Annotated in this window: 58 protein-coding genes (2 of these 58 only partly in view); 36 read left to right on the top strand and 22 right to left on the bottom strand. The window is 58.3% G+C overall.

Annotated elements, in window-relative coordinates:
- Positions 1-588: the 3' portion of a porin gene (locus AC2FIZ_RS11150; RefSeq protein ID WP_281973064.1), read on the top strand. Its footprint begins 450 nt before the window's first position; the window shows 588 of its 1038 coding nt (coding positions 451-1038); the start codon falls outside the window, past its left edge; it ends in the stop codon at positions 586-588.
- 102 nt (positions 589-690) lie between these two features.
- Positions 691-1350: a YggS family pyridoxal phosphate-dependent enzyme gene (locus AC2FIZ_RS11145; RefSeq protein WP_281995421.1), complete on the top strand. Its 660-nt coding sequence runs from the start codon at positions 691-693 to the stop codon at positions 1348-1350.
- Here the strand turns inward: AC2FIZ_RS11145 and AC2FIZ_RS11140 are convergent.
- Positions 1334-1834, bottom strand: a complete 501-nt coding sequence (locus AC2FIZ_RS11140; protein ID WP_496786813.1) for a L,D-transpeptidase family protein — start codon at positions 1832-1834, stop codon at positions 1334-1336. The genes AC2FIZ_RS11145 and AC2FIZ_RS11140 overlap by 17 nt on opposite strands.
- Positions 1831-2925 (bottom strand): GTP cyclohydrolase II, encoded by a 1095-nt coding sequence (ribA, locus tag AC2FIZ_RS11135; protein WP_496689928.1) that lies wholly within the window; start codon positions 2923-2925, stop codon positions 1831-1833. Before ribA ends, AC2FIZ_RS11140 begins: the two co-directional genes overlap by 4 nt.
- A gap of 163 nt (positions 2926-3088) precedes the next feature.
- Between ribA and AC2FIZ_RS11130 the strand changes: the two genes are divergently transcribed.
- From AC2FIZ_RS11130 to AC2FIZ_RS11105, 6 genes are all read left to right on the top strand, one after another.
- A complete protein-coding gene (locus tag AC2FIZ_RS11130) occupies positions 3089-3775 on the top strand; it encodes a response regulator transcription factor (RefSeq protein WP_142637092.1) in 687 nt (228 codons plus the stop codon).
- A gap of 228 nt (positions 3776-4003) precedes the next feature.
- Positions 4004-4396: a GFA family protein gene (locus AC2FIZ_RS11125; protein ID WP_496692520.1), complete on the top strand. Its 393-nt coding sequence runs from the start codon at positions 4004-4006 to the stop codon at positions 4394-4396.
- A gap of 71 nt (positions 4397-4467) precedes the next feature.
- Positions 4468-5256: an exodeoxyribonuclease III gene (locus AC2FIZ_RS11120; RefSeq protein WP_142637090.1), complete on the top strand. Its 789-nt coding sequence runs from the start codon at positions 4468-4470 to the stop codon at positions 5254-5256.
- Positions 5257-5331: 75 nt separating this feature from the next.
- Positions 5332-6246 carry a thioredoxin gene (gene trxA, locus AC2FIZ_RS11115; protein WP_496791025.1) on the top strand — a complete coding sequence of 305 codons (915 nt, stop codon included), beginning with the start codon at positions 5332-5334 and terminating at the stop codon, positions 6244-6246.
- A gap of 27 nt (positions 6247-6273) precedes the next feature.
- A complete protein-coding gene (locus AC2FIZ_RS11110; RefSeq protein WP_281995417.1) occupies positions 6274-6915 on the top strand; it encodes an LON peptidase substrate-binding domain-containing protein in 642 nt (213 codons plus the stop codon).
- A complete protein-coding gene (locus AC2FIZ_RS11105; RefSeq protein ID WP_142637084.1) occupies positions 6912-7097 on the top strand; it encodes a Trm112 family protein in 186 nt (61 codons plus the stop codon). The genes AC2FIZ_RS11110 and AC2FIZ_RS11105 overlap by 4 nt, the downstream gene beginning before the upstream one ends.
- Here the strand turns inward: AC2FIZ_RS11105 and AC2FIZ_RS11100 are convergent.
- Positions 7094-8320 (bottom strand): FAD-dependent monooxygenase, encoded by a 1227-nt coding sequence (locus AC2FIZ_RS11100; protein WP_281995467.1) that lies wholly within the window; start codon positions 8318-8320, stop codon positions 7094-7096. The two genes, AC2FIZ_RS11105 and AC2FIZ_RS11100, sit on opposite strands and share 4 nt — an antisense overlap.
- An 89-nt stretch (positions 8321-8409) precedes the next feature.
- Between AC2FIZ_RS11100 and AC2FIZ_RS11095 the strand changes: the two genes are divergently transcribed.
- The 4 genes from AC2FIZ_RS11095 (at position 8410) to AC2FIZ_RS11080 (ending at position 14566) form a co-directional block, all read left to right on the top strand.
- Positions 8410-9738, top strand: coding sequence for an amidase (locus tag AC2FIZ_RS11095; protein ID WP_281973117.1), 1329 nt, complete (start codon positions 8410-8412; stop codon positions 9736-9738).
- 107 nt (positions 9739-9845) lie between these two features.
- A complete protein-coding gene (locus AC2FIZ_RS11090; protein ID WP_281973065.1) occupies positions 9846-11027 on the top strand; it encodes an aminotransferase class I/II-fold pyridoxal phosphate-dependent enzyme in 1182 nt (393 codons plus the stop codon).
- A gap of 14 nt (positions 11028-11041) precedes the next feature.
- Entirely contained in the window at positions 11042-13930 is a 2889-nt protein-coding gene (locus AC2FIZ_RS11085) for a DNA translocase FtsK (RefSeq protein ID WP_496791023.1), read from the top strand.
- Positions 13931-13969: 39 nt separating this feature from the next.
- Positions 13970-14566, top strand: a complete 597-nt coding sequence (locus tag AC2FIZ_RS11080) for a LolA family protein (RefSeq protein ID WP_142637078.1) — start codon at positions 13970-13972, stop codon at positions 14564-14566.
- A gap of 12 nt (positions 14567-14578) precedes the next feature.
- On the opposite strand, the gene AC2FIZ_RS11075 is transcribed toward AC2FIZ_RS11080, so the two are convergent.
- A complete protein-coding gene (locus tag AC2FIZ_RS11075; protein WP_142637077.1) occupies positions 14579-15160 on the bottom strand; it encodes a transglycosylase SLT domain-containing protein in 582 nt (193 codons plus the stop codon).
- 60 nt (positions 15161-15220) lie between these two features.
- Positions 15221-16102, bottom strand: coding sequence for an AEC family transporter (locus tag AC2FIZ_RS11070; RefSeq protein WP_281973067.1), 882 nt, complete (start codon positions 16100-16102; stop codon positions 15221-15223).
- An 80-nt stretch (positions 16103-16182) separates the two neighbouring features.
- On the opposite strand from AC2FIZ_RS11070, the gene hspQ reads away from it, so the two are divergent.
- Complete coding sequence (gene hspQ / locus AC2FIZ_RS11065; RefSeq protein WP_142637073.1) at positions 16183-16509, top strand: heat shock protein HspQ; 327 nt, start codon at positions 16183-16185, stop codon at positions 16507-16509.
- 34 nt (positions 16510-16543) lie between these two features.
- On the opposite strand, the gene AC2FIZ_RS11060 is transcribed toward hspQ, so the two are convergent.
- From AC2FIZ_RS11060 to AC2FIZ_RS11050, 3 genes are all read right to left on the bottom strand, one after another.
- Complete coding sequence (locus AC2FIZ_RS11060; protein WP_281973068.1) at positions 16544-18121, bottom strand: gamma-glutamyltransferase family protein; 1578 nt, start codon at positions 18119-18121, stop codon at positions 16544-16546.
- Between the two features lie 212 nt (positions 18122-18333).
- Positions 18334-18774, bottom strand: a complete 441-nt coding sequence (locus tag AC2FIZ_RS11055) for an ATP-binding protein (RefSeq protein ID WP_142637069.1) — start codon at positions 18772-18774, stop codon at positions 18334-18336.
- Positions 18775-18806: 32 nt separating this feature from the next.
- Positions 18807-19145, bottom strand: coding sequence for an STAS domain-containing protein (locus AC2FIZ_RS11050; protein WP_142637067.1), 339 nt, complete (start codon positions 19143-19145; stop codon positions 18807-18809).
- A 100-nt stretch (positions 19146-19245) separates the two neighbouring features.
- On the opposite strand from AC2FIZ_RS11050, the gene AC2FIZ_RS11045 reads away from it, so the two are divergent.
- The 3 genes from AC2FIZ_RS11045 to AC2FIZ_RS11035 all read left to right on the top strand — a co-directional run bounded on the left by AC2FIZ_RS11045 (position 19246) and on the right by AC2FIZ_RS11035 (position 21541).
- Positions 19246-20418 (top strand): thiolase family protein, encoded by a 1173-nt coding sequence (locus AC2FIZ_RS11045; protein ID WP_281973069.1) that lies wholly within the window; start codon positions 19246-19248, stop codon positions 20416-20418.
- 73 nt (positions 20419-20491) lie between these two features.
- The gene (locus tag AC2FIZ_RS11040; protein ID WP_281973070.1) at positions 20492-20959 is read left to right on the top strand and encodes a GAF domain-containing protein; all 468 of its coding nucleotides are present in this window, start codon (positions 20492-20494) and stop codon (positions 20957-20959) included.
- Between the two features lie 57 nt (positions 20960-21016).
- Positions 21017-21541, top strand: coding sequence for a GNAT family N-acetyltransferase (locus AC2FIZ_RS11035; protein ID WP_281973071.1), 525 nt, complete (start codon positions 21017-21019; stop codon positions 21539-21541).
- A gap of 39 nt (positions 21542-21580) precedes the next feature.
- On the opposite strand, the gene AC2FIZ_RS11030 is transcribed toward AC2FIZ_RS11035, so the two are convergent.
- Complete coding sequence (locus AC2FIZ_RS11030) at positions 21581-21850, bottom strand: DUF1294 domain-containing protein (RefSeq protein ID WP_142637060.1); 270 nt, start codon at positions 21848-21850, stop codon at positions 21581-21583.
- Positions 21851-21967: 117 nt separating this feature from the next.
- Here AC2FIZ_RS11030 and AC2FIZ_RS11025 point away from each other — a divergent pair, with 117 nt between their 5' ends.
- From AC2FIZ_RS11025 to rarD, 10 genes are all read left to right on the top strand, one after another.
- A complete protein-coding gene (locus tag AC2FIZ_RS11025; RefSeq protein ID WP_281973073.1) occupies positions 21968-22537 on the top strand; it encodes a helix-turn-helix domain-containing protein in 570 nt (189 codons plus the stop codon).
- Complete coding sequence (locus AC2FIZ_RS11020) at positions 22537-23160, top strand: LysE family translocator (protein WP_281973074.1); 624 nt, start codon at positions 22537-22539, stop codon at positions 23158-23160. The genes AC2FIZ_RS11025 and AC2FIZ_RS11020 overlap by 1 nt, the downstream gene beginning before the upstream one ends.
- A 5-nt stretch (positions 23161-23165) precedes the next feature.
- Positions 23166-23546 carry a GFA family protein gene (locus AC2FIZ_RS11015; protein ID WP_142637055.1) on the top strand — a complete coding sequence of 127 codons (381 nt, stop codon included), beginning with the start codon at positions 23166-23168 and terminating at the stop codon, positions 23544-23546.
- 15 nt (positions 23547-23561) lie between these two features.
- On the top strand, positions 23562-26012 hold the full coding sequence (locus AC2FIZ_RS11010; protein WP_142637053.1) for a GcvT family protein: 2451 nt from the start codon (positions 23562-23564) through the stop codon (positions 26010-26012).
- Positions 26013-26031: 19 nt separating this feature from the next.
- A complete protein-coding gene (locus tag AC2FIZ_RS11005; RefSeq protein ID WP_281973075.1) occupies positions 26032-26508 on the top strand; it encodes a cupin domain-containing protein in 477 nt (158 codons plus the stop codon).
- Positions 26509-26510: 2 nt separating this feature from the next.
- A complete protein-coding gene (locus AC2FIZ_RS11000; RefSeq protein WP_496729007.1) occupies positions 26511-27563 on the top strand; it encodes an alcohol dehydrogenase family protein in 1053 nt (350 codons plus the stop codon).
- Between the two features lie 12 nt (positions 27564-27575).
- Positions 27576-28466 (top strand): homocysteine S-methyltransferase family protein, encoded by an 891-nt coding sequence (locus AC2FIZ_RS10995; protein WP_142637049.1) that lies wholly within the window; start codon positions 27576-27578, stop codon positions 28464-28466.
- A gap of 11 nt (positions 28467-28477) precedes the next feature.
- The gene (locus AC2FIZ_RS10990) at positions 28478-29452 is read left to right on the top strand and encodes a GlxA family transcriptional regulator (RefSeq protein WP_142637047.1); all 975 of its coding nucleotides are present in this window, start codon (positions 28478-28480) and stop codon (positions 29450-29452) included.
- Between the two features lie 89 nt (positions 29453-29541).
- Entirely contained in the window at positions 29542-31995 is a 2454-nt protein-coding gene (locus AC2FIZ_RS10985; protein ID WP_496791021.1) for a GcvT family protein, read from the top strand.
- A 142-nt stretch (positions 31996-32137) separates the two neighbouring features.
- Positions 32138-33040, top strand: a complete 903-nt coding sequence (gene rarD, locus AC2FIZ_RS10980) for an EamA family transporter RarD (RefSeq protein ID WP_496791019.1) — start codon at positions 32138-32140, stop codon at positions 33038-33040.
- On the opposite strand, the gene AC2FIZ_RS10975 is transcribed toward rarD, so the two are convergent.
- Together AC2FIZ_RS10975 and AC2FIZ_RS10970 are read right to left on the bottom strand one after the other, a co-directional pair.
- Entirely contained in the window at positions 33031-33747 is a 717-nt protein-coding gene (locus AC2FIZ_RS10975; RefSeq protein ID WP_496791017.1) for an SGNH/GDSL hydrolase family protein, read from the bottom strand. The two genes, rarD and AC2FIZ_RS10975, sit on opposite strands and share 10 nt — an antisense overlap.
- Positions 33744-34154: a nuclear transport factor 2 family protein gene (locus AC2FIZ_RS10970; protein WP_142637264.1), complete on the bottom strand. Its 411-nt coding sequence runs from the start codon at positions 34152-34154 to the stop codon at positions 33744-33746. The genes AC2FIZ_RS10975 and AC2FIZ_RS10970 overlap by 4 nt, the downstream gene beginning before the upstream one ends.
- A 60-nt stretch (positions 34155-34214) precedes the next feature.
- On the opposite strand from AC2FIZ_RS10970, the gene AC2FIZ_RS10965 reads away from it, so the two are divergent.
- Complete coding sequence (locus AC2FIZ_RS10965) at positions 34215-34898, top strand: RluA family pseudouridine synthase (RefSeq protein WP_496786875.1); 684 nt, start codon at positions 34215-34217, stop codon at positions 34896-34898.
- A 2-nt stretch (positions 34899-34900) separates the two neighbouring features.
- Here AC2FIZ_RS10965 and AC2FIZ_RS10960 read toward each other — a convergent pair whose 3' ends face one another.
- Entirely contained in the window at positions 34901-35086 is a 186-nt protein-coding gene (locus AC2FIZ_RS10960) for a hypothetical protein (protein ID WP_496703340.1), read from the bottom strand.
- A 103-nt stretch (positions 35087-35189) separates the two neighbouring features.
- On the opposite strand from AC2FIZ_RS10960, the gene AC2FIZ_RS10955 reads away from it, so the two are divergent.
- From AC2FIZ_RS10955 to AC2FIZ_RS10940, 4 genes are all read left to right on the top strand, one after another.
- Positions 35190-35882, top strand: coding sequence for a helix-turn-helix transcriptional regulator (locus AC2FIZ_RS10955; protein WP_271949714.1), 693 nt, complete (start codon positions 35190-35192; stop codon positions 35880-35882).
- Between the two features lie 117 nt (positions 35883-35999).
- Positions 36000-36671: a YiaD family glycine zipper/OmpA-like lipoprotein gene (locus tag AC2FIZ_RS10950; protein ID WP_142637036.1), complete on the top strand. Its 672-nt coding sequence runs from the start codon at positions 36000-36002 to the stop codon at positions 36669-36671.
- A gap of 115 nt (positions 36672-36786) precedes the next feature.
- Positions 36787-37329, top strand: a complete 543-nt coding sequence (locus AC2FIZ_RS10945) for an NADPH-dependent FMN reductase (RefSeq protein WP_282021960.1) — start codon at positions 36787-36789, stop codon at positions 37327-37329.
- 49 nt (positions 37330-37378) lie between these two features.
- Positions 37379-38167, top strand: coding sequence for an HTD2 family dehydratase (locus tag AC2FIZ_RS10940; RefSeq protein ID WP_282021959.1), 789 nt, complete (start codon positions 37379-37381; stop codon positions 38165-38167).
- On the opposite strand, the gene AC2FIZ_RS10935 is transcribed toward AC2FIZ_RS10940, so the two are convergent.
- Positions 38159-38638 carry a GNAT family N-acetyltransferase gene (locus AC2FIZ_RS10935; RefSeq protein ID WP_282021958.1) on the bottom strand — a complete coding sequence of 160 codons (480 nt, stop codon included), beginning with the start codon at positions 38636-38638 and terminating at the stop codon, positions 38159-38161. The genes AC2FIZ_RS10940 and AC2FIZ_RS10935 overlap by 9 nt on opposite strands.
- The gene (locus tag AC2FIZ_RS10930; protein WP_281973082.1) at positions 38635-39675 is read right to left on the bottom strand and encodes an NAD(P)/FAD-dependent oxidoreductase; all 1041 of its coding nucleotides are present in this window, start codon (positions 39673-39675) and stop codon (positions 38635-38637) included. The genes AC2FIZ_RS10935 and AC2FIZ_RS10930 overlap by 4 nt, the downstream gene beginning before the upstream one ends.
- Positions 39676-39724: 49 nt before the next feature.
- On the opposite strand from AC2FIZ_RS10930, the gene mnmC2 reads away from it, so the two are divergent.
- Both mnmC2 and AC2FIZ_RS10920 read left to right on the top strand, forming a co-directional pair.
- A complete protein-coding gene (gene mnmC2 / locus AC2FIZ_RS10925) occupies positions 39725-40390 on the top strand; it encodes a tRNA (5-methylaminomethyl-2-thiouridine)(34)-methyltransferase MnmC2 (protein ID WP_496791016.1) in 666 nt (221 codons plus the stop codon).
- Positions 40387-41256 (top strand): DMT family transporter, encoded by an 870-nt coding sequence (locus AC2FIZ_RS10920; protein WP_281995402.1) that lies wholly within the window; start codon positions 40387-40389, stop codon positions 41254-41256. The genes mnmC2 and AC2FIZ_RS10920 overlap by 4 nt, the downstream gene beginning before the upstream one ends.
- Here the strand turns inward: AC2FIZ_RS10920 and AC2FIZ_RS10915 are convergent.
- Positions 41230-43194, bottom strand: a complete 1965-nt coding sequence (locus AC2FIZ_RS10915; protein ID WP_281995464.1) for a lytic transglycosylase domain-containing protein — start codon at positions 43192-43194, stop codon at positions 41230-41232. The genes AC2FIZ_RS10920 and AC2FIZ_RS10915 overlap by 27 nt on opposite strands.
- A 133-nt stretch (positions 43195-43327) precedes the next feature.
- On the opposite strand from AC2FIZ_RS10915, the gene dapA reads away from it, so the two are divergent.
- A complete protein-coding gene (gene dapA, locus AC2FIZ_RS10910) occupies positions 43328-44200 on the top strand; it encodes a 4-hydroxy-tetrahydrodipicolinate synthase (RefSeq protein ID WP_142637014.1) in 873 nt (290 codons plus the stop codon).
- Positions 44201-44299: 99 nt separating this feature from the next.
- On the opposite strand, the gene AC2FIZ_RS10905 is transcribed toward dapA, so the two are convergent.
- From AC2FIZ_RS10905 to pdxR, 6 genes are all read right to left on the bottom strand, one after another.
- The gene (locus AC2FIZ_RS10905; RefSeq protein ID WP_281973086.1) at positions 44300-45172 is read right to left on the bottom strand and encodes a dimethyl sulfoxide reductase anchor subunit family protein; all 873 of its coding nucleotides are present in this window, start codon (positions 45170-45172) and stop codon (positions 44300-44302) included.
- Entirely contained in the window at positions 45172-45921 is a 750-nt protein-coding gene (locus AC2FIZ_RS10900; protein WP_142637011.1) for a 4Fe-4S dicluster domain-containing protein, read from the bottom strand. Before AC2FIZ_RS10900 ends, AC2FIZ_RS10905 begins: the two co-directional genes overlap by 1 nt.
- Entirely contained in the window at positions 45918-48731 is a 2814-nt protein-coding gene (locus AC2FIZ_RS10895) for a molybdopterin oxidoreductase family protein (RefSeq protein WP_496791014.1), read from the bottom strand. The genes AC2FIZ_RS10900 and AC2FIZ_RS10895 overlap by 4 nt, the downstream gene beginning before the upstream one ends.
- 87 nt (positions 48732-48818) lie before the next feature.
- Positions 48819-49832, bottom strand: coding sequence for a phosphate acetyltransferase (gene pta / locus AC2FIZ_RS10890; RefSeq protein WP_281973088.1), 1014 nt, complete (start codon positions 49830-49832; stop codon positions 48819-48821).
- 5 nt (positions 49833-49837) lie between these two features.
- Positions 49838-51616, bottom strand: a complete 1779-nt coding sequence (gene xsc / locus AC2FIZ_RS10885) for a sulfoacetaldehyde acetyltransferase (RefSeq protein WP_142637005.1) — start codon at positions 51614-51616, stop codon at positions 49838-49840.
- Between the two features lie 126 nt (positions 51617-51742).
- On the bottom strand, positions 51743-53203 hold the full coding sequence (pdxR, locus tag AC2FIZ_RS10880) for a MocR-like pyridoxine biosynthesis transcription factor PdxR (RefSeq protein ID WP_281995399.1): 1461 nt from the start codon (positions 53201-53203) through the stop codon (positions 51743-51745).
- A 135-nt stretch (positions 53204-53338) separates the two neighbouring features.
- Between pdxR and AC2FIZ_RS10875 the strand changes: the two genes are divergently transcribed.
- Positions 53339-53647 carry an ArsR/SmtB family transcription factor gene (locus AC2FIZ_RS10875; RefSeq protein ID WP_142637001.1) on the top strand — a complete coding sequence of 103 codons (309 nt, stop codon included), beginning with the start codon at positions 53339-53341 and terminating at the stop codon, positions 53645-53647.
- A complete protein-coding gene (locus tag AC2FIZ_RS10870; protein WP_271949736.1) occupies positions 53640-54671 on the top strand; it encodes a permease in 1032 nt (343 codons plus the stop codon). Before AC2FIZ_RS10875 ends, AC2FIZ_RS10870 begins: the two co-directional genes overlap by 8 nt.
- Positions 54672-54713: 42 nt before the next feature.
- Here the strand turns inward: AC2FIZ_RS10870 and AC2FIZ_RS10865 are convergent, their stop codons facing one another.
- A protein-coding gene (locus AC2FIZ_RS10865; protein WP_281973090.1) for a hypothetical protein crosses the window boundary here: on the bottom strand, positions 54714-54810 show its 3' end. 293 nt of this gene lie beyond the right edge of the window; the window shows 97 of its 390 coding nt (coding positions 294-390); its start codon lies off the right edge, out of view; the stop codon is at positions 54714-54716.

Below are 54810 nucleotides of genomic sequence, written 5' to 3'. Positions count from 1 at the left end.
GAAAACTTCATCGGTCAGTATTCTGCCGTTGACTATGGCTTCCTGGGTTACTCGTCGACCGGTTCGGGTTCGAACGCTGTGTTCTTCCAGTACGCAGTTGGTGACTTCGCCTTTGGTGCGTCGTACGATCAAGCGACCATCTTCCAGGGCGGTGGCAACACCACGAGCGCTGACCGTTGGGACGTAAGCGCGACTTACACCTTCAACAACATCACTGCAGCGCTGGCCTATGGTCAAACTGACGCGGGCGATGCTGGCGACGACCCAAGCCTGCTGGTCTTCACCCTGGGTGCAGAATTCGGCGACTTCTCGGGTACGCTGTTTGTTGCTGACGATAAAACCGAAAACGACCTGACCGACGGCACTGCTTGGGGTGTATCGGGTGCCTACAATGTTGGCGCCGCGACCACTCTGACCTTCGCCTACGGTGACGGTAACGCTGATGCGGACACGCAGCAGTACGGCATCGGCGCCATCTACGACCTGGGTGGCGGTGTATCGCTGCGCGGTGGTGTAGGTGTCAGCGACTGTGACGTCTGCGACGACTCGACCACACGTGCCGACTTTGGTGCACAGTTCAACTTCTAAGTTGATCTGAGCCGCAAGGTTTAAGGGCAGGTCTTCGGACCTGCCCTTTTCTTTTTGTCCGACATAGTGTTTTTCTTCGCCCATAACTGATCGAGGACCCAAATGTCGCTGCAAGAAATATCTGCCCGGATAACCAAAGCCGAAACTGCCTCGGGGCGGGACGTCGGGGCCGTGAAGCTGATCGCCGTGTCAAAGGTTCAGCCGAATGAGCGTGTAGCGGAAGTGCTTGCTTTAGGGCATCGCTGTTTCGGTGAAAACAGGGTTCAAGAAGCCGTCGGAAAATGGCCGGAATTCAAATTGCAGTACCCGGATGTCGATTTACATCTGATTGGGCCGTTGCAAACGAACAAAGCCCGTCAGGCGTTGGATCTGTTCAGCACGATCCATTCCGTTGATCGTCCGAAACTGGCCAGCACTCTGGCCCGGCTCGCGCAAGAGGTCGGCACTTGCCCGGACCTGTTCATTCAGGTCAATACCGGTGAAGAGGATCAAAAGGCAGGAATTCTGCCCACTGAGGCAGACGCATTTATTGCCGATTGCCGCGGGCTCGACCTTCCGATTCAGGGCCTGATGTGCATTCCGCCTGTCGAGGAAGAGCCATCTCTGCATTTCGCCTTGCTTGCCAAGATAGCTGAACGCAATGGTCTGAAAGGGCTATCCATGGGGATGAGCAGCGATTTCGAGCAGGCCATTGCACTTGGCGCTACCCATGTGCGCGTCGGCTCGGCCATTTTCGGTGAACGAGTTAAGCCTGAGGGATAATCAACCGCGTGCCTGGCTCGATTCGACGTGCGATCCACCGCAGATGGTCGCGCCGAAAGGCAACGCAGCCTTCTGTAGGAAAACCGGGCCGTCGCCATTGATGCAGGAAAATTGCTGAACCGCGCCCGGCCACCGCATTGGGCCAGTTCCAGTCAGTGATCAGAACCAGATCGTAAAGCGGGTCCGCGCGGCGGAGTTTTTCGTGGCTGAAAGGATAAGGTGCGCTGACCATATGATTGTACTGCGTGTCTTGCACATCATCTGACCAGAGGTCCTGAGGACCGATTGGGATGGCCCAAGGCGACGGTCTTGCGAGCCGGTCGGGCCGGTACAGCATACCAACGATGTTGAGGCAGCCGGTCGGCGTGGCGCCGTCCCCCTCACGCTTGCTGTTGCTTAACCCACCTTTCCCGATCGAACAGGGAAAATACCCGCCGCGAAAACGAACGCCGCGGCGGGTTAGAACCAGATCTACGGGTGTCACAGCAAATGTCCCGACTTGGCTGCTTTGGTGGCCAGATAGTCGCGGTTATGGGCAGTTTCGCCGACTTTCAGCGGGACGCGCTCGGTGACGGCGATGCCGGTCTTCTCCATCATCGCGATCTTGGCGGGGTTGTTGGTCAACAGCCTTACGGAACTGAAGCCGAGCAATTTCAGGATGTCCGAGCCCAGACGGAAATCGCGCTCGTCATCCTCGAACCCGAGACGGTGATTGGCCTCGACTGTATCGAACCCTTGATCCTGCAGGAAATAGGCGCGCATCTTGTTGGCCAAGCCAATCCCGCGGCCTTCCTGATTCAGATACAGAAGTACTCCTGCCCCTTCAGACCCCATCTGGGCCAGGGCCCCACGCAGTTGTGGGCCGCAATCACATTTCAGGCTGCCCATCAGATCACCGGTGAAGCAGGCCGAATGCAGCCGAGCCAATACCGGTTTGCTGCGGTCGGGGCGGCCGATCTCGATTGCGTAATGTTCCTCGCCGCCATCTTCAGGGCGAAAAACGTGCAGGCGCCCGGCTTCGGATACCTCCATCGGCAGTCGGGCGGCGACGACCTCATTCAAAATGCTTCGATCCGACAGATGTGGCGCGGCGCGGGTATGGTCAATACATGTCAGGCCATGTGCAGTAGCGAAGGTTCGGCCGTCGTGGACAGGAACAACGATTGCCGCCGGCAGAAGGTGGGCTGACTTGGTCAAAGCAATGGCAATGCGATGCAGATTGGCGTTGCCCTGACGCTCTGTCATCAGTGGGCCTTTCATAGGCGCGTTCAGATCGTCCGAGGGATCGGCCACCGCCTGTACCCAGGCAACATCGGCATCTGCCGGAACGATCACACGTGCCAGGTCACCGTCATAGGCCCGTGCCTTTAATGTCTCGGCCCGTCGGACAGTCACTGCGACAACAGGATCGCCACCCAGACCTTGCAAGTCGGCAAGCCGCTGTGCGCTCAGCGTTTCCGACGCAATGGCCAGTACGCTAAAGCCGGTGTCATCCGTCAGGGCGACCGGCAAGCCCATGCGCAGGTCAGCCCGTGCCCGAGCAAGCAGTTCCGAGATATCCGGGATAAGACTCATCTATTGTTACCCTGTAACGATCAGCCCTTCATGTAGCCTGATCAAAAGGAAATGTGAAACAATTCCTCATCCTGAGACACGAGGGCGTGAAACGGTTGCAGCAAACCTTGTTGATTGCATCTTTCGCGCGCAAGTGGTGGAAAAGGGCTTAGGAGGACCGGATATGGCACAGCTAAAGAAAATCCTGCTAGTGGATGATGATGAGGATCTGCGCGAAGCGTTGAGCGAACAGCTCGTGATGACCGAGGATTTTGATGTATTCGAAGCGTCGGACGGGGCATCAGCCATGGAGCGGGCTCGCGAGGCGATTTACGATCTGGTCATTCTGGATGTTGGCTTGCCCGACACGGATGGGCGCGAGCTGTGCCGCCTGATGCGCAAGCAAGGTGTGAAAAGCCCGATCCTGATGCTGACCGGTCATGACAGTGACGCGGACACCATCCTGGGTTTGGATGCCGGTGCCAATGACTATGTTCCCAAGCCGTTCAAGTTTCCGGTCCTTCTGGCACGTATCCGTGCGCAGCTGCGCCAGCATGAACAATCAGAAGACGCGGTATTTGTACTCGGGCCTTATACGTTCAAGCCGGCGATGAAGATGCTGATCACCGACGAAGACCGCAAGATTCGACTGACCGAGAAGGAAACCAATATCCTCAAGTTCCTGTACCGGTCCGCCGACGGTGTCGTCGCCCGTGACATTCTGCTGCATGAGGTCTGGGGCTATAATGCCGGTGTCACCACACATACGCTGGAAACTCATATCTATCGCCTGCGTCAGAAGATCGAGCCCGATCCATCCAACGCGCGCCTTTTGGTCACAGAATCGGGTGGATATCGCTTGGTATCGTAACTTGATGTGGATTGACTTGGATCAAAGTGATACCCTGTAGACATCTTTAAGTTACTCCCAACCCGTACATGTCCGGGTAATGACATGTACCTCCCTGTTGGACTGCCGGGCCTGATGGCCCGGCCTTTTTTGTTTGTGCTGCAAAATGTTTTGCGGCTCCTAGCGGATTGCGACAAAGTATATGTTCATGTAATGTTCTATTTCTGGAATGCAAAATTGGAGGCGAAAGTGATTCATGGAAGTTGCCTGTGTGGCGCCGTAAAATTCCAACTTACCAGTGAACCTTCGGTTATGGGAACATGCCATTGTTCGCGTTGTCGGAAGGCAGGTGCAAGCACTGTTGTCTTCGTCAAGAAAGATGATGTTGTTTGGCTGGACGGTAAGGACCGAGTTGTCACTTACCAGCCTGAACCGCCCTATAAATATGGCAGGTGTTTCTGCGATACCTGTGGGACGTCGCTTGGTGAAATTCTGGCTGATGCGGACAGTTTTCCGATTGCGGCTAATGCGCTGGACACTCCGTTTGATCTGAAAGTCCAGTTTCACGAATCCGTATCTGAGATACCGCATTGGTACGAGATTTGCGATGATGCGCCCCAATCATCAGGGCATCCGTCCTGATAATTTCTTTTACGATGGTACCTGTGAAAGCACCGCGTTAGGGTGCGCCAACCGCGACAGAGGAATTCCCTATGCCTTTTACTCTTGCCACATGGAACATCAACTCGGTCCGTCTGCGCGAGCCTATCGTGCTGAAATTGTTGCGCGAAGAGGCGCCGGATGTTCTGTGCCTGCAGGAATGCAAGTCTCCGGTGGACAAGATCCCCACCGAAGGGTTTGCCGAACTGGGTTACACTCACATGGTTGCGCGCGGGCAAAAGGGCTACAACGGCGTTGCGATCCTGTCTCGCCTGCCGATGGTCGAGGCGGGCGACATGGATTTCGCAGATCTCGGCCATGCGCGCCATATCGCGGGGCGGCTGGAAAACGGCGTGACGATTCACAATTTCTATGTCCCTGCGGGCGGGGATGTGCCGGATCGTGAGGTGAATGAGAAATTTGGCCAGAAGCTGGATTACCTGACCGATATGCGTGACTGGTTCCACGCGGAAAAGCCGGAAAAATCCATTCTGGTTGGTGATCTGAATATCGCTCCGCGTGAGGATGATGTCTGGTCGCACAAACAGTTGCTCAAGGTCGTTTCGCATACACCGGTCGAGGTCGAGGCTTTAGCCGAAACGCAGGACGCAGGCGGTTGGGTCGATGTCACCCGGCAGGACATCCCCGAAGGGCAGCTTTATAGCTGGTGGTCCTATCGCGCGCGGGATTGGGACGTGGCCGACAAGGGGCGGCGGCTGGATCACGTCTGGGCGACCCCGGATATCTCGAATGCAGGCCATTCCAGCCGCGTTCTGCGCAACGCGCGCGGGTGGGAAAAGCCCAGTGATCACGCCCCGGTCTTTGCGACCTTTGACGTCTGACGTAAAACTCTGCCCTTGGTTTCCGGGTCAAGCGACTGCATATAGAGCGCAAGTTTAATCGAAAGAGTGACAGCCATGGACCTTCTGAACGGCGCAGACACCCCCGCCACCGATCTGATCAAGGACGGGACCGAAGCCACTTTTATGGCGGATGTGGTCGAAGCCTCGCAGGACGTGCCGGTCATCGTTGATTTCTGGGCGCCGTGGTGCGGCCCATGCAAAACGTTGGGCCCGCTGTTGGAAGAGGCTGTGACCGCCGCCAAGGGTGCGGTCAAGATGGTCAAAGTCAATGTGGACGAAGCACAGATGATCGCTTCACAGATGCGCGTTCAGTCTATCCCGACCGTGTATGCCTTTCACAAAGGCCAACCGATCGACGGATTTCAGGGCGCAGTGCCCGGATCCGAGATCAAAGCATTTGTAGATCGCGTGATCGAGGCGACAGGTGGCGAAAGCCCGGGTGGTCAACTGGACGATGCTGTCGAGGCTGCCGAGGAAATGCTGACCGAAGGTGCCGCAGCGGATGCCGCTCAGACCTTTGCTGCCATTTTGGGTGAGGATCCGAACCACGCCACCGCTTATGGTGGGCTGGTACGCGCGTATATCGCCACTGGCGATTTGGAGCAGGCCGAGGCAATTCTGAACGGGGCCCCGGCGGAGATTTCCACATCGCCAGAGCTTGAAGCCGCAAACGCACAATTGGAACTGGCCAAGCAAGCTGCAGATGCCGGCCCGGTGGCCGAATTGACCGCAGCGGTTGAGGCCGATCCTGACAATCATCAGGCACGGTTCGATCTGGCGCAGGCCCTGCATGCCAATGGCGAGGTTGAAGAGGCGGTGGCGCAGCTGCTGGAAATGTTCCGCCGTGACCGTGAATGGAACGAAGGCGCGGCCAAGTCTCAGCTGTTCACGATATTTGATGCGCTCAAACCCAATGATCCGATTGTTCTGAACGGGCGGCGCAAGCTCAGCTCGATGATATTTGCCTAATTCTGGATCAGGGCTACACTCGGGTACATGATGCATCCCGCTGATCTGCCGGAAACGGTATCCGTTTTCCCTTTGCCCGGGGCGCTGTTGCTGCCTCGATCGCGCTTGCCGCTGCATATATTTGAGCCGCGCTATCTGCAGATGTTGGACGACGCTTTGAAAACCCAGGAACGGTTGATCGGGTTGGTTCAACCGAATCCCTGTCAAAGCAACGAAAACAAGCTGCACCAAATTGGCTGCGCGGGGCGGGTGACGCAGTTTTCCGAAACTGAAGACGGCCGCTATCTGATCACTCTGACCGGCATCTCCCGGTTCCGTATTCAGGCCGAGTTGGATGCATTTACCCCATACCGCCGTTGTAACGTGGCCTGGGGCGGGTTTGACCGTGATCTTGGCAAGGTCGAGCACGACGAGGGGTTTGATCGCGTGGGGCTTATGAAGCTGTTGGAAAAGTTCTTTTCGTCGCGAAAGTTGTCGGCTGATTGGGATATGTTGAAAGACGCGAATGATGAATTGCTTGTGAATTCGCTGTCGATGTTGCTGGATTTTGATCCGGAAGAAAAACAAGCCTTGCTAGAGGCTCCCTGTTTGCGCACCCGACGCGAGACTTTGGTGACACTGATTGAATTCGCCATGCGCGGCGGAGCGAATGAGGAAACACTACAATGACCACCGTTGAACACGCTTTTGACCGCCACATGCTTGAGGCGCTAATTTGTCCGAAGACGCATACAACGCTGCATTATGACGCTGAAAAGCAGGAACTGGTGTCAAAAGCGGCGGGTTTGGCTTTTCCGATCCGCAATGGCATTCCTGTCATGTTGGTGGATGAGGCGCGCGAGCTGGACTAGATCGCCCGACCCTGCAGTAGTTTTGGCAGGTCCCCAGTCAGGCCAGCGGCCTCGCGCACGAAACCGCGACGCAGGCCGGGTAGTGACCCGACGACGCCCATCCCGATATCCCGTCCGATCCGTAGTAGAGGATTGTCGTTGGAAAACAGCTTGTTGAACACATCCGTCGCCATCGCCAAAGACGCGGTATCAAACCGTCGCCATTCCTGAAAACGCTCCAAAACCAGTGGCGAACTAATATCTTCCCCGCGCCGTCCGGCCAGGGTCAGCACCTCGGCCAGGGCGCCCACGTCGCGCAGGCCCGCATTCAGGCCCTGGCCTGCAATCGGGTGCATTCCATGGGCTGCGTCTCCGACCAGCGCCATCCGTTCTCCGATGAAAGAGTTGGCGATGGTCAGGTTCAGCGGATAGGTAAACCGATCTCCGACCAGACGGATTTCGCCCAGGAAATCGCCGAATCTGGGGCGCAGGACCTGCAGATAGTCCTCCTCGGGCAGGGCGTTGATGCGCTTGGCCATTTCTGTTCGCTCGCTCCAGACGATAGAGCTGCGATTGCCGGTCAGAGGCAGAATGGCCAAAGGGCCGGGTGGCATGAAGAACTGATGCGCGATGCCGTGATGCGGCAAGTCATGTTCGATGGCGCAGACCAGCGCGGTCTGCCCGTAATCCCATCCTGTGCGTTTGATCCCGGCACGTTCCGCTGTGCCGCTGCGACGCCCATCGCATCCGATCAGCAGCGCACCCTTGACGACCGCGCCATCATCCAATGTCAGGCTGACGCCTGTTCCCGAGGTCTGCTGTGACACTACCGTCTTGCCGCTGATCTGGGTAATGGCCTTTTCCGCGGCCATCGCGTCCAGAAAGGCACGGCGCAGGTGGCGGTCTTCGACCATAAAGCCCATCGGACCTTCTTCGATCTCGGCATGGTCGAAATGCATGAAAAACGGCGACGGGCCAGCGCCTGCATGGCCATCGGTGACCTTGATTTCGAGCATTGGCTGGGCGTGTTTGGCAACCCGTGACCAAACCCCAATCGCCTCTAGCAGGCGCTGCGAGGCCAGGGCCAACGCATAGGCTCTGCCGTCAAAAGCCGCATTTTTGCGAACCTTTTCGGCCAGCGCGTCAATGACGGTAACTCTGTGCCCTGTTTGTGCCAGTGCCAAAGCCAAAGCGGGGCCATTCAGGCCGCCGCCGACGATCAGGATATCCGAGCTCTGTTCCATGCTGCGCACTATGCGCGCCCATTCGGGATTGTCCATGTGCGGTCCTGTCGCTACCGTCGCTGGGAATGCAGAAATTGAAGGGGGCAGTGATGCAGGATTGGTTGTCGATGACGGCTTGTGATCTGGGTCGGGGCATTGGCATGGGCCAGATTGACCCGGTTGAACTGACAGAGACCTTTCTGACTGCGATAGCAGCCCACCCGCATCGCGACCGAATCTATGCCCGCGTGACCGAAACGCGCGCCCGAGCCGAGGCTGAGGCGGCGCAGGAGCGGGCCAAGCTGGGATTGCGCCGATCATTGTTGGATGGGGTGCCGATCAGTTGGAAAGACCTGTTCGATACTGCCGGGACTGCCACCGAGGCAGGAACGGCACTGCTGAAAGACCGGGTTCCCAAAACTGATGCAGTCGTGCTGCGAAATGCCAGTGCCATGGGCGCTGTATGTCTTGGCAAAACCCATATGAGCGAGCTGGCTTTCTCGGGTCTGGGCCTGAACCCGATCACCGGAACACCGCCCTGCATCGATGATGAGGATGCGGTTCCCGGCGGTTCATCCTCGGGGGCTGCGGCTTCCGTGGCTTGGGGGTTGGCAGCTTGCGCGATCGGCTCGGATACCGGTGGGTCAGTGCGGATACCGTCAGCCTGGAACAATCTGGTCGGGCTGAAAACCACTGCCGGGCGGGTCAGCCTGGAGGGTACAGTCCCGTTGTGCCTGCGGTTTGATACCGTTGGGCCGCTGGCCCGCTCGGTCGAGGATGCGACCCATATGCTGGCCATGCTGGAGGGCGGTACGCCCGCTGATTTGCGCGGAGCCAATCTAGAGGGGCGTCGTTTTGCGGATTTACAGACTGTCGCCAAGGATGATTTGCGCGCAGAGCCGCGTGTCGCTTACGAGGATGCCCTGGATCGGTTGCGTGAGGCCGGTGCAGATATCCTGCCTCTTGAGGTCCCTGAACTGACCGACGCGATGGGGCTGTCGGGGGTTCTTTACACCACCGAAGCCTATGGCCTGTGGCGCGATGTGATCGAGGCCAACCCAGATGTGATGTATCCCGAAATACTCGAACGGTTCCGTGCTGGACGAAATGCTTCGGGCCCCGATTATGTTGCAGCCTGGTCAAGGCTGAAGGCGTGTCGCGGTGCATGGGACGTGGCCACTGCCGGGTTTGACGCCGTTTTGGCCCCAACTGCACCGATCCTGCCGCCCAATCTTGAACGGCTGATGAGCGATCATGACTATTACGTCACCGAAAACCTGCTGGCTTTGCGGAACACCCGGATCGGCAACCTCATGGGGCTGGCAGCGCTGACCTTGCCGACCGGAAAACCGGGCTGCGGGCTGATGATGATGGGTTATCCGGGGTCCGAAGAGGCGCTTTTGCGGCTTGGTTCCGCGGCCGAGGCCGCATTGGCCTGAATGCCACAATCCCCTGATTCGGCACCGCTTTGTCTGGACGAAGCCCCGCCCGGCCTGTAACCTGCTTGAAAACGGGGCGAAATGATCCCGATATTGAGGCAGTAGTTATGAATTTCCCCGAGCGGTTTTCGAACCTTCCGGAATACGCATTCCCGCGCCTGCGCACCCTGTTGGATCATCACCAACCGGGCGGTGAAGTGATTCACATGACCATTGGCGCGCCGATGCACGCTTTTCCGGCCTGGGTCAGCGACGTGATTGCGGAAAATGCTGCCGGTTTTCAGGGATATCCGCCGAATGAGGGTTCGGCCGAGCTGCGCGGCGCGATTACCGACTGGATTGCACGCCGCTATGGCGTAACGATGGACCCGGACACGCAGGTTATGGCCCTGAACGGGACGCGCGAAGGGCTGTATAACGCCGCAATGGCGCTGTGCCCCGAGCAGAAAAACGGGCAAAAGCCGGTTATTCTGTGCCCGAACCCGTTCTATCAGGTCTACATGGTTGCTTCGATTTCGGTCGGGGCCGAGCCGGTTTTTGTCCCTGCCACGGCCGCCACAGATCATCTGCCTGACTATGCCGGTTTGCCCGCGGATGTGCTGAACCGCACCGTCGCCGCCTATATCTGCTCCCCCGCCAACCCGCAGGGCGCAGTGGCCACGCGCGAATATTGGGCCGAGCTGATCCGGCTGGCCGAGACATATGATTTCCGCATCTTCGCCGATGAATGCTATTCCGAGATTTACCGCGACACAGCGCCAACGGGTGTTTTGACGGTCGCAAAGGAACTGGGCGCTGATCCCGAACGGGTCACGCTGTTCAACTCGCTGTCAAAGCGGTCGAATGTGGCCGGGCTGCGGTCAGGTCTGATTGCAGGCGGGCCGGAAACGATCAAGCGGGTCAAGCAGTTACGCAATTATGCGGGCGCGCCATTGCCGCTGCCATTGCAGGCCGCCGCCGCACGGCTGTGGGCCGATGAGGCGCATGTGGACGAGAATCGCGCGCTCTATCAGGAAAAATACGCCATCGCAGACGAGGTGTTTGCAGGTATCCAGGGCTACATGCCGCCCGAAGCCGGGTTCTTTCTGTGGCTGCCGGTTGAAAATGGCGAGGAAACCGCATTGAAACTGTGGCAGCAGACCGGAGTTCGGGTGCTGCCGGGCGCATATCTTTCTCAAGGTGATCCGGGGCAAAACCCGGGCGAGCAATTTATCCGGGTCGCGATGGTGGCCCCAAAAACAGAGATGCGGCAGGGGCTGATCACGCTCCGCGACTGCATCTATTCGTGAGGTACGAGGGCAAAATGGCATCATATAACGCGCGCAACCGCGATCCATTGCTGGACAGCACGACTCAGGCCGCCATCGAGAGGCGCAGCAAAGAGTTGATCGGCATTGCCCTGATCCTACTTGGGTCGGCTTCGGCGGCGATGATCTGGTCCTACACACCGGATGACCCGAACTGGATGGTGTCGACCGATGCACCAGTGCAGAACTGGATGGGGCGTGTTGGTGCCTCGATCGCGGCGCCATTGTTCATGATTGTCGGTTGGGGCAGTTGGAGCATCGCGTTGGTCTTGATCGGCTGGGGTGTGCGTTTTGCCGGGCATTTCGGTGAAGATCGTGCCGTCGCCCGCCTGATATTTGCACCGATCTGGATCGCCATTGTCTCGGTCTATGCGGCGACATTAGTGCCGGGTGAGGCTTGGCGCGTAACGCATAGTTTTGGTCTGGGTGGATTGTTTGGGGATACGGTCATGGGTGCCTTCCTGACCTTGTTGCCCATATCCTCGCATTTTATTGTCAAGCTGATGTCTCTGGCGATGGCTATTGGGATGCTGACGCTGGGCGTGTTTGTTCTTGGTTTCACCAAGGATGACGTGCGCAAGGGGTTCCGCGCCTTCCTGCTGGGGCTGGTCATGTCCTATGACATATTGATGAATCTGCTGGGCCGTGGGGCTGCCGCAACAGCGGAGGCTGCGCGCGAACGTCGTGCCCAATGGGACGAACGCAAGACGGCCCGCGCCGAAGGGGCCGTGTTCGACGACGAGATTGCGTTTGCGGACCCTGTTTTCGACGAGCCACTTCTGGAAGCGCCCGAACCGGTAAAGACCGGCCTTCTGTCGCGCATTCCTGATCTGATCCGCCGCCCGGACCCCATGCCCGAACCCGAGTTGATCGACCGTGAACCTGTCGCGGGTTATGAGGAAATGCCGGGTGAGGACCGTATCCGTTCAAAGATTTCTGCCGCCGTGCGCAATCGTAAGGTTGCAGTCGGAGAGATGGCTCCTGAGCCCGATCCCGACCTGCCGCTGACCAAAGGGCGGGGCCGTGGACCCGACCCGTTGATCCTGAACGCAGGGCCGGCGGACGATCTGCCGCCCGAGCCGCCAGTGACATCAACCGGGCTGCCGCCCGAACCGATGCTGTCAGCGAAGCCTGAAACAGAATGGCAGGAACCGTTGCATCAGGATTTTGCGCCCGAGCCGGATTTCGATGACGAGGCCGTTTTCGAGGATGACGTCGATGAGATGCCGCAAGCCCGCCCGGCGATGAAAATCCCCGTGGCCGAGCCGCGCAAGCCGGTGGTTGCTCAACCCGTGCGCCGCACCCCGCCACCCTCGCGCCGGGCCCAGGCCGAGGCCCAGCCCGCGTTGTCGTTCGAAGAAAAGCACTCCGATTTCGAACTGCCTCCGCTGGGCCTGCTGTCCAACCCCTCCAGCATTCAGCGCCATCACCTGAGCGATGAGGCCCTGGAAGAGAATGCGCGGATGTTGGAAAATGTGCTGGATGACTATGGCGTCAAAGGTGAGATCGTCAGCGTCCGCCCCGGTCCGGTTGTCACCATGTACGAACTTGAGCCGGCTCCGGGTTTGAAAGCCAGCCGTGTTATTGGTCTGTCGGATGACATTGCCCGCTCGATGTCGGCCCTCTCGGCGCGGGTTTCGACCCTGCCGGGCCGCTCGGTCATCGGGATCGAACTGCCCAATGAAAACCGTGAAATGGTGGTACTGCGCGAAATCCTTTCGAGCCGTGACTTCGGAGACGGCAATCAGGCGCTGCCTTTGGCGCTGGGCAAGGATATTGGTGGTGAATCCGTTGTGGCCAATCTGGCCAAGATGCCCCACCTGCTGATCGCGGGGACCACCGGTTCCGGTAAATCGGTGGCGATCAACACGATGATCCTGTCGTTGCTGTATAAGCTGACGCCGGATGAATGCCGCCTGATCATGATCGACCCCAAGATGCTGGAATTGTCGGTCTATGACGGCATCCCGCATCTGCTTTCTCCGGTCGTGACAGACCCGAAGAAGGCGGTTGTCGCCTTGAAATGGGTCGTGGGAGAGATGGAGGATCGCTATCGCAAGATGTCCAAGATGGGCGTGCGTAACATCGCGGGCTATAATGGCCGGGTGAAAGACGCGCTGTCCAAGGGCGAAATGTTCAGCCGCACGGTCCAGACCGGTTTTGACGACGAAACGGGTGAACCGATGTTCGAGACCGAGGAATTCGCACCCGAGTCGATGCCCTATATCGTTGTTATTGTCGACGAGATGGCCGACCTGATGATGGTCGCGGGCAAAGAGATCGAGGCCTGCATCCAACGTCTGGCGCAGATGGCGCGCGCCTCGGGTATCCACCTGATCATGGCCACGCAGCGCCCCTCGGTCGATGTGATTACCGGCACGATCAAGGCGAACTTTCCGACCCGGATTTCCTTCCAGGTGACGTCAAAGATCGATAGCCGCACCATTCTTGGTGAAATGGGCGCCGAACAACTGCTGGGGCAGGGTGACATGCTGTATATGGCGGGTGGTGCGAAGATCACACGTTGCCACGGTCCGTTTGTCTCGGATGAAGAGGTCGAGGAAATCGTCAACCATCTGAAGCAATTCGGCCCGCCGGATTATATGAGCGGTGTGGTCGATGGACCGACCGAGGAAAAGGCTGATAATATCGACGCTGTTCTGGGTTTGAACACCGGGGGCAACACCAATGGCGAAGACGCCCTTTACGATCAGGCCGTGGCGATTGTGATCAAGGATCGCAAATGCTCGACCTCGTATATCCAGCGGAAACTTGCCATTGGCTATAACAAAGCTGCGCGTCTGGTTGAGCAGATGGAGGACGAAGGCATTGTTTCATCGGCAAATCACGTCGGAAAACGCGAAATCCTGGTGCCAGAGCAATAGGATATTTAATAACAAGGGCAGAGTGCTTATCTGGGTCTTATGAAACAGATTGCTTTTGCCCTTGCACTGACACTGGCCACACCCGCCGCCTGGGCTGCGGACAAGTTGCCGCTGTCGCAGATATCGAATTACCTGAATGGTCTGAAAACTGTCGAGACGACATTTACACAGGTCAATGATGATGGCTCACTGAGCACAGGAAAGCTGTGGATCGCGCGACCTGGAAAGATGCGGTTCGAATATGACCCGCCAGACAGCGCCGTTGTGTTGGCACGCGCTGGCACCGTTCAGATTTTCGATCCGAAATCCAATCAACCGCCCGAGCAGTATCCGTTAAAGCGAACACCTCTGTCTCTGGTTCTGGCACGGAATGTCGATCTGGGTCAGGCTAATATGGTGGTTGGGCATGACTTTGACGGAACGGCCACTGTCGTGACAGCACAGGACCCGAAAAACCCTGACTCCGGTCGAATTGAGCTGATGTTCACTGGCGATCCGGTTGAGCTGCGAAAATGGGTGATCCACGATAATGCAGGCGGACAGACAACGGTTCTGCTGGGACAGCTTGATACCGAAAAAAATCTAAGCAGTAGCTTGTTTTCGAACAAGAACAGAAGCGGGTCAGGCAATCGCTGACCCGCTGTTTGTTCAGTAACGACAGCCTGACAGTTGCGCCTGGTACATCCGGGCGCGCGCATCCACATCATTGGCCACGTTCAGCAACCACGTCTTGCTGTAATGGCTGCCGCGGGCATAACCGGTATGGCCTTCATGATAGGCCAGATACTGATTGCGCGTGTCGCTTGGCTGGATGCCATTCCGCTCATAGCTTTTGTTCATGTACCAGCCGATGAAATCCGAAGCGTCGCGGATACGGTCCCGCTTGGCCCGGCGTTTGCCGGTTTCGCGCTGATACTCATCCCATGTCCCGTCCAGCGCCTGGCTGAAGCCATAGGCGCTGCTCTGGCGGCCCATCGGGATCACACCCAGAACATATTGATGCGGTGTGCGCGCATCGTGTTTATAGCGGCTTTCCTGATAGATCGTCGCCATCTGAACGTGAACGGGGATGCCCCATTTCCGTTCGGTGCTTTTGAACGCCTTGATGTATTCCGGCCGTTCACGTGCAATGCTGCATGCATCATTCAGCTTGCTGGGCGGTTGTTTGGAACCACCCCCGCAGGATGCCAAAAGCAGCACCCCGAAGAGTACGATAAGAATTCTGCTCATGTGCCTCGTGCCTTTTTTCTTCATTCTAGCGCAGATTGAGCGATTAGGAAATCACAATCGCTACAGAACAATAGCTAGAATTATAGGCAAAGCGCCGACGGACATCAGGGTTGAGACCATAACCAGCCCCGCAACCGCGTCAGAATCCGCCTCGAACCGTTCGGCCAGCAGGTATGAGGTTACTGCAACCGGCGTACACATCTGCACCACCAGAACGCCGAACGCGACTTTATCCAGATCAAACCCTTTTGCGATTGCCCATGCCAGGGCAAAACACACGACCAGTTTCAACGCCGATAGCCAGACCGCTTGCCCTAGCTTTCTGGTGGTCAGCCGCGCAATCGCAACACCAAGCGTGATCAGCATCATCGGAATCGCCATCTGTCCCAGCAGGTCCAGCGTATTGGTCACGAAGACAGGTGTTTGCCAGCCCTGCCACAGAAACAGCGCCCCCAGCAGAGTAGCCCAAACCATGGGTTCACGTGCTACCTTGCCGAAAGCGCCTTTTCCCGCCACCAGGTAGATCCCGTAAGTAAAGGAAAACAGGGCGGTAACGGCCAGAAATATCACCGCGAAACCCAAGCCTGCCTGCCCAAATGCGAAAATGGCCAGAGGCAGGCCCAGATTCCCCGTGTTGCCGAATATCAGCGGCGCCAGATAGGTGCGCCTTTCCAGCTTGCTGGCCCGGACAAATACGCCAAATGCGACCGCCAGCCCGACATGGCCTATGATGGCGGCCAAAGTGAACCGGGTCAGCTCTCCGGGCGGGATCTGGGTTTGCATCAGGGCCACGAAAATCAGGCTGGGCACGGCGAGCGTCACCGCAAGGCGGGTCACAAATTGCAGCCTGTATTCAAAGCCAAGTTTGACCCAGGCAAACCCGATCCCCGCCAAGAGGAAGACCGGGGCCACGATTTCGAGTACTGTCAGTAAGAGGTTCACAGACTGTTTCCCATTATTTTAGATCAATGATTGGCATTCCTATGAGGAAACGGGTAGTAAGACCTTTGGGGGCAAACGTGATGCTAAAGACACAAGCAAAGTACCGGCTGGGCCAAGTCGTCCGCCACAAAAAACATCCCTTCCGAGGGGTGATTTTTGACGTGGACCCAGAGTTTTCAAATACCGAAGAATGGTATCAGGCCATTCCCGAAGACAGCAGGCCGATCAAGGATCAGCCGTTTTATCATCTGTTGGCGGAAAATGACCAATCCTTCTATGTTGCTTATGTTTCTGAACAAAATCTGATTGCCGACCAGTCCGGAGAACCGGTCGAGCATCCGGATATCCCCGATATGTTTGGTCCGTTTGAAAACGGCGCATATCCGTTGCATTTCCATTTGAACTAAAAATGGAAGCGCGGGTGAAACCGGGCCCATACTGTCAATAACCAAGCGCGCACCCATCTTTTCGCGGATCGCTTGCGCCTTGCAAAACGCCGCTCTTCTGGATTCGGATCGCTTGAGCCCCGCCAAGAGGTGTTTCCGAAATCAGAACTTTGTGGCCGATTTCAGATAATTGTTGCGCGACCTTCCGCGAAATTCCGCGTTCCAGTTTCAAGACAGGTCCGTCTGCAAAGGCCCGCGGTGCGTCTATGGCCTGCTGCAGCGCAAACTCATCGTCAGTTAGCAGCGAGACCAGCTTTGCATGTCCTGTGGGCTGAAAGGCACCACCCATCACGCCGAAGGGCATCAGGATTTTGCCTTTCTGTTTCAACATGCCGGGAATGATCGTGTGCATCGGGCGTTTGCCGCCGCCAAACTCGTTCGGATGGCCTGATTGCAACGTAAATCCAGACCCGCGGTTTTGCAGCAGAATGCCGAATTTCTCAGAGGCGATACCCGATCCAAAGCTATGAAAGATCGAATAGATCAGCGATACCGCCATCCTGTCCCTGTCGACCACCGTGATATAAACCGTGTCCTTGTGAATGGCTTCGGTCAGTGGGGCAGCAGCGGGCATGGCATGGTTTGGATTGATAAGCTCTGCCAGTCGATCGGCTGTTGTCTGGTCCCAAAACCTGTCTGCGTGTGTCGTATGATCCGGATCGGCGATGAACCTGTTGCGGGCATCGTAGGCGAGTTTTGAGGCTTCGGCCTCGATATGCAGACGCTCTGCGGATAGCGGATCCATGGATCCGAGGTCAAAGTTCTTGAGGATATTCAGCAGCAAAAGGGCGGTTGCACCTTGGCCATTGGGCGGATGTTCCAGCAGGTCCAAGCCACGATAGTGCCCTGCGACCGGAACTGTAGGTGTGGCAGCGGTCGCGTCCAGATCTTCTGCTGTGTGTACCCCGCCCATGGCCGTCAGGGTCGAGATAATATCTTCGGCGACCTCGCCCGCGTAAAACGCCTTTCGTCCGTATTTGGCGATTCTGCGCAGCACTTCTGCCTGCCCGGCGGACCGGAACATGTCTCCGGTCTTTGGAACGTCTCCTTTCAGCAGATAGTGGTTCCTGGCTGCCCCTTGCAACGTGTTAGCACCCGGGCCCCAATCAAAAGCCACACGTGGGGCGACCGGCACGCCCTGGTCTGCATAGCGGATGGCGGGTTGCAGGATGGCGCCCAGCCCTAGTTTGCCCTCGGTTTCGGCCAGCTGGCAGAACGCCTCGACCGCGCCGGGAATGGTGACCGCATCCGGTGTATTGAGCGGAACTGCAGTCAGTCCCTTATCGCGCAAGCTGCCAGCGTTGGCTGCTGCCGGTGCCCGGCCAGAGCCGTTGAGGGCCCGAACCTCATCTTCTCCGGCGCGGTTGTACAGAACAAAGCAATCTCCGCCCAGGCCGGTCATTTGTGGTTCGCAAAATCCCAAAAGCACTGCCCCGGCGATGGCTGCGTCCATCGCGTTGCCACCTTGCTGTAGAATGCCAAGGGCCGCTTGGGCTGCCAGCGGGTGAGATGTGGCGCACATCCCTTCGGTCGAAAAAACTTCGGATCTGCCTGGTGCCTGAAAATCCCGCATTGCGCTGCCTTCCCGTGTGATCGCGCAGAAGGTATCGCGCGTCCGGGTATTGTCCAGTCAAATCAAAGGGGAAGTTCCTCGGCATCGTTCACTGGGTGGGGGCTGTGACATACGATGCCGAGGGAAGCTATCTGAGCTACAGTTAAGACTTTGATCTTTGTTTGCGGCGCTACAATGGTTCGAAAAGGGCCTTATTGTGACGTTTTATGGCCCTAATCCGCGTCGAGAAAACTGAATCGCAGTGACAACCGGTTGCAGCCTTCGCTACGGTCATAGCGGATTTCACTGGTCAGTTGGTGGATCAGAAACCATCCAAATCCCCCCTCGGGCAGGTCTTCACGTCTTTCCCCCAGAGGTGCAGGTGCACCTTCTGGTACGCGAAAGCCGGGAAGGGGATTGCCGGTATCCGAGATGAGGATTTCCAACCAGCTCTGATGCAGGCGGCAGTGTACCTTGACGCTGGCGGGCGTGGTTCCGGCATAGGCGTGTTCAACGACATTGTTAATGGCTTCGGCCAGGGCAATTCTGACATCAGCCGCTTTGTGTGCAGGCAGCCCTTTAGACGACAGTGCCTGGCTCAACTTGGCAATGCCAGAGCTTGCCTCGACCTCGGTCGCAGCGAAGCTCAAATCGAAACTGATGCCGTTACACATTAGCCTTACGCCTGTTCAGTTTCTCCTTGTGTTCAATCCGGCGCACCGGACAGTGCGTCATCCATCGTTGGGTAAAGCTTGAACACCGTGTCCATGCGCGTAAGACGGAACACCTTTTCCACAAAGGGCTGAAGACCTGCCAGATCCAGGCGCCGTTCAGCCCCGAGTTGTTTCATGGCGGCGACAATGGCACCCAAACCACTGGAGTCGATGAATTCGACACCGCTGAGATCCAGAACCACACGCACAGCCCCACCTTCGGTTTCCGTGCGCATGTTTTCTTTGAACTGAATGGCCATTGCGGCATCAATCCGGTTGGATTGTACAGTAATTATTTGAATATTGTTGGTCGTAGTACTGGACAGGCCCATACGTGACGGTCCTTTAACTGAAATCGCTCGTAGAAATACGCTAGACGGGAATTCTTACCATTCGGTATCCATTGAATGACAAGAATTTAGGAGCGCCCAGATGAAGCAAGTTGTAATCGCCGGAGCAGCACGTACCCCGATGGGTGGATTTCAAGGAATGTTCGATGGTGTTTCTGCCGCCGATCTGGGTGGAGCCGCGATCCGGGCCGCGCTGCAGGGTGCCGGTGCTGAAACGGTTGACGAAGTGCTGATGGGCTGCGTTCTGCCAGCCGGTCAGGGTCAGGCCCCTGCACGTCAGGCTGGGTTTGCAGCCGGTTTGGGCCAAGAGGTCCCGGCCACGACGCTCAACAAGATGTGCGGATCAGGGATGAAGGCTGCGATGATGGCCTTCGATCAGATCGCATTGGGCCATGCCAACACAATGATCGCGGGCGGGATGGAGAGTATGACGAACGCGCCCTACCTGTTGCCCAAAATGCGTGAGGGTGCGCGCTTGGGGCACGCTCAGGTCGTCGACCACATGTTTCTGGACGGGCTAGAGGACGCCTACGACAAAGGTCGTCTGATGGGCACTTTCGCCGAAGACTGTGCCGAGGCGTTCCAGTTCACCCGCGAAGCGCAGGACGAATACGCCCTGCAGTCCCTATCCAACGCGCTGGCCGCGCAGGACAGCGGCGCGTTCGACGGTGAAATCACTCCGGTAACCGTCCGTACAAGGAAAGGCGAGGTCACGCAGTCCGCGGACGAGCAGCCGAAAACCGCCCGCCCGGAAAAGATACCTTCGCTGAAACCGGCTTTTCGCAAGGGTGGAACGGTGACGGCGGCCAACGCGTCGTCGATCTCTGATGGGGCGGCAGCTCTGGTTCTGGCGTCAGCTGAAGCCGCCGAAGCGCAAGGCCTCTCGGTTCGGGCGCGCATTCTGGGTCATTCCAGCCATGCGCAGGCTCCGGGATTGTTCACGACTGCGCCAGTTCCCGCTGCGCAAAAGCTTTTGGCCAAAATCGGCTGGTCCAATGATGATGTGGATCTGTGGGAGGTAAACGAAGCCTTTGCCGTGGTGCCGATGGCATTCATGCATGAGATGGGTCTGACCCGTGACAAGGTAAATGTGAATGGTGGTGCATGCGCCCTGGGTCATCCTATTGGCGCTTCGGGAGCGCGTATCATGGTCACCCTGCTGAACGCGTTGGAAAAGCGGGATCTGAAACGCGGCGTGGCGGCGATCTGCATCGGTGGTGGAGAGGGCACTGCAATCGCGATTGAGCGTGTTTGACGCGGGGCCGATTCCACCATAGGTCCGGTGCTGTAGAACCTGTTTACAAGATCACTGACCGGACCCGCCCCCCATGACCGTTGACTACGATACGCTGACCAAGACAATCGTCGCCCTAACCGCAGGCGAGACAGATCAAGTTGCTCTGATGGCGACAATCGCCTGTGAAGTTCATCACGCCGATGATCGGTTTGACTGGACGGGGTTCTATCGCGTAACAGATCCGGGCATTTTGAAAATCGGCCCCTATCAGGGTGGTCACGGGTGTCTGGTTATTCCCTTCGGGCGCGGTGTCTGTGGTGCCGCGGCGCGGACCGGAAAGGTACAGTTGGTGGCGGATGTGCATGCGTTTCCAGGTCACATCGCCTGCGCCTTGTCTACGCAGTCCGAACTGGTGCTTCCGGTGCGCAATGCCTCGGGCGAGGTCATCGCGGTTTTTGACATCGACAGTGACCAGCCGGATGCGTTCACGGATGAGGACGCAGAAAAGCTGTCTGCCATATTGTCAAAGGCGTTCTCGGGCGAGTTAAGAGGGGCCTGACGCAAAATCGGCCCGTCTGTTAGACTGGAATGGACACTAATTGCGACTGGCCAAGGCATGATCCCGGACCAATTCACCACAGAGCGGCTTGGCGTGTGCCACTGGCAAGTGGAAGTCTCTGAAGCTGGTCGCCTTTCAGCGTTGACGGCCGAGTTGGCAACCGTCCTGACACCAGCGGTTCTTGAGCCCCTGCCGCCTTCGATGCAGGTCGAAGAAACGCCCAGCGGGATGACCGACTGGATCGCGGCACGCAAGACCGAAAGCGATGTTCTTCTTGTTCGGCTAAGGCAAAATAATCAGCTGATCGGACTGCTGATACTGGCCTCAGAACCCGAAGATCAGGCCGCACCAGCCATTCACCTTGGATATCTGTTTGCCGAACGAGCCTGGGGCTGTGGCTATGCAACCGAACTTGTGTCCGGCTTTATCGCGGCCTGCGGCACGAGCCGCGCCATTCGGTTTTTGGCCGGGGTCGAGCACAGCAATCCCGCCTCTGCCCGTGTGCTACAGAAATCGGGGTTCACGCGATCCTCAGCTCACTCCACCGACGATACCGATATGTATGTCTGCGACATTTCCTAGATCCCATCGGGATCTTACGTGGCTTGCGGATCAAGCCAACTACAGAATGTCTGTGATTAGGAAATATGCCAGCCCGACCTGAGTCGCAAAGATCGCAAACAGCGACAGGGAAAACCGGCCTTTTCGGGACTTGTGATTGAAAATCCAACGCCCGACCAGCGCACCGGGACTGCCGCCCAGTGCCGCCAGCCACAATAGCCTGCGTTCCGGAACCCGGCTTTTTCTGCGTCTGGCGCGCAGCTTGTCCCAACCAAAGGCCAGCAAAGTCAGGCCGTTGATGACCCACAGGTATATAACCGCAATCCACATAGCTGACGGATAGCTAAATGCGTCGATTTTCCCAAGTGAAAAAATGCTTGGAATTTTCACCGATTCGCGGCATCGTGAAAAACACGAGGAAAATTTCACCAGATATCGGAGAGTTCGGTGAACAGCCAAGCCCCCCACAGTGCAACGCTCGGAGCCGACATTCGCGCATTGCGTAAGGCGCGTGGGTTGACGCTGACCGAGATCGCAGAGCGGTTGAACCGGTCGGTCGGATGGCTCAGCCAGGTTGAACGCGACAAGTCCGAACCGTCAATTTCAGACCTGCGTCAGATCGCGGAATGTCTGGGTGTGCCGATGTCCATGCTGTTCGCCCATTCTGCCGCCCCCGCCAATGAACAAGGCTATGTCGTGCGCGCCGGGTCGCGCCGCCCGATGGGGTCGGGCGAAGAAGGTCTGATCGAGGAACTGCTGTCACCCGATCTGACTGACGATTTTGAGATGGTGCATTCCACCTTTAAGCCGCATTCCAAGATGCAGAACCCGGCGGACCGCCCCACGCAAGAGGTTGGCTATGTGATTTCCGGTCAGTTGAATCTGACCATCGGCGCGCAAAGCTTTTCGGTTGGGCCCGGTGACAGTTTTCGGATCAAGAACGAACCCTATATTTGGGCGAACCCTCATGATGAGCCTGCTGTGGTCATCTGGGTCATCGCACCTCCGGTGTACTGATGAGTTTCGAGGCCTGGACCATATTCGCGCTGTTCTGGGTGGTGTTTGTAACCACACCGGGGCCTAACGCGGTGAACTGTATCTCGAACGGGATGAGCCTGCCCTTCGCAAAAGCGATGCTGGGTGTCTTGGCGATCCTGACCCAAGCCAGCGCCTTTTTGGTTTTGTCGGCGCTTGGGGTGACGGCCTTGATCGCGGCCTCACCCACCGGATTCTTCATCGCCAAGCTGGTGGGCGCAGGGTTTCTGATCTGGCTGGGTGTCCGAGGCTGGAAGGCTGCAGCAAATCCCGCCCCTATTTCCGAACGCCCTGCACGGCATGTCTATCTGCACGCGCTGGCCGTCGCGACAATCAACCCCAAAAGCGTCGCGGGTTATCTTGCTGCATTCTCGCAATTCGTACAGCCGGATGTGCCGATCTGGGAGCAAATGTTGGTCATCATGCCAACGGCGCTGATCATCACAACGCTCAGCTACATCGGGTTCACTCTTCTAGGTGCGCTTATGGGGCGGGCCGCGCTGGGGGCCGTGTTCAACATCTGGGTGCGCCGGGTCATGGCCACCTGTTTCATCATTTATGGCGTGTTGCTGGGCACCACCAGCGCGCCAGCAGCAAGGGGATAAGCGAAATGCATACAGGTTCCTGTCTGTGCGGCTCGGTTGCGTTCAAGATCGAAGGCGATCTTCCTGCCGCCTCGGCCTGCCATTGCGGTCAATGCCGCAAACAGTCGGGTCATGTCTGGGCCTCGACCTCGGCCCATCAAGACGACATCACCTTCACCGCCAGCGATACGCTGAGCTGGTTTCGTGCTTCCGACATCGCCCGACGGGGATTTTGCAACGCCTGCGGCTCTTACCTGTTCTGGCAGCATAAGGACGAAGATCGGATTGCCATTGCTATGGGGGCGCTGGATGCACCCACCGGACTGACCCTCGCCCGCCATATATTTGTGGCTGACAAAGGCGATTACTACGACATCACGGACGATCTGCCTCAAGAGGCACAGTAACAGGGACTGAAAGACATGAGTGATTTTCCGACAAAAGCCCGCGTGGTTATTATCGGTGGTGGAGTGGTGGGGACATCGTCCCTGTATCATCTGGCCAAAAAGGGCTGGACCGATTGTGTTCTGCTGGAGAAAAACGAGCTGACCGCCGGGTCGACCTGGCATGCAGCTGGCAACGTGCCGACCTTTTCGACCTCTTGGGCGATCATGAACATGCAGCGCTATTCGACCGAGCTTTATGCGCGGCTGGGTGAAGAGGTCGACTATCCGATGAACTATCACCAGTCCGGCTCAATCCGGTTGGCCCATTCGAAAGAGCGGGTGCAGGAGTTCGAGCGGGCAATGGCGATGGGCCGTTATCAGGGCATCGAGATGGAGATGTGGACACCCGAACAGGCCAAAGAGCATTACCCGTTCCTGGAAACTCATGACCTTGAGGGTGTTCTGTTCGACCCGACCGATGGCGACATCGACCCGGCGCAGTTGACCCAGGCACTGGCCAAGGGTGCGCGCGACATGGGGGCGAAGATCCTGCGTTTCTGCCCGGCCACGGGTGTGACCCAGAAGGAAGACAAGACCTGGATCGTGCATACTGACAAGGGCGATATCGAAGCGGACCACGTGGTCAATGCCGCCGGGTATTACGCCCAGCGTGTGGGTGAATGGTTCAAGCCCTTCGGCGGTCGCACCGTTCCGGCCATGGTGATGAGCCACCAGTACCTGCTGACCGACGAAGTGCCCGAGATCGAGGAATGGTCCAAGGCCAATGGCGGTAAAAAGCTGCCGCTTCTGCGCGACGTGGATATCTCCTATTACCTTCGGCAGGAGAAGAACGGATTCAACCTCGGCCCCTATGAGCCCAACTGCAAGGGCCACTGGATGACCGAGGATGATCCGATGCCCGAGGATTTCAGTTTCCAGCTATGGAATGATGATCTGGACCGGATCGAAGACATCGTCACCGACGCGATGGAGCGGGTGCCGCTGATGGGGACCTCGGGCGTGGGCCGGGTGATCAACGGACCCATCCCCTACGCGCCGGACGGGCTGCCGCTGGTTGGCCCGATGCCGGGCGTGACCAACGCGTTTGAGGCGCATACCTTTACCTTCGGCATCGCGCAGGGCGGTGGTGCCGGCAAGGTGCTGGCCGAATGGATCGTCGATGGCGCAACTGAGTGGGATATGTGGGCCGTCGATCCGCGCCGTTACACCGATTACACCGATCAGGATTACTGCAACCAGAAGGGGCTTGAGGTCTATGGCAACGAATACGCCATGCATTTCCCGCACCATGAATGGCCCGCCGCGCGCGACAAAAAGCTGTCGCCTGTCCACACCAAGGTCAAGGAATTGGGCGGCGTGATGGGGCCCTATAACGGCTGGGAACGCGCCAACTGGTTTGCGCAACCGGGCGACGATACCTCTGAAGAAGCGACTCATACCTGGGGCCGTTCGGGGCCATGGGAGAAGCGGATCAAGGAAGAGTGTGAGGCTGTCCGTGATCATTGCGGCGTATTGGACTTGCCCGGATTTTCGCGTTTCATCGTAAAAGGTGAGGGTGCCGCCGAGGCGCTGCGGTCGCTGGTTACCGGCGGTTTGCCCAAGGTGGGTCGCATCAACCTGGTCTATATCTCAGATGGTCGCGGCCGGATCCTGACCGAAATGTCCTGTATCCGCCTCGGCGATGACGAGTTCGTCATGATCACGGCCGCTACAGCGCAATGGCATGACCGCGATATCCTGACCGAGGCAATGCCCACTGGCGTCACCGTCGAGGATGTCACCACCACTCGTGACACGCTGATCGTGACAGGTCCAAAATCGCGCGACATTCTGGCGGGGCTGAGCGATGCGGACCTGTCCAGTGGCTGGCTGACCCATCAATCGGCCACGGTTGCAGGTCAGCCCGCATTCCTGATCCGCGTCTCGTTTGCAGGAGAACTTGGCTGGGAGGTTCACGCGCTGAACGACCATATGCCCGCGATCTATGGCGCGATCCTTGACGCTGGTGCCAAACCGTTCGGGATGTACGCCCTGAACTCTCTGCGCATCGAAAAGGGTTATCGGGCTTGGAAAGGCGATCTGTCCACTGATTACTCTCTGTTGGAAGGCGGGTTGGAACGGTTCGTCAAACTTGACAAACCGCAGGACTTCCCCGGCAAGGCCGCGATCCTGAACGAAAAGCAGCAGGGCGTGAAAAAGGCGTTTGCCACTATGTTGGTCGAGGCAGGTGACGCGGATGCACCCTACATGTCCTGTATCTGGCACAACGGCGAGATCGTTGGCGAAACCACCTCGGGCGCTTGGGGGTATCGCGTTGGCCAATCCATTGCGCTGGGCATGATCCGTCCCGAATTGGCGGTGGCAGGTACCGAGCTTGAAATCGAAATCTTCGGTGAAAAGCGGCGCGCCGTGGTACAGGACGATAAACCGCTCTGGGATCCAGAAAACGAGCGGCTGCGCGCCTGATCGCCCGAAGGAGACCTGCATGAGCACGCGTTATTCAAAACTGGGGCCCGGAGAGGGCCTCAATTATGACTGGGAAAATGACCACACATTTGTGAAGGTTTCGACCCGGGATACTGATGGCGCCTATACGCTCATGGAAGACAATCTGAAGGCCAGCTTTGCGCTTGGCCTTCATCGCCATGAAACCCATGCCGAAAGCTTCTATTTTCTGGAAGGCGAAGTGGACTTCTACGTTGATGGCGACTGGCATCGCTGTGGGCCGGGCAGCACGATGCATGTGCCGCCCGGTATGCCGCATGCCTGCCGCGTTGCTGGTAAAGCACCTGCCAAGATGCTGATGATTTTCCAGCCTGCCGGTTTTGACGGCTTCCTTGCTGAGCTGGCCAAGATGACCGAGGCGGACTTCGCCGATGAGGTGAAAATGGCCGAATTGAACGCGCGGTATGACATTGTCCCGATGGGCTCTGTGCCGCCTCATCCCGATGACGAGGTCTGATCATGACACTGCCTAAAACGATGTCCGGTGTATTCCTGACCTGTCACGGCGGGCCCGAGGCGCTGGAATGGCGTGACGATATACCCGTCCCAACCCCTGCGCCGGGGCAGGTTCTGGTCCGTGTGGCCGCAGCCGGGGTGAACAACACCGATATCAACACCCGTATCGGCTGGTATTCCTCGGACGTGACCGGCGCCACAGATGCCGTGGATCAAGAGGTCGAAGCCGGAGGCTGGGGCGGCGCGTTGAACTTCCCGCGCATTCAGGGCGGCGACCTTTGCGGCATCGTCGAAATCGCAGGGCCCGAGACTGGGTTCACTTCAGGCCAGCGCGTGACCTGTCCGATCAACCTGCCACGTCCGCGACCGGGCAACCCGACAGGCTTCATCGTGCTTGGGTCCGAGATTGACGGCGCCTTTGCGCAATATTGTCTGGTGCAGGCCGATGACCTTTACGATGTCAGCGCCTCACCCCTGTCCGATATTGAAATTGCCGCTATCCCCTGCGCCTTCGGAACTGCCGAGGCTTTGCTGACCCGATCCGCTGTGACTGCCGGGCAAAAGGTGCTGATCACCGGGGCGTCGGGCGGTGTGGGCCTTGCCGCCGTGCAACTGGCGGCGCTGCGCGGTGCCTCGGTTTGGGGCGTGACCGGTGCGGCCAAGGCCGAAGCGGTGAAAAGCCAGGGCGCGACCGCCACGTTCAACCGGGATGCGTCGCTGCCCACCGACATGTTCGACGTGGTCATTGACGTGGTGGGCGGACCTGCATGGGCTGACCTGATCCTGGCGCTGAAACCGGGCGGTCACTATGCCGTTGCGGGTGCGATTGCTGGCCCGATTGTTCAAGCCGATCTGCGGGATATCTATCTGCGCGACATTACCATTCACGGCAGCACCCATCAGCCGTTCGAAGTCTTCGGTCGCCTGGTCGAACTGATGAATGCGGGGCGGATCAAGCCCCTGATTTCAAAAACCTATCCGCTGAAAGACATTGCGACGGCGCAAGAGGACTTTCAGTCAAAAACGTTTCCGGGAAAACTGGTTCTGGTTCCCTGAGGAGGTTCATTGATGGCAGATATAACCCTTCTGGATGGGTCTATCGGACAGGAACTGGTCAAACGCAGCGGTGATGCGCCGACGCCTTTGTGGTCGACCCGGGTGATGATGGACCATCCCGAGTTGGTCGGGGATGTGCATGCGGATTATTTCTCACGCGGTGCGACTGTGGCCACGACAAATACCTATGCTGTTCACCGGTCGCGTCTGGACCGTGTCGGCTTGGGTGATCAGCTGCCAGATCTGATCGAGGCGGCCCTGTCGCAGGCCGAGCGTGCGCGCCCGGCGGGTAGGCGCATCGCTGGGGCTTTGGGTCCGCTTCTCGCCTCTTACCGGCCGGACCTGAATCCAGAGGTCGAAGAGGCGGCAGAGAAATTCACCGAACTGGTGGCGATGATGGCAGATCGCGTTGACCTGTTCCTGATCGAAACCGTGTCGTCGGTGCAAGAGGCCGAAGGCGCGTTGCGTGGAACGGAACAGGCAGACAAGCCGGTCTGGCTGGCGCTGTCCGTGATGGATGATGATGGGACGCGGCTTCGGTCGGGTGAGCCATTGTCGGGAATAGCATCTTTGGTTGATCGCTTTACGCCTGAGGCCGTGCTGATCAACTGCTCGCGCCCCGAGGCGGTGCCCGCTGCGCTGAATATTATCGCCACCTTCGGGCGTCCGTTTGGGGCATATGCCAATGGCTTCACCGGGATTACCCAGGAATTTCTACAAGACGCCCCAACCGTCGATGCGCTGCAACAGCGCCACGACCTTGGGCCGGATGAATATGCTGATCAGGCGATGGGGTGGGTGGCGCAGGGTGCAACTATCATCGGCGGATGCTGCGAAGTCGGTCCCGATCACATTCAGCGACTGGCAGATCGGCTGTGCGCTGCTGGCCACAGCATCGTCTGAAGGGGGTAAAGATGCGGCAACGACCAGATAGCTTGACCGACAAGGCGCAGATACATTTCGATGTTCTGGTCGCGCCGGGCTATGTGCTGTTGGAGCTTGCCGCATTGATTGAGGTTCTGAGGCTGGCCAACCGCGTCTGCCCCAACCCGCCCTTCAGCTTTACCTATCGGTCTCTGAAAGGTGGGCCCATTGCCAGCAGCAGCGATGCGACGGTCCAAACTGAACCCGTATCAACCCATCCCAAGGCGGATTATCTGTTTGTGATCGGAAATTCCGACCCTGACCACCCCGATCTGTCTATCGGACGGGTTGTATCGGACTATACGTTCCGAGGCGCTCAGGTCTTTTTGCTGGCCGAAGCTGCCAGCCGCTATATTGACGAATTTGGCACCGCAGACATGGCGACCCATTGGGAAAACGCCTCTTTCCTGAGTGAACGCGGGGCCCGGTTCGAGGCGAAGCTGTCGATAGCCACAGAACAGGGCCAGGTCGTGACCTGCGCAGGGATGGAGGCGACAACCGATGTTGCTTTGTCCGTGATCGGACGCCACATCTCGGGGCCTGCCAAGATGACGGTGGCCAATATCATGCTGCACGAAAATATCCGCGACTTTTCATCGATGCAGCCTTTCTCGGGGGCGCAACTGACAGCTACTGGGGACGCCAAGCTGGATCAATGTATCAAGCTGATGCAGGCCAATATCGAAGACCCCTTACCCATCCAGCAGATTGTCGAGGCATTAAATCTTTCGAACCGATCGCTTGAGCGAAAATTCAAAGCTTTCTTTGGCACCAGTCCAAACGGTTTCTATCGCGAGATGCGGCTGGCGAAGGCTAACAACCTGCTGCTGAACACCACGATGAGCGTTCGGGAAATCGGTCTGGCCTGCGGCTTTCCGAACGGTTTCTCCTCGGTTTACAAAAGCTTTTTCGGGGTCACGCCCTTTGTTCTGAGGCGCGAAAGACGGGCTGCGTCACATAGGTGAAAATCGCCTATAACATGACGCTTTTGGTGCATTTATTGCCGATCTTCCATGGCAACGTGCCCAAAACCTGATTCAGCGGAGACCTCAGGATGGTTGATCTTCCAAACAAAGCCCGAGTTGTCATCATCGGCGGCGGCGTCATCGGATGCTCGGTTGCCTATCATCTGACCAAGAAAGGTTGGAGCGATGTTGTGCTGCTTGAACGCAAGCAGTTGACCAGCGGCACCACATGGCATGCGGCGGGTCTGATCGCTCAGCTGCGGGCCTCGTCCAACATGACCAAACTGGCGAAATACACGCAGGAGCTTTACGGCGCGCTGGAAGAGGAAACCGGTGTGTCCACCGGGCTTAGGCGCTGTGGATCGATCACCGTGGCGCTGACTGAGGAACGCCGTGAAGAGATCTATCGCCTGGCTGCCATGGCACGTGCCTTTGGCGTTGAGGTCGAAGAGATTTCCAATGAGCGCGTCAAGGAAATGTATCCGCATCTGAATGTCGAAGACGTCAAGGGCGCGGTCTATCTTCCGCTGGACGGGCAGGGTGACCCGGCCAATATCGCGCTGGCCCTGGCCAAGGGCGCACGGCAACGCGGTGCCATTACCAAGGAACGGGTGAAGGTCACCGACATCACCAAACAGGGTCGCACTGTGACCGGTGTGGACTGGGTTGCCGATGACGGCAGCGCTTCGGGTCATATTGAATGCGACATGGTGGTGAACTGTGCCGGCATGTGGGGGCATGAGGTCGGCCGGATGGCCGGTGTGAACGTCCCGCTGCACGCCTGCGAACATTTCTACATCGTCACCGAAGGCATTGACGGACTTTCGCAACTGCCGGTTCTGCGAGTGCCGGATGAATGCGCCTATTACAAGGAAGATGCCGGTAAAATCCTGCTGGGCGCGTTTGAGCCTAATGCCAAACCTTGGGCGATGAAGGGCATCCCAGACAGTTTCGAATTCGATCAGCTGCCCGAAGATTTTGATCATTTTGAGCCCATTCTAGAAGCGGCTTGTAACCGGATGCCGATGCTGGCCGAAGCTGGGATTCATACATTCTTCAATGGACCAGAGAGCTTTACCCCCGACGATGCCTATCACCTCGGTCTCGCGCCCGAGATGGACAATGTCTGGGTCGCGGCGGGCTTCAACTCGATCGGCATTCAATCTGCGGGCGGTGCGGGCATGGCGCTGGCGGAATGGATGGATAGCGGCGAGAAACCGTTTGATCTGGGCGATGTGGATATCAGCCGGATGCAGCCGTTTCAGGGCAATAAACAATATCTGTTTGAGCGTTCGAAAGAGACGCTGGGCCTGCTTTATGCCGACCACTACCCCTATCGCCAGAAAGCCACTGCGCGCGGTGTTCGGCGCACCCCGTTCCATCACCATCTGAAAGAGCAGGGCGCGGTCTTTGGTGAACTGGCGGGCTGGGAGCGTGCAAACTGGTACGCAAATCCGGGGCAGGAGCGCGAATACCAGTACAGTTGGAAACGTCAGAATTGGTTCGAGAACTCAGCTGCTGAACACCGCGCGGTGCGCGAGAATGTGGGCATGTACGACATGTCTTCTTTTGGCAAGATTCGCGTTGAAGGGCCGGATGCCGAGGCGTTCATGAACTATATCGGGGGCGGCGATTATTCGGTGCCGAACGGCAAGATCGTCTATACCCAGTTCCTAAACCGCACCGGCGGGATCGAGGCGGATGTGACGGTGACCCGTCTGACCGAGACCGCCTATCTGGTCGTGACCCCGGCGGCGACGCGGCTGGCGGATCAGACCTGGATGATGCGCCATGTGGGTAGCTTCAACGTGGTCATAACCGATGTCACCGCTGGCGAAGGCGTTTTGGCCGTGATGGGCCCCAATGCGCGCGCTTTGCTGGAAAAGGTCTCGCCGGCGGATTTCTCGAACGCGACCAACCCCTTTGGCACCGCACAAGAGATCGAGATCGGCATGGGCCTGGCCCGCGCTCATCGGGTGACCTATGTGGGCGAGCTGGGATGGGAGATCTACATGTCCGCCGATATGGCGGGCCATGTGTTCGAAACGCTGCATGAGGCCGGTCAGGACATGGACCTGAAACTCTGTGGCATGCACATGATGGACAGTTGCCGGATCGAAAAGGGCTTTCGCCATTTTGGTCATGACATCACGTGCGAGGACAACGTCGTGGATGCCGGGCTTGGTTTTGCGATCAAGGTCGACAAAGGCTGTGACTTTATCGGGCGCGAAGCAGTGATTGCCCGCAAGGAAAGCGGGCCCAAAAACCGTCTGGTTCAGTTCCGCCTGACCGACCCGGAACCGCTGTTGTTCCATAATGAACCGATCGTGCGGGACGGGGAATATGTCGGTTATCTCAGCTCGGGCAATTATGGTCATACTTTGGGTGGCGCTATCGGTATGGGCTATGTGCCCTGCGAGGGTGAGAAGGCGGCGGATGTTCTGGGGTCAACCTATGAAATCGACGTGTGCGGCGTGAAGGTAATGGCCGAGGCATCGTTGAAACCGATGTACGATCCGAAATCCGAACGCGTCAAAGTGTAATCAAATTGTCGGAGCGCTGCGGCGCTCCGGCTTTGTTCTGGTCTCACATATCAAATATCCTGATGGGTTGCTTCACAGTTTTCGCGGTTCCCAAGTATGTCCGGGTTGCCGTAAAGACGACCGGTATTCCCGGAGATCCGCAATGGCTGACGCAACACCCACACAAAATGCCGATACGCCAAAAGGACTTGTTCTGGCGGTAACGGCCTATGTTTTGTGGGGTTTTTTGCCGTTATACATGAAGGCGATGGCCCATATCGCGCCGGTTGAGGTTGTGGCGCATCGTATCATCTGGTCGGTGCCTTTGGCCGGGCTATTGCTGATCGCACTGGGCCGGACGCGGGATTTGAAGTCAGCTCTGCGCGATCCCAAGATGCTGGGTATGGCCTGCCTGACAGCTGCTTTGATATCGGTGAACTGGGCGATCTATGTCTGGGCCATAGCCAGTGGGCATGCGCTGGACGCAGCGCTGGGCTATTACATAAATCCGCTGTTCAGTATCGCGCTGGGCGCGGTGCTGCTGCGCGAACCTTTGAACCGGACGCAGCTGATTGCTGTTGGGTTGGCCGCAGCCGGGGTGTTGGTTCTTGTTGTAGAGGCCGGAAGCCTGCCTTGGGCGGCGCTGGGGCTTATGTTCAGCTGGGGGTTCTACGCCTTCTTCAAACGCTCACTCCCCATCGGGCCAAATCAGGGGTTCTTGCTGGAAGTGCTGATCCTGCTGATCCCCGCATTGGTTTATGTGACTTGGCTGGGGGTCAACGGGACGGGGCATTTCGGGCTGGTCGCAACCGACACCATGCTGCTGGCCGGGGCCGGGGTAGTGACCGCCGTGCCGCTGTTGATCTATGCCAATGGCGCCAAGCTGGTGCGCCTGTCGACGATGGGCATCCTGCAATATATCGCGCCGACCATGATTTTTGTGACTGCCATCGCGGTTTTTGGAGAGCAGATTGACCGCGGCCGCATGATTGCGTTTCCGCTGATCTGGGCCGCACTTGTGGTCTACTCGATCCCGATGATCCGGCAGATACGGGCTCAGGCCTGACGCAACAATTCGGCGGCCTTTTGCGCCCAGATCGCATAGGCTTTGGGGCTGGGATGATAGCCGTCCGGTGCGGCCAACGCCGGGTCATCGGGTAAATCAATGGACAGATGGCGGATTTGCGGGAAGCCGGTCGCAATCTGTTGCAGGCCTTGGTCCAGGCGGGCTGCCTGACGCCCCAGCACCCAGGCAAGCGGTTGCGGCAAGGCGGGAAACCGACCCATCTGGGGAACGGCCGTTACAATGACACGCCGGGCTCCAAGCTGGTCGGTGATCAGGTGCATCAGACGGGATTGGTGTTCGACAAACCGCTTTTTAGTGACGCCACGGGTGACGTCATTGACGCCAAGCGCCGTAATGACGGCATCAAATTGATCTGTCAGACCCTCAAGGCGTTTCAGTGTATCCAGCGTTGTATGCCCTGTCGTAGCCTCGAGCCGCCATTCGACACTGTGGCTTTTTGCTAGTTGTGCGACCAACTGCCCGGACAAAGCCTGCGCCTGGGTGCCAGCGCCAACACCTGCTGCCGAGCTGTCGCCTGCGATTAGCAACCGCAAACGCGGGCCGCGCCCTTCACGGCCTTCGCGCGGCCCGGTCGGTTCGGGCAGGAACCGCGCCTTTCGTCGAACTGAAATCCCCTGTGCCGCCAATAGTGGCAACAGCGGTAATCTCAGAAACTGATCAGCTCCGATCCGGGCAGGCTTGGTCAACCCAAAGCGTCCTTGAAATTGATAAAGCGAGGGTCTTTTGCCACGCGTGCCATCATCTCGGTGCGCAGGGCTGCAATGGTTTTAAGTGGGCGCATGACCACTTCGAACTTTTCGATCAAGCCTTCATCATTCAGCCGGATCAAGTCCACACCAACCGCATCCAGATCACCAACCTTGCACTGAAATTCCAGCGCCCAGTCTTTGCCTTCACCCATGATCCGACGATAGCTGAAGTCCGAGAATACCTGCCCAACATGCCCCAGCAGAGCCGCCACGGGTTCGCGCCCGGCCCAGGTGCTGTAGTAGGTCGGCGGCAGAAAACGCACGTCTTCGGCCAGAAACTCGTGAATCAGACTTTCATCGCCTTTTGTGATGACATCTTTTAGTTGTTCGATTGTCGGGTGCATGGTTTCTCCTCCGAGTTGTCGCATGATTTGCTGAACTATTCAGTTCAGGCAAGCACGACGTTGCGGGAGGTTGTCGCTTGCGATAGGCAGACCCGCATGAGCGAGACCTACGATCCCCCGAAAACACCGCTGGATGTGCTGCACGAAGATGCGCATCTGATTGTGGTGAACAAGCCCTCGGGGCTTTTGTCCGTACCGGGTCGCGGAGAGCATCTGGCCGATTGTCTGTTGACCCGTGTGCAGGCGGCGTTCCCGCAAGCCCTGCTTGTGCACAGGTTGGACCGCGACACTTCGGGCGTGATGGTTTTTGCCCAAACCCCTCATGCGCAGCGCAATCTGAGCATGCAGTTCGAACAGCGTCAAACTCGCAAGACTTATATTGCCCGCGTCTGGGGCATGGTAGAGTCAAAGTCCGGAACTGTTGATCTGCCGTTGATTGTAGACTGGCCCAACCGGCCGCTCCAAATGGTCTGCCATGAGACCGGCAAACCTGCGGTGACGGATTGGCGCGTGGTCAAACATGAAGGCAACACTACCCGCATACGCCTGTTCCCGAAAACCGGGCGCTCGCACCAGCTGCGGGTTCACATGCTGGCGCTGGGCCATCCGATTTTGGGTGATCCGTTCTATGCAAAAGGTGAGGCGCGGGCCTTCCCGCGCCTGATGTTGCATTCCGAGGAATTGCGGCTGAAGAACCCCGATGGCGGGGCGTCGATGAAGTTTCGCGCCAAGGCCGGGTTCTAGGCTCAGGCGGGATTGGTCCAAAGCAGTTTGAGATTGCCCAGTGAAAATCGTCTGACCCGTTTCCTAGGAGCGCAGGGCTGTCGGCTGGCCATGATCTCGCGTTCGATTTCAAAGGCGCGCAGGGTATGGTCCTGGGACCAGCGTCCCAGTTGCAGTGTCATCATTACGTGATTGTCGAGGCTGGGCATCAGTAATCTCCTGTGAATTGTTGAACCAGCATCCCGCATCACTCCTGACAGCGCGTTGTCAGGGGGGTGTGCTAAGGTGTCAGCAGAGAAACCGGAGTTTGCCATGCGCCGTTCGTCCCGCCTGTTTGAAATCATCCAGATTCTGCGTGCCGCCGACGCTCCGGTTACCGCTGAGATGCTGGCGCAAAAGCTCGAAGTCTCGGTGCGCACGGTGTATCGCGACATCGCGGCACTGCAGGCCCAACGCACACCGATCGAGGGCGAAGCCGGCGTCGGGTATCTGATGCGGCGGGGCTATGACTTGCCACCACTGAACTTCGACGCTGAAGAGGTCGAGGCGCTTTGGGTCGGTCTGTCAATGCTGGCACGGACCGGCGACAGTACCCTGCAAGAGGCCGCCAAACGCATTTGCCGGAAAATAGAAGGCCTGCGCGCAAGTCCCGACTGGTTGCAGGTCGCGCCTTGGGGGGCTCCGGTTGATGATCCGGCCAAGGGCTGTATCCCGGTCGTGAATTACCGCGAAGCCATCCGGGACGAGCGCAAGCTTCGCCTCACATATGTCAGCTCGCAAGACGTTCGCTCCGAACGGGTTGTCCGTCCGGTTGCCCTGATCTATCACATCGAGTGCACGATGCTGGTTGCGTGGTGCGAATTGCGCAACGGTTTTCGCCATTTTCGGACCGATCGCGTCTGGGCCTGCGAAATGGTTGACGATCATTTCTGCGGCCAAGGGCAGCCGCTGCGGGAGATCTGGCAGGAGCAGAACCAATGGGGTTCCCCTGCCGAGGCCCATTGAACGGCGGGTATTCGCCGATATCACCTGATTGTTGCTTGAGCCTGCGGGGGGGCAGGGCGATATACTGTGCCAAATAATGGGACCCGGCAAACGGGCCTCTGAGCAGAAGGTGATATCATGACGATTTCCAAGCTTGTTGTTTCTGCTGGGCTTTGCTCGGCCTTGTTCTTGGCGGGCTGCACCGACCCTGGAACGCTGAACTTGCCCTCGGACCCCAACCAAAATACCAAACAGGGTGCGCTTTTGGGTGGGTTGGTTGGTGCCGGTGTCGGGGCCATTGCGAACGACTCGGATCCGCTTTTGGGTGCGCTGGCTGGTGGAGCAATCGGTGCAGCAGGTGGCGGCCTTATCGGCAATCAACTGGACCGTCAGGCGGCTGAGTTGCGCCAGCAGCTGGCAAATGACGGCATCACAATCGTCAACGCGGGCGACCGCCTGATTGTTACTGTCCCCAACGACATCACCTTTGACACCGACAGCTCGACCGTGCGGCCTGCATTGCGTTCTGATTTGGTCCGGGTGGGTCAGAATTTGGTGAGATATCCCAACTCGGCCGTTCAGGTCATTGGCCATACGGACAGTGATGGCGAAGCCTCTTATAATCAGGCCCTATCTGAGCGTCGGGCTAGGTCCGTGGCGGATGTTCTGCAAGCCAATGGTGTGAACGGGGCCCGTATCAGCACCATCGGATTGGGTGAGAACCGACCTGCGGCCTCGAATCTCACACCCGAAGGGAAGGCGCGGAATCGTCGAGTTGATATCGAAATCATCCCCAACGGCAACACCTGATGTGACCGGGCACCGTCAAGGTGTCCGTTATTGCACATTGACTGCGCGTCAACTGGGCTTTGGCTGGCGGTGATCAGGGGCTACCTTCTGGAAAACGCCTGAACGGAGACCTTTTATGTCCGAACCGATCCTTCTGAGCCTGTCAGGTTCGCTGCGCCAAAATGCCACCAACCGAAAACTGCTTCGCGAGGCGGCGCGGCTGTTTGAGCCGGGCACTCATATCGAGGCCGATCTGAACTTGCCATTATATGACGGTGATCTTGAAGAAGGCGAAGGGGTTCCCGAGACCGTCCAGGTTTTGGCGGATCAGATTGCCCGTGCGGATGCGGTGATCATTTCGACGCCGGAATATAACAAAGCGCCGTCCGGCGTGTTGAAGAATGCGCTGGATTGGGTAAGTCGCACCAAGGATAAGCCCTGGGCGAACAAGCCGGTTGCGGTGATGTCTGCCGCTGCGGGTCGTGCGGGCGGGGAACGTGCACAGATGATACTGCGCAGCTATATGGTTCCGTTCCAGACGCGCATCTTGCAAGGGCCGGAAATTCATCTGGCCGACAGTTCGAACGAATTCGACGCGCAGGGCAAGCTGGTTAACGAACGCTATGAAAACGCCCTTCGGACCTTGATGCAGAACTTGCGGTCAGAGGCCGGTTTTTGAAACTGCCGGTTTGCTTGCCCGTATGGGGCAGGCCGCCTAATCTTGCGCTATGTCGATGGAAATTCAGACAGATGTGATGGACGCAGCCCGTGCTGGCGCGTTGCAGGTGGCGCTTGGGAAACAGGCAACTGCGAGGGGCGGCACTGCGTTGCCGCCGTTTTTTCATCACCTGTATTTCTGGACTCCGCAGCCACCCGGCCAACTTGGGCGCGACGGACATCCCAAAGTCGGGGGCCTGATCCCCGATATGGGCCTACCCCGCAGAATGTGGGCAGGCGGACGCTTGGAGTTTTTCGCGCCTCTGATAGCAGGTCAGTTAGCCGAACGGCGATCGCTATGTGAAAGTTCGAGTTCGAAATCGGGACGCACCGGCCCCTTGGGCTTTGTCACGTTGCGCCACGAGGTTTGGCAGAGCGGTGCGCTGCGCCTGACCGAATGGCAGGATCTGGTTTACCGCCAAGACCCCTCGGCAGATACGGCCACCCCTCCGGCACCACTGGCCAGGCAGGATGAAACCGAACATCGCGAGCTGTCCTTCGACAGCACAATGCTGTTTCGCTACTCGGCCCTGACATTTAACGGACACCGTATTCACTATGACATCGACTATGCCCGTGATGTCGAAGGATATGCCGGGCTGGTCGTGCATGGCCCGCTTTTGGCGCAGCACCTGATGTTGTTTGCGGAAGATGTGATGGGCCCATTGGCGCAGTTTTCCTTCCGCGCAACCTCGGCATTGATGCATTTCGAAACTGCGAGCCTGTGCCGGAGGGGCAATACCCTGTGGGTGCGTGCGGCAGACGGGCGCCAATGTATGATTGCCGAAGCCTCAGCCTAAATGTTTCTGCATGGTAATAGAGGTCGCCCGGGTGAACCCGGGATGCGCCGTTTCCGCCGTTTTGACAAAGCCCATCCGGGCAAAGGAGGCATGGTTTTCGACCAATTCGACCCGTGTCTTCAGTTCCAGCGTCGCAAAACCTATTTTAGCCGCCCGCGCGGATGCCAGATCGACCAGACGCTGTGCCAGCCCCTGACCACGTCGGGTTTCGTCCACAGCCAGTTTGCTCAGATACAGACAGTCCTGTTTGGGTGTCAGAAAGACGACCGCATCCGGGCGATTGCCTATGATCCAAACCTCGTGGTCGCGGGCCTGTTGCCTAAGCGTTTCCTCGGTCAGGCGATGCATTGACGAGGGCGGGTCTATACGCCCCTCCATGAATGCAAAACTGTGGCGGATCAGGCGTAACACCTGTGGCAATATCGGATCGTCCGGTTGCAGGCGAACTGGGGTGTCGTCGAGGGAGGTCACAAAGAAGCCTCGGGTTGAAAATCTGCGGGGATTTCATCGCGCCCTTCAAGCACCAGTTCGGCCATGACTTCTGCCACTTTGGGCGCCATACCAAATCCGATCTTGAACCCTCCATTGGCGATGAATTCTCCGGCGTACAGCGGATGTGCACCCAACATCGGCGCACGGCTTTTGCTGCGGGGTCGGACCCCGGCCCAGCGTTCGATCACTTCGGCACCGTGCAGGACCGGAACCGCCCGTGTGGCCCGGTCCAGGACATCATCCAGCGCCGCATCGGTGCTGGTCGGATTGTCATAATCCCGTTCCGAGGTTGATCCGATGGCCAATGTACCATCTGCATGCGGGACAATGTGAACGGCATCTGCAAACAGCTGGGAGACGTCCCCGGCATCGAACCGCAGCAAAGCCGCCTGTCCCTTGACGCCATTGCCGACCGTTTTGCCAAAGGCGTCGTTCAGTTCTAGCAGGCCAGAAAGCCCGGTGGCGTGAATGATATGCCCTTGATTGGCCGCATCGGTTTTGACCTCAACCCCCATCACCGCCAGCGCCGAAACCAGTGCAGAACATGCCCGCCTTGGGTGCATCCGGGCGCTAAGCGTGTCGTGGATCACAAAGCCGGTAGGGCTGGGAGGACACCACGACCCGACCTCATCCATTGCAACAACGCGCCATTCGGCCCGCCCCTGCCATAGCTCTGCGGCGGTGACCGTACGTGCATGGGCCAGATCCAGCGTGCGGCTATCTGCGATGGGCTGCAGCCTACCCAACCGGGCATATCCGGCTGAGACGCCTCCGGTCGCCTCAACCTGTTTCCAGAAGGGTTCGGCCATGATCAGGCTTTCGAATTGAAAAGCTTTCTTGGCATTCCAATTCTCGGGCACATGCGGGGCCAAAGCCCCGACAAGGCCGCCGCTGGACCCGGCACCGGGGCCAAAAGGATCTATGACCTGAACTTTTGCGCCGCGTCTAGCGCAGGCCCAGGCGATCGAAAGGCCAAAAATGCCCGCGCCTCGCACCGTCACATCGACCATTGCCATTCCCCTTTTCCTTGTTCAGTGTCGCGCCGCTTAGCTACAGGATTCCCCGATGGCAGACCAGCGCGCCGAACTGACCTGGAAAGACGGGCAGATACCTGTCTCAGGCCGTTTCGACGACCCCTATTTCTCGTTGCAGAACGGGCTGGAGGAGACGCGGCATGTGTTTTTGGCGGGCAATGACCTGCCCGCGCGGTTTGCGCCGGGGTTTCATATTGCCGAGCTTGGTTTTGGCACCGGCCTGAACTTGCTGACTGTCTGGTCCGAATGGGAAAAGGCTGGCCAAACGACCCCGCTGACATTCACCAGTTTCGAAGCCTATCCAATGGCGCCAGACGACATGACGCGTGCTCTGGCCGCCTTTCCTGAGTTGTCCCCTTGGGCCGACCGGTTCCTGTCCCAATGGCAGGGCGGTACCCGCGATCTGGGCACCCTGCAGCTTGAGGTTATCGAGGGCGACGCGCGGTCCACCCTGTCCGCATGGTCGGGGCAGGCCGATGCCTGGTTTCTGGACGGGTTCTCTCCGGCCAAGAACCCCGAACTTTGGGGTGCGGACCTGATGCAACAGGTATCCGATCACACGGCCCCCAACGGGACCACCGCCACCTATACCGCCGCCGGGTTCGTTCGGCGCGGGTTGGAAGACGCGGGGTTCACCGTCACTCGCGCACCCGGCTATGGGCGCAAACGCCACATGACCCGGGCGGTGAAGCCATGACCCAACAGAACAACACTCGCGCCGGTATCGCGCTGATGATCGCGGCGACTGTGGTTTTTGCGCTGCAGGACGGTATCTCGCGCCATTTGGCCGGGACGTACAACACCTATATGGTCGTGATGATCCGCTATTGGTTCTTCGCAGCATTTGTCGTCGCTCTGGCGCTGCGTGCGCCCGGCGGTATCGCGGCCACGGCCCGCACCAGCCAGCTTGGGCTGCAAATCCTGCGCGGGGTGCTCTTGGCGGGGGAAATCTGCGTCGCAGTCTATGCCTTCACCATCCTGGGGCTGATCGAAAGCCAGGCCGTGTTCATCTGCTACCCGCTGCTGGTGGCGGCACTCAGCGGCCCGGTTTTGGGCGAGAAAGTCGGTTGGCGCCGTTGGTCCGCCATCGGCGTGGGCTGCATCGGCGTGCTGATCATCCTGCAGCCGGGTGTGGGCGTCTTTAACCCTTGGGCGGTGATCCCGTTGATCTCGGCCCTGATGTTTGCCGTCTATGGCCTGCTGACCCGCTATGCGGCGCGGCGCGACACTACCGCCACCAGTTTTTTCTGGACCGGCATCGCCGGGGCGGTTGCCATGACGGCCGTGGGCGTGTGGTTTTGGGAGCCTATGCAGGGCGGTGACTGGCTTTGGATGTGCCTGCTCTGCCTGACCGGAGTTCTGGGACATTGGTTGTTGATTAAGTGCTACGAAATGGCCGAGGCCAGCGCCGTGCAGCCCTTTGCCTATTTTCACCTGATGTGGAGCGCCATTCTGGGAATCTCGGTCTTTGGTGAAAGCTTGCGACCCGCGGTTGTTGCAGGGGCCACATTGGTTATTGCCGCCGGACTGTTCACCTTATGGCGCGAACGACGCCAGAGTTGACCCGATCAGTTCTTCGGAAAATGGCACCGGCAACGCCTGCTGCCCCAACCGTGCGCGATACACAGGCAGGCTTTCGGCGACGCGCATGACATAGTTGCGGGTCTCGCTAAAGGGTATGAATTCGATCCAGTCGACGATATCGGCCTCACCCCGGCGCGGGTCGCCATTGCGTTTCATCCACGAGATCGGCCTGCCCGGCCCGGCATTATACCCCGCAGCCATCATCACCACATTGCCGTTGAATTCTGCTGCCAGCTCGGACAGGTAATTCGCCCCCAATTTGGCGTTATATCGCCAGTCCGAAGTCAGTTTTCCGGTTTGGTGGCTGCTTAGAATGCCCATGTTCCGGGCCACAACTTTTGCCGTCGCGGGCATCACCTGCATAAGCCCGCGCGCGCCCGCGCCGCTGATGACAACCGGGTCAAACTCGCTTTCGCGCCGGGCGATTGCTAGCGTCATTTCTTTGGCCATGGGCAGGCCCAGATCTGCCACGGGATGAACCGGGTAATACGCGGCGGGCAGGACAACGCCGGTGGTCGCGGCGCGCTTGGCGATCATCACCGCCAGATGTGGTTCGTTCAGTTCGATGACCAGATCGCCCAGTTGGCTTGCCTGAACGGGGTCGAGCCCCTCAACCAGATGGGTCAGGAACCGCTCGGATAGGTTTGCCTCACCTGCGCGCAACAGCAATAGCCCCGCTTCCAGAACGCTGGAATCGGCAAATTCCGCTTGTTTCCAGTGCGGTGCCCTTCGCGGGTTTGCCAGATCGCTGTCGAAAGGGCGCCCTATCCGTTCGGCGGCAAGAAGCCCGTAGAACGAGGTCTGGTGATCAGCACCCATGGCATAGGCCTCATAAGCCTTTTCCGCATCCCCCTGCGCGGCATAGGCCCGACCCAGCCAATACCCGCCGCGTCCCTTGGAAATCGGTGACTGCACCGCGCCCGAGAAGTTCTGGAAATGCCGCACAGCCGTTGCCGGATCATTCAACCGACGCAGGGCAAGGAATCCGGAAAGCCATTCGAGATCGGCATAGGCATAGCCCATGTCCGGCGTCATATGGTGACTAGAGGCAATCTTGTATGCGCGGCTCATATCACCGTTGCGCATCTCAAGCCGGGCCAACCGGCGACGGCCCTCGGCCCATTTGTCTGGCTCGCCCAGAGCATCCGGGCTGGATGACCGCGCCAGCATCAGATCAATCGCACTGTCATCCAGTTCCTTTTTGTCTCGCCAGACAAAGCGGTCAAAGGCAAGCCCCGCCGATCCGGCCACGGAATCGGGAACCGCCCCTACTTTGGCATCAACACCCGGCGCACGTTTTTGCAATGCAATCCGCGCCTCGGCCAGCTTGCGCTGATCGTCATTCACCAATGGCAGCATTTGTCCTGCGCTGATCAGATGACCGTCCCACAGCATCCGGTCTAGCCGCGCCGCGTGGTGGGGTTTCAGCAATGTTTCAAAGTTCTCGATATAGTCTTTCTGCAGGCCCGATCCCATCGGCATCGTACGCCAGGCGGTAACGATATCCGCCTGCGCATCACCCTGCCGCCCTTTAGCCTTCAGCGCTACGGCGAAATTCAGCGCCCCTTCCGCCGTTTGCGGGGCAGTGCCGGCGTAGAATTTCAACACCCGGTCCGGGTCCGCCCCGGTAAAGGCGGGTTCGCTTTCGCGCCGTAACCATGCCAGCCCCGGCCAATCCGGCCTGCGGTTCAGAAATACCAGCACATCGCCCGAGCTTCCGAACCCCTCGCGCAGCCAATGCCATACGATGATGTCACGTGACACAGATCCGCGCGGGCCTGCCTCTTGCAGCGCTGCGTTCCAATCGCCCTTTCGCATTTCATACATGCCAGCGCGCAGATCGCCCACCGAGTCGGCTTGGGCCGGCCCGAAGGATGCCAGAATCACCGCTGTCAAAAGCGCCAGAACGCGTGTCATGCCTTGCATTTCCCAACCAACCAAGGATAGAGCCATTTAGGATAAACCTTGCGCCGGCGGGATCAACACACATTGCTAGGAATGTGATTGCCCAAGGCGCAAAAATTGCTAACCGCACAGCAAGGAGCGTGTCATGTTCAAAGGCTCGATGCCAGCCCTCGTTACCCCGTTTTCGAATGGCGAGTTGGATCTGGGCACGCTCAAACGTTTGGTGGAATGGCAAATTCAGGAAGGCTCGACCGGTTTGGTGCCGGTGGGGACCACCGGTGAAAGCCCAACCCTAAGCCATGAAGAACACGAAACGGTGGTGGCAGAAGTTGTCAATGCCGCAGCCGGTCGTGTCCCGGTGATCGCTGGTGCGGGCTCGAACAACACGGTCGAGGCGATCCGATTCGTTCAATTTGCGCAGCAAGTCGGCGCGAATGCCGCTCTGGTGGTGACCCCGTATTACAACAAGCCGACCCAGAAGGGCCTAATTCAGCATTTCCGCACCCTACATGATTGTGCCGATATTCCGATCATCATCTACAACATTCCAGGCCGTTCCGTCATCGACATGACTCCCCAGACGATGGGTGAGCTGGCCGAGTTGCCAAGGATCGTTGGGGTTAAAGACGCAACCGGAGATTTGGGGCGTGTCAGCCAACAGCGCGCCTCTTGCGGGCCTGAGTTTTGCCAACTGTCGGGCGAAGACGCCACGGCGCTGGGTTTCAATGCGCATGGTGGTGTGGGCTGTATCTCGGTCACGGCGAATGTTGCGCCCAAGCTCTGTGCCGAATTCCAGCAGGCCACCCTGCAGGGGGATTATGCCAAAGCGCTGACTTATCAGGACCGCCTGATGCCTCTGCATGAGGCGATCTTTATCGAACCCGGTCTGGTCGGGGCCAAATACGCCCTCAGCAAGCTGGGCCTATGCAGCGAAGAAGTTCGCTCGCCCCTGACCACGTTGGACGACAGCACCAAAACTACTATCGACGCAGCCATGAACCACGCAGGTCTGCTGTAACCAGGGGTGTTCTTGGCCTGATCCGATCTTCATCTGGCCAAAAATACCTCGGGGGATGAATTGGCCTGTCTGGGCCAAGAAGGGGGCTGGCCCCCTTCTTTACCGTTTGCCGTAATACAGACCCACGACATGCTCGGCCTGCGCAAAGAACAGCCAGCGCGAAACTGCAACGCCTGCCACATGCGACAGCGCAGCCAGAAGAGCGAAGAAGTGGTTGAACGGCAGGATCAGCAGGATGACCGGCAATAGGAAGGCCAGCACAAACGAGATGACCCGCAATTTGTCCGCATGTTTCCTGCCAACCACGTGGACAAATTCGCGCAGAAGATAGTTTGTACCTGTATGTGGAGGCTCAAACGCACGCACTGCCCCGCGCTGCCCCAAACCCGTAGCGGTGCCAAGGTTTGTTCCTGAGTTCGCAAATGCCTTATCCCCTTGCCACCAGTAAAATGTCTGCGCAACGGCAGCGACCACCAACAGAGGGACGGCAAGGCTGACCTGACCGGCCAGAAGCGAGCCACCGGCAAAGCTGAAGCTCAGAAACATGATTGGTGTCAGTTTCATGTTCCAGCGTGGGATTGTCTTGAGCTGGGTGTAGATCATTGAGGTGGTGAAAACTGTTGCCAGCGAAAACAACGCGCCAAGGACGCCCAGAACACCCCAACGCTGACCAAAGATGACAGCGCCCAGCGCGTAGAGGCCCATAAGAATCAAAGCGATCACTGCGCACCAACCCTCACGGCTGAGCCAGCTTGACCGCCATTGGGTGAATGCTTTCCACGCACGTTCAGGATGGCCCAGGTGAAAGGTCGAGGCCATCAGCCCACCCACCGACAGGCCAAAGGCCATGGCATAGAATACGAAGGCCACCCACCCGGTGACATCCGGCATCCCAAGGCCCAGAAAAAACAGCAGCCCAAAGCCCAGACCGGACAAGGTGGTGAAGATAATGACAGATGGGGCCGGATGCATCAGAGCTTCTCCAGTGTCTTGTCGAGCCAACCCAGAAAGCCCTTGGGCTCTTCGGCTACCGGGGCCAGAAGGGGCGCGAGAATGTCGACCTGGTCCTCGATCTGATCTTTAGGGCGAGGTGGCAGGTATTTGTTAACGGGCTTGGTGCCCATTTCAGGCATCAGATCCATGCCACCACGTTCGGCGACCAATTTGCTGACATCGCTATCTGCGTCGCCCAGATCACCGAAATGGCGGGCTCCGGCGGGGCAGGTCCGCACACAGGATGGCACGCGGTCCACTTCGGGTATGTTCTCGTTATAGATGCGATCCACGCAGAGGGTGCATTTCTTCATCACGCCCTCGGCCATATCCATCTCACGCGCGCCGTAAGGGCAGGACCAGGCGCAAAGCCCGCAGCCGATACAGTCGCTTTCATTGACCAATACGATACCGTCCTCGACCCGCTTATAGCTGGCCCCGGTGGGGCAGACGGTGACGCAGGGCGCGTCCTCGCAATGGAGGCAGGATTTGGGGAAGTGGATCAGCTGGGCGTGACCCTGTTCGGGTTGGACCTCGTAGGAATGTACCCGGTTTAGGAAGGTGCCGGACGGGTTGCCGCCATAAGCGTCCTGATCCGACAGGGGCGCCCCGTAGTTTTCGGTGTTCCAGCCTTTGCAGGATATCACACAGGCATGGCAGCCGACACAGGTGTCCAGGTCGATGACCAGACCCATTTTCTTGTCTGTGGATTGGGGGAGCTGGGTCATTTTCCTACCTTCCACGCCAGATCTTTTGGTCCGGTGCCGACCGGTGATTTGATCGGTTTGAATTCGGGCTGGCTTTCTGCATCCGAAGGTGGCGCCGCCTTTTCGATCCTGACCTTCAGGTCGAACCAAGCCGCCTGACCTGTAATCGGATCAGAATTGGCCCAGCGCATTCCATCGCCTTTTGACGGCAGCAGTTCGTGGATCAGGTGGTTCAGCAAAAAGCCTTTGGTGGCCTCTGGTGCGTCTTCCTGCAGGGCCCAAGCACCTTTGCGTTTGCCGATGGCATTCCAAGTCCAGACAGTATTTTCATTCAGCGCGGCCATCTCCATGACCGGAACAGTAATTTCCCCGTGCGGAGACGTCACTTTGGCCCAGTCGCCGTCCTGCATCCCGTGTTCGCGCATCAGTTTGGTTGGCACATAAAGCGGGTTGCGCCCGTGTAGCTGGCGCAGCCAGGCGTTTTGGGTGCCCCATGAGTGATACATCGCCATCGGGCGCTGAGTCAGGGCATTGATTGTGAAACCTTCATTGCCCTGCTGATCGGTTTCGTACCAGATCGGCAGCGGGTCCATGGTGTCCTTGAGGCGCTGGCGCAGATTTTCCGGCGGTTGCCGGTCCCCGTGGCCTTCGGCGGCCAGTTGGAACTTGCGCATCGGTTCTGAATAGAGCTGGAACAGATAGGGTTGCGGGCTGTCGTAGATACCCATCCCCACTGCCCAATCCTGATAGGCAGCGTTCCAGGGTTTGTAGTAATCCGCCCCTTCGGGGATATGCGCGACGTAGAAGCCGCCATTTTCGATGTAGCGATTTAGCTGGTCGGGGTTGACCTCGCCACGACCTTCTTTGTCGCCATTTTCGCCTCGAAACCCGGCCAGCGGGCCAATACCGGGTTTTCGCTGATGGTTAACGATATAGTCAGCGTAGTCTTTCCACTTCGGCGTACCGTCTTCGTTGGTAAAGCCTGGCAAGCTCATGCGGTTGGCCAGTTCCACCAGCACCGACTGAAAGCCTCGCACGTCGCGGTCGGGCTCGATCACCGGCCAGCGGATTGCGTCGGCGGCGGCGTCTGCCTCGCAGATCGGGCGGTCGAGCAGCGAGATACAGTCGTGCCGTTCAAGATAGGTGGTGTCGGGCAGGATCAAGTCGGCATAGGCCACCATTTCCGAGGAATAGGCATCGGAATAGATGATGTTTGGGATGACGTATTTGCCGTCTTCGGTCTTGGCGGTCAGCATCTCCATCACACCTTTAGTGTTCATGGAGGAGTTCCACGACATATTCGCCATATACATGAACAGCGTGTCGATCTTGTAGGGATCACCGGCGGCGGCGTTTGAGATTACCATATGCATCAGCCCATGGGCTGACATCGGGTTTTCCCATGTGAATGCTTTGTCGATCCGTTGGGGAGTGCCGCAGTCGTCCAGCAACAGGTCTTCGGGCCCGCGGGGGAAGCCTAGATGGGGGCCTTCCAGGGGTCTGCCGGGGCGGCGGTCGCCATGCGGGGTAGGGTGCGCCTCGACTGGTTTGGGATAGGGCGGTTTGAAGCGGAAACCGCCCGGAACTTCGACCGTGCCGAGGATGATCTGCAGCACGTGCAGCGCGCGGCAGGTCTGGAACCCGTTGGCATGGGCCGAGATGCCACGCATGGCGTGGAAGCTGACCGGGCGACCGATCATCTTAGCATGGGATTCGCCGCGGAAATCGGTCCATTCCTGATCCAACTCGATCGCCTCGTCAAAGGCGACGCGGGCGATTTCCGCCGCGATGGCGCGAATGCGACTGGCCGGGATGCCACAGCGGTCAGCCACGGCCTCAGGGGCGTGCTCGTCGCTTAGGTATTTCTCGGCCATCAGGTGGAAAACCGGGCGATGGGTGACGCCGTCCTTTTCGTAAGTAGCCGACAAGTCCGGGCGCACGCCCGGCTTGTCGAACGCAGTGAGTTCGCCTGTGGCCCGGTCGATCACCAGCGGTTTGCCGTCACTATCGCGCAAGAACAGACCCTTCTCGGGGCCTTCGGATGCGTTCACCAGAACAGGCGCGTTGGTATAACGGCTGAGGTAATCCAGGTCGATCTTGCCCGCCTTCATCAACACATGGATCAGCGATAGGATGAATAACCCATCGGTGCCGGGGGTGATCCCGACCCAGTCATCGGCCACAGCGTTATAGCCTGATCGGATCGGGTTCACACCGATCACCCGTGCGCCGCGTGCCTTGATCTTGCCGATCCCCATCTTGATCGGGTTGCTGTCGTGGTCTTCGGCCACGCCGAACAGCATGAACAGTTTGGTGTGGTCCCAGTCGGGCTGGCCAAACTCCCAAAACGCACCGCCCATCGTATAGATGCCCCCTGCTGCCATGTTGACGGAACAGAACCCGCCATGGGCGGCATAGTTTGGGGTTCCAAAATTCTGTGCCCAGAAGCTGGTGAAGCTTTGGCTTTGGTCGCGTCCGGTAAAGAAGGCCAGCTTGTGCGGTGCGGTTTCGTGCAACTCGTTCATCCAGCCGACGGCGGTGCTGATTGCCTCGTCCCATTCGATCTCGCGGAACTCGCCCGATCCGCGCGGGCCGACACGGCGCAGCGGTTTACGTAAGCGCGACGGCGCGTTGACCTGCATAATGCCCGCGGACCCTTTGGCGCACAGAACGCCTTTGTTCACTGGGTGGTCTCGGTTGCCCTCGATATAGGCGACCTTGCCGTCTTTCATGTGAACGTTGATGCCACAGCGGCAGGCGCACATGTAACAGGTGGTCTGCCGGATCTCGTCCGAGATTTTGGGCGAGGTGTCAATCACTGGCTGGTTCATAGGCGCCCCTGTAGTTTGCAGACCGGTATTCCCCCGAGTATTGCCGGGAACCGGAATAAAATTTGTTTTTCACGGACTTGTCGAGACTTATATTCCGTTTTCGCCATGTTGTGCTTGAACGGCAGTCACGGCGATCATGTGAAGGATGTCCTCTGCCGTACAGCCGCGCGATAGATCATTTGCCGGCTTGGCCAGGCCTTGTAGGACTGGCCCGATTGCCTCAACCCCTCCGATGCGCTGTGCGATCTTATAGCCTAGATTGCCCGCATTCAGGCTGGGGAAGACAAAGACATTCGCTTCGCCCTTCAGTGGCGAATCCGACGCCTTTTGCGCCGCAACCTCGGGGACAAAGGCGGCATCGAACTGCAGCTCTCCGTCGATCAGAAGGTTCGGATCTTTTTCGCGTGCGATCCGGGTTGCCTCGACGACCTTGGATACTTTTGGGTGTTCGGCGCTTCCCGAGGTGGAAAAAGACAGCATTGCCACACGTGCCGTGTTTCCAGTCAAAGCTGAATAGGATGCGGCTGATGCGCGGGCAATTTCCGCCATTTCTTCGGCGTTTGGATCCACCACCAGGCCACAATCGGCAAAGATGCGCGCGCCTTTGACCTCGTGATGATCCTGACAGAACAGCATGAGAAAAAAGCTGGATACCATTGTTGTACCCGGCGCTGTTCCGATGATCTGCAACGCCGCGCGAACTGTGTCAGAGGTGGTTTCAACCGCTCCGCCCACGGTGCCGTCAGCGATACCCTGATGCACCAGCATGGCGGCAAAGGTCAGCCGGTTGGTGATCTGTTGCCCTGCCTCTTCAAGGGTCATGCCCTTGTGCTTGCGGCGATTAAACAGCGCTTCAGCCAGTTCCGTGGTAATTGAGGAATGCGCCGGGTCAAGAATGTCTATCCGAGTGGGATCAAATCCTTCATGCGCATCCAGAAGGGCCGAAATTTTGGCCCCGTCGCCGATCAGGATGATCCGTGCAACGTCCTCTTTTACGGCCCTGACCGCACCTTCCACGACGCGGGGATCATCGCCCTCTGACAGGGCGATGATCTTGTCCGACGCGCTGGCCGTCCCGAGAATGGCGCGCAGCGGTTTCACGCGGATTATACCCCGGCCTGCGGTTCCATGTCGTCATTGCTGATGCCTGCCACCGCGACCGGTTTCTTCATTGCGTCCCGACGGAACGGTTCGCCCAGTTCCTGGTTGATCATGGCTTCGATCAGCGTGGTGATCCCATTCTTCTGATCCTCGATGGCCTGATTCAGGGCTGCAGTCAGCTCGTCCTGTGTGCGGGCCACGACACCTTTCAGGCCACAGGCCTGAGCGATACCGGCATAGGACACTTTGGTGTCCAGTTCGGTTCCGACAAAGTTGTCGTCGAACCACAGGGTCGAGTTGCGCTTTTCAGCACCCCACTGATAGTTGCGGAAAACGATCTGGGTGACTGCGGGCCATTCATCGCGGCCGATTGCGGTCAGTTCGGTTACAGCAATACCAAAGGCGCCGTCACCCGAGAATCCAACGACGGGCACATCCGGGCAACCGATCTTGGCACCCATGACAGATGGCAATCCGTATCCACAGGGGCCGAACAGCCCGGGGGCCAGATATTTGCGGCCCGCTTCAAAGGATGGGTAGGCGTTGCCGATGGCACAGTTATTGCCGATGTCGGACGAGATGATCGCCTCTTTCGGCAGGGCTGCCTGAATGGCGCGCCACGCCATGCGCGGGCTCATCCAGTCGGGCTTGGCTGCTCGGGCGCGTTCGTTCCAGGTTGTGCCCGGATCGTCCTGCTCGTGGTCCATCGAAGTCAGTTCCTGCGCCCAGCGTGACTTGGTTTCCGCGATTTTCGCTTTGCGTGCATCGCGTCCTTCGTCACCTGCGGTGTCTGACAGCTGTGCCAGGATATTGGTTGCAACGGTGGCTGCGTCGCCAACAATACCGACAGATACCTTCTTGGTCAGGCCAATGCGGTCGGGATTAATGTCAACCTGAATGATCTTTGCATTCGCCGGCCAGTATTCCATACCATAGCCAGGAAGAGTCGAGAACGGGTTCAGGCGAGTGCCGAGACACAGAACCACGTCTGCTTCTTTTATCAGCTCCATACCGGCTTTCGAGCCATTGTAACCCAGCGGGCCAGCAAACAGCGGGTGCGAGCCCGGGAAGGCGTCATTGTGCTGGTAGCCAACACAAACCGGGGCGTCCAGACGCTCGGCCAGTGCTTTCGAGGCTTCGATGCCGCCCGCAGACAGAACCGTGCCCGCACCGTTCAGGATGACAGGGTTCTTGGCATCCGACAGCAGCGCGGCGGCTTCGGTAACGGCTGATGCGCCGCCAGAAGGCAGTTCAAATTCAACTACGGCAGGCAGTTCGATATCGACAACCTGAGTGAAGAAATCACGTGGAACATTGATCTGTGCCGGTGCCGAGGCGCGCTTGGCCTTGGTGATAACGCGGCTCAGAACTTCGGCCATCCGCGAAGGGTCGCGTACTTCTTCCTGGTAGCAGACGCAGTCCGCGAACATGCGCATTTGTTCCATCTCTTGGAAACCGCCCTGACCCATGGTCTTGTTTGCGGCCTGAGGGGTCACAAGCAGCAGCGGGGTGTGGTTCCAGTAGGCGGTTTTGACGGCAGTAACAAAGTTGGTGATCCCCGGTCCGTTCTGCGCGATCATCATCGACATTTTGCCGGTGGCGCGTGTGTACCCGTCAGCCATCATCCCGCCCGAGCCTTCGTGTGCGCAATCCCAGAACGTAATGCCAGCTTTTCCAAAAATATCCGAGATCGGCATCATCGCCGAACCGATGATCCCAAACGCATGCTCGATCCCGTGCATCTGCAGAACTTTTACAAAGGCCTCTTCGGTGGTCATTTTCATCTGATTTGTCTCCGCGGATTTGTGGATGAAGCCGGACGATCAGCCCAGCCTTTGGGTACGGTTGTGGCCCAAGGGACGGAATGGCGTTAGGTCCAAAACGAAATGCGGATTAGGTCCAGACGCGGGCTACTGCGTTTGGATGGCATCCGCGATCAGCTTCACGCCCGGAGCGATGCGGTCGGGCGCGATGGATGAGTATCCGAGCCGATAGAAGTTCTGTGGCCTATCCGGCCCTGCGAAAAACGGTGCACCAGGCTCGATGTGAACGCTTTGGTTTTGCAGGCTGCGTGCCAGCTGGGACATGTCGACATGTTCGGGGGCGGACATCCACATCGAAGATCCGCCCATCACACCGCGCCCCGCCACCGACAGCCCGTATTCGTCGATAGCCTTGTCCATTGCCTCCCGCCGCTTGGACAGCTCTTTGGACATGCGCCTGATCTGTGCATCGTAATGTCCCAGAGACAGAAAATACGCTGCCGTGCGCTGAATGTGGCCCGGCGGGTGGCGCAGCACCAAAGAGCGCAGCGCGCGCGCCTCGCGGATAAACGGCTCGGATCCAACCATGTAACCAAGGCGCAATCCAGGGAACAGCGATTTTGAGAAGCTGCCCACATAGATGACACGTCCATCCCGGTCCATGGACTTCAGCGCGGGTGAGGGCGCCCCCAGAAACGCCATTTCGAATTCATAGTCATCCTCGACCACCATTGCGTCCAGATCCCGGGCACGATCCAAAAGTTGGCGGCGACGGGTGATCGGCATTGTTGCGGTTGTCGGGCTCTGATGGCTGGGCGTGGTGAAGATGACATCCGTTTCATCGGGCAGCGCCTCGGGTGGCAGGCCATCCTTGTCCACGCCAATGGGTACGACCGCGCAGTCCCAATGGTTCAACAGGCTGCGCAGCGCATAGTAACAGGGGTCTTCGATGACGGCGGTGTGATTGTGAGTCAGCAGAATGCGCGACGCCAGCCAAAGTGCGTTCTGAGCCCCCAGTGTGATCAATATTTCTTCGGGGCGGGCCGAGATTCCACGGCGGGGCAGAGTGTGGCGGGCGATGAACTCGATCAGCAACGGATCGTCCTGATCGACATAGTCGCGGGTCAGCGATTCGAAATCCTTGTGCCCCAATGCCCGCACTGCACATAGCCGCCAGTTGGCATGATCGAACAGGGTTCGGTCCGCCTGACCATAGATAAAAGGATAGGTATAGTCCCGCCAATTCCAGGGCTTGGGCAACACATCCGAATCTACAAACCGGCGGGCCAGCGCCTTGTCCCAATCCACGGTCTCAGTGCCCCGTTGGATGGGCGTGTATTTAGGCGGTACTGGCGCATTTTCCGACACATAATACCCAGATCGGCCCCGGGCGGTCAGGTAGTCATTGGCCAACAGCTCGGTATAAGCCAATGTCACGGTGATCCGGCTGACACCCAGATGCGTGGCCAGTTTACGCGACGAGGGCAGTTTTTCTCCGACATGGAAACGGCCTGACAGGATGCCTTCTGCAATCATCTGCTGAATCTGGGCCTGCAAGGTGCCTTGCCCATTCAGCTCTAGAAAGAACGTATCAACTGATATCCCCATAAGACCTTATAGAGTGGCCTTATTGATTGAGCAATCTGGACTCACGCTCTTTTCACGAATTCTGATCAGAATTTGTTGACGGTAGCTTTCAATATCTCTATATAACTAGAAATCTAGTTTATTGGAGTTGTGGATATGTGGGAAACCGCTGCAGCAGGATTTTCGGCGATGGGGTCAGAGGCGCGACTGAAAGTCCTCAAGACACTCGTTCGCGCCGGAGAGGCCGGGCTCACCGTAGGTGAAATCCAGGAGAGAACCGGCATTGCCCCGTCGACGCTGGCCCATCACCTCCGGTTTCTTGCGGCCGGTGATGTTGTCGAACAGGAAAAGATCGGGCGCACCACGATCAACCGTGCCCGGTATGACCATCTCAGAAACCTCGCGCAGTTCATTCTGTCGGAATGTTGTGCGGACGAAACTGGAAAGGCGGCAAACGATGGCTGACCTTACTCAGAGCCCTCGGGCCCCGTTCAAAGCTGTCTTCGACCTGATCAAAACCCCATGGGCGGTGATTGTCGCCATTCTGATCGCGGTGGCGATACTCGACCCTGGGAATCTAACGGAAGTGATAACATTTGCCGGCAAGGCACTGGCCCATACCGGCCAATATATTCTGTTTGCTGTGCTGCTGTTGTCATACCTCAAGGCCACCGGTGCCGAAGTCATGGTGGCCCGAGCCTTTGAAGGCCGCGAAACGCGGATGATCCTTTTGGCTGCCCTATTTGGCGGGTTGGCCCCATTCTGTTCCTGCGAGGTCATCCCGTTCATTGCTGGTTTACTGGCGCTTGGGGCGCCACTGTCTGCGGTTATGGCGTTCTGGCTCAGCTCTCCGCTGATCGACCCGCCGACGCTATTGATTACGGCTGGCGCATTGGGATGGCCCTTTGCTATCGGAAAAGCCGTAGCCGCAGTGGCACTTGGCCTGTTTGGCGGATTCGTCGTGCGCACCATGACGCGCAGCGGTGTGTTGACCCAACCTTTGCGGAACTACCAACCAACTGGATGCGGCAGTTGTGGACCTAAGCAAGAGGACAAACCGGTCTGGAAATTCTGGCATGACCCTGCGCGCCGGAATAGATTTCGTAGCGAGTTCTTTCGAAACGGCCTGTTCTTGTTGAAATGGCTGGCGCTTGCCTATGTTCTCGAGGCGTTGCTGATCAATTATGTACCCGCTGATCTGATCGCACGCGCGGTCGGAGGAGACGGCGTGTTGCCCATAATCATCGCGGCACTTGTTGGGATGCCGGCCTATCTGAACTCATACGTCGCGCCGCCGCTATTGGCAGGTCTGATGGAGCAGGGGATGAGCGCCGGGGCAGCAATGTCCTTTATGATCGCGGGAGCGGTCAGCTCGATCCCGGCCATGGCTGCGGTATGGTCGCTGGTCAGGCCGAAAGTGTTTGTGACCTATCTGGGCCTGGGGATAGTCGGCGCAGTGATCGCAGGGATCATCTTTCAGATGATCTGAAGGAAAAACCGCCCGGTGTGGACACCGGGCGGTTTTGCTTTGTCAGCTTGCTTCGCAATAGCGCGGAAGTTTGAAGCGATACCTTGGTTCACCGCTTTCCACATAGACCCGCTTTTCGACACAGGCGCTTTGGCCGACG

This window comes from Ruegeria sp. CDSB022, assembly GCF_059611145.1.
This window is presented reverse-complemented; position numbering and strand designations above follow the sequence as displayed.

What these genes read in the sequence shown, in the direction of transcription:
- trxA (WP_496791025.1), top strand. Translation starts at nt 5,332, where the DNA reads ATGGACCTTCTGAACGGCGCAGACACCCCCGCCACCGATCTGATCAAG.
- AC2FIZ_RS10900 (WP_142637011.1), bottom strand. Translation starts at nt 45,921, where the DNA reads ATGACCCAGCTCCCCCAATCCACAGACAAGAAAATGGGTCTGGTCATC.
- AC2FIZ_RS11130 (WP_142637092.1), top strand. Translation starts at nt 3,089, where the DNA reads ATGGCACAGCTAAAGAAAATCCTGCTAGTGGATGATGATGAGGATCTG.
- AC2FIZ_RS11050 (WP_142637067.1), bottom strand. Translation starts at nt 19,145, where the DNA reads ATGGGCCTGTCCAGTACTACGACCAACAATATTCAAATAATTACTGTA.
- AC2FIZ_RS10955 (WP_271949714.1), top strand. Translation starts at nt 35,190, where the DNA reads ATGCGCCGTTCGTCCCGCCTGTTTGAAATCATCCAGATTCTGCGTGCC.
- AC2FIZ_RS11035 (WP_281973071.1), top strand. Translation starts at nt 21,017, where the DNA reads ATGATCCCGGACCAATTCACCACAGAGCGGCTTGGCGTGTGCCACTGG.
- AC2FIZ_RS11120 (WP_142637090.1), top strand. Translation starts at nt 4,468, where the DNA reads ATGCCTTTTACTCTTGCCACATGGAACATCAACTCGGTCCGTCTGCGC.
- AC2FIZ_RS11045 (WP_281973069.1), top strand. Translation starts at nt 19,246, where the DNA reads ATGAAGCAAGTTGTAATCGCCGGAGCAGCACGTACCCCGATGGGTGGA.
- AC2FIZ_RS11085 (WP_496791023.1), top strand. Translation starts at nt 11,042, where the DNA reads ATGGCATCATATAACGCGCGCAACCGCGATCCATTGCTGGACAGCACG.
- AC2FIZ_RS10995 (WP_142637049.1), top strand. Translation starts at nt 27,576, where the DNA reads ATGGCAGATATAACCCTTCTGGATGGGTCTATCGGACAGGAACTGGTC.
- mnmC2 (WP_496791016.1), top strand. Translation starts at nt 39,725, where the DNA reads ATGGCAGACCAGCGCGCCGAACTGACCTGGAAAGACGGGCAGATACCT.
- AC2FIZ_RS10960 (WP_496703340.1), bottom strand. Translation starts at nt 35,086, where the DNA reads ATGCCCAGCCTCGACAATCACGTAATGATGACACTGCAACTGGGACGC.
- AC2FIZ_RS10950 (WP_142637036.1), top strand. Translation starts at nt 36,000, where the DNA reads ATGACGATTTCCAAGCTTGTTGTTTCTGCTGGGCTTTGCTCGGCCTTG.
- AC2FIZ_RS11030 (WP_142637060.1), bottom strand. Translation starts at nt 21,850, where the DNA reads ATGTGGATTGCGGTTATATACCTGTGGGTCATCAACGGCCTGACTTTG.
- AC2FIZ_RS10945 (WP_282021960.1), top strand. Translation starts at nt 36,787, where the DNA reads ATGTCCGAACCGATCCTTCTGAGCCTGTCAGGTTCGCTGCGCCAAAAT.
- AC2FIZ_RS11145 (WP_281995421.1), top strand. Translation starts at nt 691, where the DNA reads ATGTCGCTGCAAGAAATATCTGCCCGGATAACCAAAGCCGAAACTGCC.
- AC2FIZ_RS10970 (WP_142637264.1), bottom strand. Translation starts at nt 34,154, where the DNA reads ATGCACCCGACAATCGAACAACTAAAAGATGTCATCACAAAAGGCGAT.
- AC2FIZ_RS11005 (WP_281973075.1), top strand. Translation starts at nt 26,032, where the DNA reads ATGAGCACGCGTTATTCAAAACTGGGGCCCGGAGAGGGCCTCAATTAT.
- hspQ (WP_142637073.1), top strand. Translation starts at nt 16,183, where the DNA reads ATGCTAAAGACACAAGCAAAGTACCGGCTGGGCCAAGTCGTCCGCCAC.
- AC2FIZ_RS11095 (WP_281973117.1), top strand. Translation starts at nt 8,410, where the DNA reads ATGCAGGATTGGTTGTCGATGACGGCTTGTGATCTGGGTCGGGGCATT.
- AC2FIZ_RS10920 (WP_281995402.1), top strand. Translation starts at nt 40,387, where the DNA reads ATGACCCAACAGAACAACACTCGCGCCGGTATCGCGCTGATGATCGCG.
- AC2FIZ_RS11015 (WP_142637055.1), top strand. Translation starts at nt 23,166, where the DNA reads ATGCATACAGGTTCCTGTCTGTGCGGCTCGGTTGCGTTCAAGATCGAA.
- AC2FIZ_RS11090 (WP_281973065.1), top strand. Translation starts at nt 9,846, where the DNA reads ATGAATTTCCCCGAGCGGTTTTCGAACCTTCCGGAATACGCATTCCCG.
- AC2FIZ_RS11020 (WP_281973074.1), top strand. Translation starts at nt 22,537, where the DNA reads ATGAGTTTCGAGGCCTGGACCATATTCGCGCTGTTCTGGGTGGTGTTT.
- AC2FIZ_RS10930 (WP_281973082.1), bottom strand. Translation starts at nt 39,675, where the DNA reads ATGGCAATGGTCGATGTGACGGTGCGAGGCGCGGGCATTTTTGGCCTT.
- AC2FIZ_RS10985 (WP_496791021.1), top strand. Translation starts at nt 29,542, where the DNA reads ATGGTTGATCTTCCAAACAAAGCCCGAGTTGTCATCATCGGCGGCGGC.
- AC2FIZ_RS11055 (WP_142637069.1), bottom strand. Translation starts at nt 18,774, where the DNA reads ATGTGTAACGGCATCAGTTTCGATTTGAGCTTCGCTGCGACCGAGGTC.
- ribA (WP_496689928.1), bottom strand. Translation starts at nt 2,925, where the DNA reads ATGAGTCTTATCCCGGATATCTCGGAACTGCTTGCTCGGGCACGGGCT.
- xsc (WP_142637005.1), bottom strand. Translation starts at nt 51,616, where the DNA reads ATGAAAATGACCACCGAAGAGGCCTTTGTAAAAGTTCTGCAGATGCAC.
- AC2FIZ_RS11105 (WP_142637084.1), top strand. Translation starts at nt 6,912, where the DNA reads ATGACCACCGTTGAACACGCTTTTGACCGCCACATGCTTGAGGCGCTA.
- AC2FIZ_RS10875 (WP_142637001.1), top strand. Translation starts at nt 53,339, where the DNA reads ATGTGGGAAACCGCTGCAGCAGGATTTTCGGCGATGGGGTCAGAGGCG.
- AC2FIZ_RS10940 (WP_282021959.1), top strand. Translation starts at nt 37,379, where the DNA reads ATGTCGATGGAAATTCAGACAGATGTGATGGACGCAGCCCGTGCTGGC.
- AC2FIZ_RS11100 (WP_281995467.1), bottom strand. Translation starts at nt 8,320, where the DNA reads ATGGAACAGAGCTCGGATATCCTGATCGTCGGCGGCGGCCTGAATGGC.
- AC2FIZ_RS10870 (WP_271949736.1), top strand. Translation starts at nt 53,640, where the DNA reads ATGGCTGACCTTACTCAGAGCCCTCGGGCCCCGTTCAAAGCTGTCTTC.
- AC2FIZ_RS10915 (WP_281995464.1), bottom strand. Translation starts at nt 43,194, where the DNA reads ATGACACGCGTTCTGGCGCTTTTGACAGCGGTGATTCTGGCATCCTTC.
- AC2FIZ_RS11010 (WP_142637053.1), top strand. Translation starts at nt 23,562, where the DNA reads ATGAGTGATTTTCCGACAAAAGCCCGCGTGGTTATTATCGGTGGTGGA.
- AC2FIZ_RS11075 (WP_142637077.1), bottom strand. Translation starts at nt 15,160, where the DNA reads ATGAGCAGAATTCTTATCGTACTCTTCGGGGTGCTGCTTTTGGCATCC.
- rarD (WP_496791019.1), top strand. Translation starts at nt 32,138, where the DNA reads ATGGCTGACGCAACACCCACACAAAATGCCGATACGCCAAAAGGACTT.
- AC2FIZ_RS11040 (WP_281973070.1), top strand. Translation starts at nt 20,492, where the DNA reads ATGACCGTTGACTACGATACGCTGACCAAGACAATCGTCGCCCTAACC.
- AC2FIZ_RS11080 (WP_142637078.1), top strand. Translation starts at nt 13,970, where the DNA reads ATGAAACAGATTGCTTTTGCCCTTGCACTGACACTGGCCACACCCGCC.
- AC2FIZ_RS11000 (WP_496729007.1), top strand. Translation starts at nt 26,511, where the DNA reads ATGACACTGCCTAAAACGATGTCCGGTGTATTCCTGACCTGTCACGGC.
- AC2FIZ_RS10990 (WP_142637047.1), top strand. Translation starts at nt 28,478, where the DNA reads ATGCGGCAACGACCAGATAGCTTGACCGACAAGGCGCAGATACATTTC.
- AC2FIZ_RS10905 (WP_281973086.1), bottom strand. Translation starts at nt 45,172, where the DNA reads ATGCATCCGGCCCCATCTGTCATTATCTTCACCACCTTGTCCGGTCTG.
- AC2FIZ_RS11060 (WP_281973068.1), bottom strand. Translation starts at nt 18,121, where the DNA reads ATGCGGGATTTTCAGGCACCAGGCAGATCCGAAGTTTTTTCGACCGAA.
- pdxR (WP_281995399.1), bottom strand. Translation starts at nt 53,203, where the DNA reads ATGGGGATATCAGTTGATACGTTCTTTCTAGAGCTGAATGGGCAAGGC.
- AC2FIZ_RS10895 (WP_496791014.1), bottom strand. Translation starts at nt 48,731, where the DNA reads ATGAACCAGCCAGTGATTGACACCTCGCCCAAAATCTCGGACGAGATC.
- AC2FIZ_RS11110 (WP_281995417.1), top strand. Translation starts at nt 6,274, where the DNA reads ATGATGCATCCCGCTGATCTGCCGGAAACGGTATCCGTTTTCCCTTTG.
- dapA (WP_142637014.1), top strand. Translation starts at nt 43,328, where the DNA reads ATGTTCAAAGGCTCGATGCCAGCCCTCGTTACCCCGTTTTCGAATGGC.